A 57,671-nucleotide genomic window follows, 5' to 3' on the forward strand; every position below is an offset into this window, starting at 1 on the left:
TCAGTAAATGTATCTAAGCCAATCTCACCAATAGCTAAAGGGCGGCGCTCTGTCATCATCTGTGCCAATGCTATCAGGTGCTCGTCAGTATGCTGTTCGATATAAAAAGGATGCAAACCCAGCGCAATATGAGTATGTATATAAGGTTCGTCCTGATATTGAATATCGCTGGCAGAAGACTGTGATGCTTTTTTGTTCAGTACCTGCTCAGTGTCGTACATCCGCTCAAAATACTGATATAAGTAACCTACCAACACTAAATGGCGTACACCTTGACTATAAGCACGCTGTACCTGCCAAGCTCGATCATCATCAAATACTGGCGTATCAAAATGAGTATGTGTATCAATGAGGGGATACATCCTGACTGATGTTTTTTTATCGAGAGTCGATGACTCGGTAGCCGCCATTGATATGCTCCAAAATAACTGTTTTAGTAAAATACCTTATCAATCATCATATTATACCAATGACTATATTAACAGCTGATGCGCTAACTATAAAACCCAATATAAAAAGCCTGCACTGCCTATTTAATACGTGATCTAATTAGCGCTCGTATCATCATGAGAGCTACTTTGATCACTGGCTTTGTTACAGTCTTTATTGGATACCTCTGTGTCAGCGTTGCGGCTGCTGCGCCGAGGAATGAGCGTCAAAGCGGTAGCAACAGCGCTCAGGGCCAGCCATTTCTTAAACACTTTATGATTTGCCATTTTGGCTCCATTTACTACCTGAATATAAATCATATCAACAGATATCGGATACGCGATATTATTCTACTAATGTTTAGTATAGTAGTAGCTATATTGTGAACACGCAAGCCAATGTACGACATAACTATACAATTATATCGTGCATTGGCTCATAGTAATTAAGGGACATTGGCGATCTACAGTAGCAAATAACTAGTAGCGAACTACGTTAGCTTTAACGACTTAGAGGATAGGTCGTTATACCACTATTAGGACTGTCTACCTTGGTAAAACCTTGAGAAGTTGAATTTGGGGTCTGATCACGCTTAGGAATGAGCGGGTTGAGTGGCATTAACTCGTAGTCTGCACTGACATCACCGTCCCAACCTTGTGTACCACTCAGTGGTAGTTGTTTAATCGTGCCGTTTTTGTCAATGACCAGCTGCAGTACACGCATCTGATTGAACTTGCGCTCAGTCACACTCGCGACCGCACCACCATCACGCAAGATAGTTGGCTGCAAAAATATGATCAAATTGCTCTTTTGGGTACTGTCATTATCAGAGCGGAATAATCTTCCAATCAGCGGAACATTACCAAGACCTGGAACTTTTTGTTGGCGCGTGGTGCTGTTGTCACGCATCAAACCGCCTAAAGCGATGGTCTGCTGATCATCTGCTAAAATTGTCGTATTAATAAGGCTTTTATTAGTGATTAAGCCACTAGCATTGCCAGTACTGCCTGGTACGACAGACGAGACTTCTTGAGACACCTCCAAACGTACTGTGCCATTATCGCCAATGTGCGGAATGACATTAAGGTTGATACCAATGTCTTGACGGTCGATGGTCTGGAAAGGGTTGTTTGAATCATTGCCGCTAGTGGTGAATGAGCCTGTGACAAAAGGAACATTCTGTCCAACCAGAATACTGGCTTTTTCATTGTCTAATGTCAAAATAGACGGCATAGATAGTAGATTGGCACTGGTAGAAGAATCAAGTGCCTGCAAAATAGCACCATAAAACTCAGTATTCCCTTGACTGTCTGTTCGACTGTCACCGATACCGACCAATGCACCAACGATAGAGCTGGCAGCCGCACTTATACCCGTACTGCTCCCTGCCAGTGCAGCGGCAGCCAGCGTCGTTGCACTAGCGCCTACATTATTAAAATTTACAACGCCGTAACCGCTGTTGGCATTGCCAAGTGCCCACTGAACACCGAGCTGAGTCGCATCATCTCCTGAGACTTCTACAATAGCAGCCTGAATCAATACCTGCGCGCGGCGACTGTCTAATTGATTGACAGCGTCTTCAATCTCAAACATGAGCTCAGGCGCAGCGTTTACGATAACGGCATTTTGCGTCTCATCAGCAATGATACTAAACGGTCGGCCCCCGACGCCTGTACTCGCTACGCCTGCATTGCTGGTGGGTACCACTGAGGGGCTGCTATTACTAATACTTTCATTTGCAGCACTATTGATGGATGCGCCTATGCTGCTTGCATCATTCAAAGAGGCTGATTCTAATGTGGATGTTGCACCAGCGCTATTGATTGACTGATTGGCCAGCAACCCTCTTAGCATATCGGCAATGTGAGTGGCACTAGCATACTTTAGGCGAAAGACACGGAGGCCACTTAGGCGTCTTGTGGGCGTAGTATCGAGCTGATTGACCATCTCCTGAACTTTGGCAATCATCTCAGGACTGCCTTTGACCAGCAGTCTATCGCTTGAGGTATCAGCGATGACCTTTAGCTGATTGTTACTACCTTGCGTTTGACCGCTACCAGCATTTGCGACCAACGCACTAATGAGCTCCATCATACGTTCGGCATCGACGTGACGTAATGGAATCACTTGTAAACTATCATTGACGTTACTGTCCAAATCACGGATAAGCGCTGTCAGCTGATTGAGGCTATCTGCTCGATCCGATAGCACAAGCGCATTTACGCCAGGTACCGCAGCAGCGTGGGCTGACTGCGGCATCAGTGGCCGTATGACCCCTAAAACCTCCGCGGCTTGGGTATTTGTCAAATAGATCACTCGGGTTGCCAATGACTCCCCAACACTGTTGCCACGCAAATCAACAGCAACGCCAGATTGCTTGGCAACATTATCCGGCACTAGCTTGGTCGTCGTACCCGACTCAATCGCCGCAATACCATTGACCTGCATCACACTCAAAAAAAGCTGATAAATTTCATCGCGGGATAAGGCTTTGTTGGAGATGACAGTTACGTTGCCATTGATACGAGGATCAAGGACAAAGTTTTGATCAGTGATGGTTGCCACTTCATTGATAAAAGCTTTGATATCGGCATCTTGTAAGTTGACCTTCCAACTCTCAGCACTCGCAAGGCCCATACTGGCTGCCCACAAGGGTACCGCTAGGCAGATAGGACGGCTTAGACGCATCAAGCGCTGCAGAACACGATGTAAAGGTGTGGCTGAAAATTGATGAAAACTTACCATATTTATAATTACCTACAATGATATTGCATAATATGTACTGAGTTTTTAACGAGCAACCTGTGCTAAAGAGCCGCCGTGCTAGAACTGCTGGCGAATCGTAATGACTTGCTCACCACGTTGAACCTCGATCTGTGCTTCACCTGCTTGCTGTACTTGCTGTAACACGCCCGCATCTTGAGCCGGATTGTTACCCACGCTTTGTCCATTTACTGTCAGTACTTTGTCACCCGGCTCAAGCCCTAATCGGTTACGTAGTTTTGACGGCATTGCGGCTGTCACTTGATAGCTCTCACCTGACGCCATTACCCCCATTCTACTCAAATAACTGGCAGGGTTTTCTTGCAGCGCCGTGACCGCCTCCTCAATAGCTGATTGTGGACTACTTTCACTCGTCTCTACTGCAGGCTCAGAAGGTGTCTCTTGCAATGCCTGAGGGGCAGTTGGTAATAGGCTATTATTAGGCAGGCGCTGATTACTAACGCCGCCTGCCAACATTTTGCTTTGATCTAGTATCATGGCATCCGGCATGCTAATGATGGTTTCTTTATCATTAGCATCAGCGATAATAACTGAATTCCAATCAACAGCGACAAGAATATAGTCGCTATCTTTTAGTCCATCACCGATTCGGTAGTTTTTTACCTCACCATTAATATTAAGTAGTGCCGAAGACATAGTCTCAGGTATCGCTAGCAATACCCCTTTGAGCTCAACGTTAGGTGGTGGCTGGACTGCCGCCGCAATGGGATCAGGATCAGCAAATATCGCAAACAAACCACTGTAATCATTGGTAGACTTTGCATTATTTTGCAAAGGGGCTAGCGGTAATGCAGGTGCTAAGGGCGCTGCCAACAATAACCACAAAAGACGGGCAGCTGTCCAACATAGCCAAGCAATGGCGAGTAGCAATAACCATCCTGAAAAACGATTGAGAGTATTTATAACGGGTTTTAGGCTTGCGGTCATATTGGCCATTTAGTTTGCCCCTAGACCAGTTAGCAACGGTTGACGCACACTAACGACTGGCGTATCTTGCGGTGCCTGTCCTCTGTACTCAGGCATGTTTTCTAGTAGGCGCTGGGTCAGACTGACATCCAGCATATTATCACCGTCTATATACAGATCACCCAGACGCTTATCTTGATTATTCAACAAGTTGATATGCAACAGGTTTCTATTGTTTTTTTGCTCTGCGCTCAGCTCTGCGCGTAATGCAGGCATAGTCAGATAAAAAACTTTGCCACCACTTGGATAGCCCACCTCACCGCCTACCCATGTCAGCTGCCCCTCTGCAGCACTGAATCCAGTAGTACTCTGAGTAGATGCGCTGCTAGAAGTTTCTGATGTTACCTTGTTGTCGGCGTCATCAGATAAGCGCGTCAATGAGACGCCATTGACCTGAATAGGCGTGTTAGGTAATTGCCAGTCAACGACACTTTTTAGAGTCTCAGGCGCGATTTTCCCACTCATATCGTCGACTTGCCATGAGTTAAAACCAAGCTTCACCTGTCCATTCAGTCTTGTTTGCTCTGTTTTTATGTTGATATCTGCGCCAAGCTTACCTGTGAGCAGTTGCCATGGCTGCCACGACCAGTCGGCCATGCCTATGAGCGGTGTCGATGATATGGGAAGTTGCCAGATAGCAGAGCCCTGCCAGACATTGCCTGACACATGCTGTACATAGGGGGTATTGGGCGCATATTTCTCAAGTAGCCACGCCGCTGGCATCTGCAATACGGCAAATAGTGCAAACAATACGAACCCGATCAGCCACCAAAGCTTACGAGGACGTTTATGAGACAACTCAGATACTTGGGTCACAGTTGCACAACTCTTATATAAGACCAAAACGTCATTATCATAACAAACAATGGCCTATAGATGACAGAAAAAAAGCCAGTATCTTTTTGCCAAAATAATGGCAACATAGATACTGGCTTCTCTGTTTTGCGATGTGACGTCACTTACGACTAAATGCTTGTAAATAAACCACTATCTACAAGACTGCTAAGCTCGTCTGCGTGCTGTATGATGACCTAGGTCTACACCATTAGATCGCAAAGTCTTCAAGATCACGACCTGCTGCGAGTGCTTCGACCAACCACGTTGGTTTGCGTCCACGACCAGTCCAAGTCTCTTCGTTATTGTCCCCATTGCGGTACTTAATACTGCGTTTTTTCTCTAACGTCTCACCAGCTTTTAAGATCTCTTCGATAGTCGCGTTGCTCTCTTTTGCGATTTTTTCGAACTGCATATACGCGTCATATAAACGCTGGTGCTGTTTTTTGGCGATAAGCTGTTGTGCATTTTCAGTAATAGCACGTAGCTCGTCTACGTTTAAGTTGTCTAAATCGATTGCGTTGTTTTTGCTCATAATAAATCCAATTGTATAAAAGTTATTCACCTCAATAGAGCTATCATCTCTACTGAGAACCTGAATGAATATTCATTCATCATTAACACTGTTTTTAACTAAGTCGATATTACATCTTCAAAAATTTGCTTGATCATTCATTTATCAAAAATCATTCGTTGCTGTTTTGATATCTCGTAATACTATCAATTGAGCGTTATTGGCAATAAAGCATTATTGGTCATAACAAATATTCATTATACTAGATATAATCAAAGTCAATCGACTGTTATCCTAATTATTATCTCAAAATATTTTTTGATTAACTCTAGGGTATTTGACTGTTATTAAGACCGAGATATTTTATCTAACCTTTTTGAGCACTCAGCTCATTCATCAAGCCATTGGCAGAGTCGGCATTCAACAAATATGGATTGAACCCATTCGTCGTAGAGTATTTTAGATACACAGCAGCGTTCTCTTCGGTTGGAGACGCGTAATTCATAGACCACTTTGACCATTCTCTGTGCTTTAATTCTCGCGTTTCAATAACCTGTAAATCGTAATGACGCTCATCAGCAATCAGGCTATATAGCAAACGATTAATTTGCGCTCTTGGACCTTCTACGGTCTGCAAAAAATAATCTTTATTAAATGTCAGCATGCCAGTAATACCGTTGGCGGCGTTATTGATCTGTGCTTGCTGCAATATCTCGTTGAAGTCAGTAGCCGATACATCTGGGTTTGCGCGACTGGCATAGGTCATGCTCATTAAGATGTGAGCATCTGTATTTACTGATGTCATATTTTTTCTCTTATAAAAAAGTTATGGAAGCAGGTAGACTCTATAGGCATCAACCAATTAGCCAAAAGCATACCAAGGTTTTTTCTTTTGAGAAGTACGCTGTCCTTCTTGCTCTTGAAGCTCCGATAACGTATCAATCAACATCATAATTTGGTTGGTACTCATCAGGTAAGGGTTGAACTCATTACCTGTCGAAAACTTCAGAGCAATCCCTTTGTTCTCATCGCTTGGAATCAAGTATTTCATTGACCATTTGTTCCAGTGACGCTGATCAACTTCGCGGCACTCAACGATCTGTAAAGAGTGGTGGCGATCGTCTTGGACAAGTTTTCTAAGCAGTGCATTGATCACTGGTCTTGCCCCTTCAATACTCTGCAAAAAGTAGTTGTGGTTAAATACTAGAGCACCAGTAATACCATTGCGCTCATTGTTTTGCTGCGCTTGTTCAAGAATACGAGTCACCTCACCGTTGAGATTATCATTGTTATAACGGCTAATATAAGTCAAACGTACAATGAGATGCTCTCCATGTTGCATTTTTTGACGATTTGACTCTGAAAGATCGACTGATTCCATAGGTTTTTCCAATTAGTTTGTTAGGCTTGTAAATATTTAATAGCTTGTAGATATTTAATAGTGTGTACATATTTGATAGCCCAATAAGCAAAGACAGCTTATTTACTTTTGATAATGAGCCAGTTGTTTTATCCACTCTACTACTGAGTTCTTTTAATAAACTCATTCATACCACGTGATAAATTTGCGTTGCTGCTCTTTTGTATCTCTTGTGCCAATCGCAGCAATTGTGAGCTGTCATTGCACTGCTCCAAACTTAACAGATAACCCCAAGCCTCAGCAGGTGGGGCGTTTTTTTCAATATAAGTCGCCAAGTCCGATTTTATCGTTCCATAATTGCTATCAGATACTTTTGACTTAAAAATACCGCCTAGCGATTTTTTACCAGCGTCTATAACGCTGCTAGGTGATTTACTATTAAAAGTACGATCGAACTCTGTCTCGGTACTGGTATCAAACGAGTTTTGTGTTGATTGAGATCGCAAGATCTCTGGCACTTGCGTGCTGCTAGATGCTTGAGGTTCTGTCTTGATACGGGCACGCGTATTTATGGTATTCGCCACTTCGATACACTCGAGCTCTAAAAGCAGCTCAAATAGAGGTGCAACACCACCAAAGTCAGCAAACATTTTGCTATTATCGAGTGTATCTAGGTAGTTTTGGTAGGTTCGCTTACCGTCGATCATAATCAACAACGTTCTTGCCTCTCTTGGTAACACACCAAGACTTTGAGACTTTATCTCTTCTCTACCCACATCACTTTTGCGAAACACATCACCGTCATTCATTCTTTATACTCTGTACTGGCAGTCAGATGAGCACCCTGCCTGTAAGATGCCAACCCAAATAATTTTATGTTTTAAACCATCACATGATCGAACTTTAATTGATTCGTATTTATTGCTAGATAACTTTTTAGTAGCAGCATCAATACTTAAAGTCGTGTGCAGTTTTATTTGAGCTGAGTATATCAATGTCATCGATAAACTGTTAGTCCCAATTAAACTGGATAGAACAAACGGTTTATATGAGGTATGAAAGGTAGTTTTTATAAATTTCAATATAAAAAATGATAATAAAAACAGTCATGAAAAGTAGTTTATGGCATTAATTTTATTTGCAGGTGGCTATTGTCCATTTACTTGTGGCAAAAAAAATAAAGATAATGAATGATTTAAAAATATAAAGTAGGCAAAAACAAACAGAAGTTTTATCTTTATGTATTTCTAAAGATAGATGCTTTTATATGTCTTAGCAATCAACTTGTAATATGACCAAAGCTGATATTAGAATTTTAGCAGTGACTGAGTTTTTAGTTATTTATGATTACACATTAAAAAACCCCGCCAGTGGCGAGGTTCTTTATCTATTTTTATCTTTACGTTCTATGTCTTATCATCATCAGAACGGAATATCATCATCTACAGGACCATCTGGCATTGCTGTAGGCTTAGACTGTGCTGGCTTTTGTGCTGATTGATTAAACTGATTTTGCGGCGCAGGTGCGTTTTGGTTATTAAAACTGTTTTGCCCACCATTCGCTTGGTTATTGTACCCGCCTTGCTGTGCTGGCTGATTATTACCTTGCTGACCATAGTTGTTTTGGCCATTTTGATTGTCATAACCCTGATTTGAGCCACCTTGGTTATTACCAAAACCACCGCTATTGCCTTGTCCCTGTCCACCGCCAGTCTGACCATCAAGCATCTGCATTTGCTCAGCGCGAATCTCAGTAATGTAACGATCTTGGCCGCTTTGGTCTTGATATTTACGCGTACGCAGACTGCCTTCGATATAGACCTTGCTGCCTTTACGCAGATACTGCGCGGCGATCTCACCCAGACGATTGAATAGCGAGATACGATGCCACTCTGTCGCTTCTCTCTTTTCGCCGCTTTGTTTGTCCGTCCACTGCTCTGATGTCGCAACTGAAATATTGGTCACGCTGCCACCATTATTGAACTGGCGTGCCTCAGGATCCGCTCCAAGGTTACCAATGATGATAACTTTATTAACTCCGCGCATGATACCGTCCTTTTATTGATGAATAATTTAATACGTTGTTTTAATCGTTATCTAATAGCAGCATTTGATGCTATCAACTCTTAGTAATATCAATTATATGAGTTTACTTTAACCAATTTTTATCGAAATATCTACAGTCTACTTAGGGTAGACGTCAATCTATGTCGCCTAAATAATTTCTCAAAACTATCGTAGTTCTACACTATTAGGGGTATTTTGCCGTTTTCAAGATGCGCTGAATACTGGGTACTTTTAAGCATATTTTATTGTGCTTAATAATTTATCGCATTATCCAAATTCAGCGCTATCCAGTTATAGTGCTATCCAATCGCAGCCCTATAAACCATTACTTGACAATAGTTACTTGACAATAGTTATTTGACAGTAGTTATTTATCAGTAGCGTTTTGACGGTGCATACTCAGCGTCACACTGCCCAGCTCCACGCCAAACTTTGTCATCACTGAACGATTGAGCATGACATCTTCATTGATAAGATACATCCAATCGTCAAAATTGACTTTATAAGTCTTGTCTTCGACAGGTAGCTCTAATACATAGTTCCAATGCAACGTATTGCCTACCACCTCCCCTGTTGCCGCGCCTACGACGTCTCCAGCGGTACCAACCCAGCGACCGTCTGATTGTTCAGTCAGACGCCATATGCGCTGAGACTTTGTGCCATCTGCCCATGAGAACTTTTCATTTAAGACGATGACATCATCGCCTTCATGAGTTGCATCGATGTCGACATAAAAACGTTTTTTGACGTCACCATTGCGACCTTGGAACATTCCCCAACCCTCAATTTGACCTGAGAAAAACTCATGCATATCGAGCGTCGGCGTCGTGTTCTGATAGGCTTGAATATTCTGTGTCGCACAGCCAGAAGCCAATAGCGTGGCTGACAGTCCAAAACCCATCGCTAGCTTTTTAAACTTACTCATATCAATTCCTTGTAAATAGAGATAAAGGGTTAATGTCTACTTACTCATAATGGCCATCTATAGGAGTATTGTCTACTCAGCGCTGCACATTTATCTTCGTTTCTACAATAGTCTCGCTTCTACGAATTTATGAGTCTATAAATAACGTACTAAAGATCGAGTGGACTCTGTGCCAAACTTGACAGCTGCTGACGCGAGTCGTCCGTCAATTGCGTCTTATCTAATTTTAAATAAGCTACCTGCTCTTTTGCCATCACGACCAGCTCATCAACGCCATCTACCGCGAGCATTTGACGTGACCACTCTTGGATATTGATGTTTTTGGGTATCGTCACTGTCGTACTTGATAAATAAGGCGGCTGCGCAATCGGAAGAATGATCAATAGCGCGGCGCCCATAATGATAGCCAAGATACCCCATGCCAATAAGTTCGGCTGGTTTAGAAGTAAACCACCCATCGCACCGCCAACGAACGCACCAAAGAACTGACTCGAAGAGTTAAGTCCCATTGCCGTTGCTTTATTGGCAACTGGTGCACGCTTAGAAATCCACGAAGGAATCGTCGCCTCAAGCAAATTAAAGCCCATAAAGTACAGCAGCAAACCCAAGATGATGCCGACACCAACCTGACTGCCCAGCGCAAGTAGCGCCAATGCGGCGGTCATTAGCGCTATCGCTGCCAAGAACACCTGACGCATTTTGCGCTTCTTTTCGGCAATGATGATAAAAGGTATCGCGATTGCAAAACCAATGAACAACAGCGGCAAATATACCAGTCCTTGCTGACGTACTGATAGCCCCATCACTTCGCTCAGCTGATGCGGCAGTATGACAAATATAGCCGTCATCGTTAAATGCAAAGCAAAGATAGCCATATGTAAGCGGTTAAGATCGCCAATCTTGAGGACAGTTGCCAGTTGCTGACCGATGGTTTTATTGTCTAGATTGTGTTTGAGCACACGCATCGGTGTTGGCACGGCAAGCAGCAATAACATCGCCAATACAGCAAACCCTGATGTCAGCCAAAACAGCCCAGATATACCGAGCGAACCGACTAACAATGGACCAAAGGCAAAGGCAAGCATGATAGAGGTCGCAATGGTCAGACCCATGGTCGCCATTGCTTTGGTGCGCATCTCCTCGCGAGTCACATCGGCTAATAGCGCCATCAATACCGCAGAGACCGCACCACTACCTGCTAGCGCCCGTCCAATAATTACCTCATATATGTCAGTCGCATTTGCCGCAATTATCCCGCCGATGGCAAACAATACCAATCCCAAAAATATAATGGGTTTACGCGGGAACTTATCAGCAGCAAGGCTCATTGGTATCTGAAAAATAGCTTGCCCCAAACCATATATACCGACTGCCAGCCCAATCAAAAACGGCGTCGCATGCGTATAACTGCTCCCATAAACAGAGAACACTGGCACAATCATAAACAAGCCAATCATTCGCAAGGCAAAGATACCACCGACCCCGAGGATTGCCCGTTTCTCTATGCTATTCATAATTGCCTCACTGGTTGATCACTGCTGGTTTTTCGCTGCTGGCACTTTTACTACACCATGATTTATCACTACTGGTTTATCAAGGCATCAGCCTACAAATCAAGCCCCCTAGTATAAGACATTCGCCGTTTGGTTGCCGAGACTTTTGGTTTTTTGTGCTGACGCTACTATTCAAGCGAACAGACCTTAGAGACGGCTCACGTTCAAGCCATTAATATTACAAGATTATTTTGTTACTAACTGCATCATATACCTTATTACACCTTGAATAATGCTGTCGCCATGACAATAAAGTAAGGCGTCGTAAACGTTATTAGCGATCGACTCAGACGATAATTTAAATGACAAACCCCTTCAAAAAATGACACTTTTGGTCAAAACCATAACAAACGATGCCTGTTACTTAACAGGGATTTGATTTAGATTTGCTTAGACGCACAAGGCAGATATACAGAATCAATTGCCTCGCGAAATAAATAGTAAGTAACCATATAAAGCACTGGTAGTCAGCAGCGAAACTATTAATAGTAAAATTATAAGTGGTAGCACAATTACAAACTGAAAACTTATTCGCATTTTCAACCAACCACTGCATATCTTTAATATGCCACTATCAAATAAACATTGTATTGATCTGTATTTAGCTTTTTATTTGACATATTTTCACTCCCCTTTTAGCAAATAGGAAACCCATAAACGATGGCACATGACCATATCGCAATACGCGGCGCACGTACTCATAATTTAAAAAATATTGATTTAGACATTCCGCGAGATAAGTTCGTGGTAATCACAGGATTGTCTGGCTCTGGTAAGTCTTCATTGGCTTTCGATACCCTCTATGCCGAAGGACAACGTCGCTATGTTGAGAGCTTGTCAGCCTACGCACGTCAGTTCCTCTCACAAATGGAAAAGCCTGAAGTCGATAGCATCGAGGGTCTCTCCCCTGCGATTGCCATCGAGCAGAAATCAACCAACCATAACCCGCGCTCAACCGTCGGAACGATTACTGAAATTTACGATTATTTGCGTCTACTCTATGCCCGTATCGGTACACCCTACTGCCCTGAACACGGCGAGCCAATGGTCGCGCAGTCGGTCACCGAGATGGTCGATCAGGTCATGGCATTGCCAGAAGATACCAAACTCATGATCTTGGCACCGGTGATTCGCGAGCGTAAAGGTGAGCATACCGTCTTGCTTGAGCAGCTGATTGGTCAGGGTTTTGTGCGCGTACGCGTCGATGGCGATGTGTACGACACTGATGAGCTGCCGACCCTCGATAAAAAGAAAAAGCACACTATCGAAGTGGTGGTCGATCGCTTTAAAGTCCGTGATGATTTAGGTAACCGTGTCGCTGAAAGTTTAGAGACGTCGCTACGTTTAGGTCAAGGGCTGGTCACGCTACACTTTATGGATGGCAATCCAAAAGAAGGTGGTGACGATAACCAAGTCATGTCAGCCAAGCATTCCTGCCCTGTCTGTGATCGTGCCGTACCTGAGCTTGAACCGCGTATGTTCAGTTTCAATAACCCATACGGGGCGTGTCCAAGCTGTGATGGTCTGGGCAAACGCCAGTACTTCGCCGCTGAAAAACTGATTACCCATCATGAAAAATCACTCAATCAAGGTGCTATTAATGGTTGGGACAAACGTCATGCCTACTATTTCGGTTTGCTTAGCACGGTCTGTAAGCATTTCAAAATCGATATGGATATGCCGTGGCAGGACCTTGCCAAAAAGCATCAAGACATCATCATGCATGGCTCTGGCAAAGAAAAGCTCACCTTTAACTTTACTGATGAGCGCGGTCGCAAAACCAACAAGACCGTACCATTCGAAGGCGTGCTGCCTTACCTAGAGCGCCGTTATGCTAAAACGCAAAGTAACCTCGTCCGTGATGAGCTGGCCAAATACTTAGCTGATACCACTTGTAATGTCTGCGATGGCGCGCGTCTGAACGAGATCTCACGCAATGTGCGTGTTGACGACCAGACCATTGCTGACATCGTCAAGCTCTCTATTGGCGACTCTGCGGAATATTATAAAACGCTAAAGATCGGCGGTCATAAAGGCGAAGTCGCGGAAAAAATCTTTAAAGAAATCAATGAGCGCTTAAACTTCCTCGTCAGCGTTGGTCTTGATTATTTGACCCTTGCCCGCTCTGCCGAAACATTATCAGGCGGTGAAGCACAGCGTATCAGGCTTGCCAGCCAAATCGGTGCAGGTCTCATGGGCGTCATGTACGTACTTGATGAGCCATCAATAGGTCTGCATCAGCGTGACAATGATCGTCTGCTCAAAACCCTCACGCGCTTGCGTGACTTGGGCAATACCGTACTGGTCGTTGAGCATGACGAAGATGCCATTCGCCAAGCGGATCACGTGATCGATATCGGTATCGGTGCCGGCGTACACGGCGGTCATGTCATCGCTCAGGGTACGGTCGATGACATCATGGCAAACAAGGAATCGCTCACTGGACAATATATGTCTGGCAAAAAGCGCATCGAAATTCCAGCCGTGCGTCATAAAGCCAAAACCATAGATGTGGAAGTCAAAGGAAAAGCCAAAGCGAAAAAAGCCCCGATGAACATCGAGCTAAAAGGTGCATCAGGTAACAACCTACACGATGTGGATTTAACTATCCCTGTTGGTATCATGACCTGTGTGACGGGCGTGTCAGGTTCGGGCAAGTCAACCTTGATTAACCGCACTCTCATGCCATTGGCAGCGACACAGTTAAACAACGCCTCAACGCTGATTGCTGATAAGTTTGAAAGCATCAGCGGTCTTGAGCATTTGGACAAGATGGTCGATATCGATCAAAGCCCTATCGGTCGTACACCGCGCTCAAACCCAGCAACATATACGGGCGTGTTCACCCCTGTGCGTGAGATGTTTGCTCAAACGCAAGAAGCGCGCGCTCGTGGTTATAAGCCGGGTCGCTTTAGCTTCAATGTAAAAGGCGGACGTTGTGAGATGTGCCAAGGTGATGGTCTCATCAAAGTTGAGATGCATTTCTTGCCTGATATGTACGTGCCATGCGATACCTGTGAAGGCAAACGCTACAACCGCGAAACCCTAGAGATTCACTATAAAGGTAAAAGTATCGCCGAAGTGTTGGAGATGACTGTCGAAGATGCGACTGAGTTCTTCTCAGCGATACCTGCGATCTATCGTCGTCTGCAAGCGCTCATGGATGTCGGTCTTGGCTATATTCGTTTGGGTCAGTCTGCACCAACGCTGTCTGGCGGTGAAGCGCAGCGTGTCAAACTGGCACGTGAGCTTGCCAAACGTGATACAGGACAGACGCTCTATATCTTGGATGAGCCAACCACGGGCTTGCACTTCCATGATATCTATAAGCTGCTGCATATCCTGCATACCCTACGCGATAAGGGTAATACCATCGTGGTCATCGAGCATAACCTCGATGTCATCAAAACGGCGGATTGGGTGATTGATCTAGGCCCTGAAGGGGGTAAAGGTGGTGGACTGATCATCGCTGAAGGTACGCCTGAGGAAGTGGCGGAAGTGAAAGGCTCATATACGGGTGAGTTCCTAAAGCCAATGCTTGAGCAAGGGTTAAAAGACGTGAGCTAAGACAAATTAGTGAATAGTTGATAAAAGGCTACTCTTTATAGGGTGGCCTTTTTTTGGCTGGTACAAAGTACTGTACACGCTCTGAGCTGCAATTCTAAATCGTTATATCTGTATTAGACCAACACCCATGTTGATTTGCTGCGTTACCTTTCTTAATCTTTATTAAAGATACTTAAACGTTGATTGTATTAATATTTAAATAGTTAAACATCATGCGCAAATGTACACGATATAGAAATATCTGATTAAGAACGATATGGCACGTACGAATTGATGCTATTTGCTCTTGTACAATCTCTAAACCCTTTAAGGACTCTTTATGAAAAAATTAATGTTCATTATCTTGGCATCTACTGTTGGCGTTAGCGCCTGTGCGTCAAGCGGCACATCAAATGGCGCAAGCGATCGCAACCATCAAAGACCTAATATGTCAGCAGACATGAAACAAGCTATGGATGACTGTGCTAAACGTATGAATGTAAAAATGTCTCATGATAGTCGCCCAAGTAAAACTGATATGAAAAAAATGGAAGCGTGTATGAGTGCGAAAGGGTACGAGAAACCTGAAGGTCAAGGTCGTCGTCAATAACCGACAATGTTTAGATACTCATTGATAAAAGGCTACTCTTTAGGGAGTGGCCTTTTTTTGTTGGTTAGAGAATAACTCAGAATACATTCATGGACAGATACGATAAAAAATTTAGTTAAAATAAAAGATTAATTGTCTTTCACCTGTTCATCTATAAAGGATTTAAAAGTTTCTAGCCTATCATTAGAAAAAATCAAGCGTTCAAAGTGTTTATTTGATAAAAATATTACTTTCTTATTCGTCCGAGACTCTCTGATAGCCTCAAGGAAAGCTGTACTCGTAAATCCTCCAGACGTAGCTATAATACCAAACTCGGATAAGTTAGCAGTGGTTTCGAGCTTGTTTTTGAAAACAATGAACATGTTCTTATCAACTTTAGTCTTTGGCATATTTTTGCATTCTATAAGAAAATATTTGCCAAATTTGCTCAAAAAATTATCTTCAACGTCATTCCTAACTATCAAGTCAACTTCATTGCGAGATTTATCGACATTGCGTCTATTTATCTTATCGAAACCCATACTATTGAACAATAATGCAACGAACTGCTCAAACTTAACTCCTTTCCTGTAGGTATCTTCAATATTTTTACATTCAGCATAATTTTCTAACAAGGCATTTTGCAGACTATCATCAGAGCTAAAATACTCGCTATGATAACCTACAATTGCACGCACGACATTTGAAGCAAAAATGTGAAAAGAATCCTTATCTATAGTGTCTATAACCTTACCAGACAGAAGCATTTCTTTGAAAGAGGAATAAAATTCATCTGTGAACGCAGACGTAATCAAAATTTTAGCAAATGGATTAAATTCGATTATTTTTTTAGCTATAGATATTCCATCTATATCATAATCATCCATCCTCAAATCCAAAATAGCTAAAGAATAGTAAGAGTTTTCCACTTTATCTAAAATGTCACTTTCTTCATGTGCTGTAAATATGTGGTACTCATTATCAAGAGTAGTGGATAAATGCCTTTCGAGGTTATCCACTTGAGCCTTCTCATCGTCTATAATTAGAATACTCTTCTTCATTATTTAAGTCTCCAACCTTAAAGGCAACATTATTGTGAAACACTTAGTGGTTTTTTTATTATGAACATCACTATATATTATACTTCCATTATTTGAAACACATAAATGTCTAGCATGATACAGACCTATACCGGTACCCCCAGTTGTAGAAAACCCATAGTCAAAAAGGCTACCTTTATCCTCTTCTCTAACTTCTTTTCCATTATCACTAACCTTTATAATTAGATATTCGCTTTCAACGTACGCATTTAGTTCTATTGTTCTATCAAGAACACTTCCCACCTCTAGTGCTTTGATAGCGTTCACAATAAGATTGTTGAGTAATTGAAACATTATATTAAAAGGTATATAGAATGTCGCATCAACGCTACTATCTACCTTGAAATTGATATCTAATTCCGCAAGTGAGCTTCTATTGATGATATTTATAGCATTTATCAAGTCTGAAAACTCACAGCTACTATCTTCGTTATGAACGACAAGTTTAGAAAAATCATTTAATGTAGTACGTATAAACTCCACGTTCAGTCGAATAGTCTCAAGCTGATCATCAGTAATACTTTCCGCGTTACAGGTACTTACTACTCCATCAATTGAATGAACATAATTTTTTAGGTCATGTCTAGCAAAGTTGCTCAGTAGTGAGAGATGGTTTGCATGACTCTTTGTTAGTGAGTCTAAAGTATGGCGAAAGCCTTCAAGCTCCTCTCTCTGCTTTTTCATCTCCTGTCCATGCTTATCTAATTTTTCATTCAAGATTTGCTTTTGAGTCTTCGGAGAATGAAAAAGAGGTTTAGCAACTTTTTTTCTATTTTTCTTATTACTTTTCGGCATTTATTATATTCCATTGTTAGTTTTTATATATTCTCAAAACGTTGAAAATGCCACCTCTTTTCTGAGTTAGTATGAAGTGAATACTACCTATCATACTTGATAACAATCAACCATTGAATAACAATTACCTTAATACGTATTTCTACTAAGGTTGTACCCTTTACCTTTAGTAAATCAAAGACTGGAGACATTAGTTTCTCAACTAAATAAACTCCTTCTCAATATTCATCACCCGTGCATCTACCGTACGTTCTAGCTTTTCTTCAATCTGACTACATTGCGACTCGACCTCACGTTTGGACAGTCCAACGATCACAAACGTCCATTCACTGGCATGATGGTTGTCGCGCTCGCCGCTCTCACAGACCGCGACGCTTGGCGTATTACCAAAGCGCGCGTGCAAGCCGCCCATGCGTTGGCGCTTTTCTTTTAGTGAGCCGCAGCCGGGCAATGAAAATGTCAATGTCAAAATAGCGATATGCATTTTATGCTCCTTGCCAAAAAAGCTTATACTCTATCGTATCACTTAATGGTATTTCTGATATTGTATGCGCGTCAGCATCCAGACCCTTTATAATAACGTATCAATACCAATCAACATGCGTATCTAACTCATGACCTCTATCAGCTACGTAAAGCAGCAGCGCATTACTCGACTATGCGTGCGCTGCGGCTTACTCCTTATGCAGTATGGCGCTGAGTCTGCCGTGGTGGTGGACTTATCCAAACGCTTGGGGCTTGCGCTAGAAATGAACAGCGTCGAATGTTCGCTGAACTTTAACGCCATTACCCTGACCACCATCTGCGATGAACGCTGTATTACCACCACCCGAGACACGATCAACCAGAGCATCAATGTTAATTTATTGGTACAGATACAGCAAATCGTTAATAAAACCGAATCCATCGTAGATAGTATCGACTTGATTGACCGCACGACGATTGCCTTTGATGAGTTGGATAAGACCGTGTATCCAACATGGCTAGTCAGTATATTTGTTGGTGCCTCATGTGCGGCGTTTGCTTATCTGAATGGCGGCAGCTGGTCGATTACAGCAGTGACCTTTATCGCTGGTATGGTAGCGATGTTTACTCGTATTTATTTATCCAAGCACCACTTTAATCCTTTTATCACTGTTATTGTCACCGCTTTTATTGCATCCTTAATTGGCGCGACGACCTATTATTTTGATATTGGCAATAATGCTGATATTGCCGTAGCCTCTAGTGTGTTACTACTGATTCCCAGCTTTCCGCTGATTAACTCTTTATCCGATATCTTAAAAGGCTATGTCAATATTGGCGTTGAGCGTGCGGTCTTTACCTATATGCTGACCTTATCCGCGTGCGTCGGTATCGTGATGGCATTGGTGTTGCTGCGCATACAGCACTGGGGGTTTTAGATGTGGTTTATTGAGACCGTCGTACTGTCATGTATCATTACCCTTGGCTGGACGCTGATGTTCAGTGTCCCCAAGCGCTATATCTTGCCGTGTCTGCTGATGACGGCGTTTGGCTTTGGGCTAAAGACAGCACTGGTATATCAGCATGTCCATCTGGTGATCGCCAGCTTTTTTGGGGCGATGCTTGCCAGCTTTTGGGGGGTGTATTTTTCTAAGAAATATACCTTACCACCCAAAGCCTTAATCTCACCCAGCGTCATCTGTATGATGCCCGGTATCGCAGCATATAAGGCAATGGTCAGTATGGTGCAGATTGGCTATTTTGGCTTCTCTGACGAATTGTTTAGCCAAATGATGGTGTACTTGTTTGAAGCACTGTTTGTGACTTCAGGATTGGTATTGGGTTTATCCATTCCGGGGCTATTGTTTTATAGACGGCGCCCCATTGTTTGATAAATGTGGTCAAGTATATAGACCCTAGCCTATTCCTAGTTATGTGCTGTCCGCATGTAGGCTATTTGCCATGCCTTCAGCACAAAAAACTTGTAAGATGGATAGCACAGATAGCATGACCCGTTATGCTGGCATCTAAAACAATACGTACAACAACTCAGTAAAGAGACCTTATTATGACCAAACATTATGACTATATCGCCATTGGCGGCGGTAGCGGCGGTATTGCCTCAATCAACCGTGCAGCCAGCTATGGCAAAAAGTGCGCCATTATCGAAGCCGACCAGTTGGGCGGTACTTGTGTGAATTTGGGCTGCGTCCCCAAAAAAGTCATGTGGTATGGCGCGCAAGTTGCCGAAGCCATTCATAAATATGCGCCAGACTATGGGTTTGATGTCGATGTCCGAGATTTTGACTTCCAAAAGCTGGTACAGAGTCGTCAACAGTATATCGAAAATATCCACCGCTCTTATGACAATAACTTGGCCAAAAACGGCGTAGAAGTCATCAAAGGCTTTGCTAAGTTTGTTGATACCAATACCGTAGAGGTCAATGGTGAGCTCATTACCGCTGATCATATCTTGATTGCGACTGGCGGTCATCCTATTCGCCCAGATATCAAAGGCACAGAGTACGGCATCGATTCTGATGGCTTCTTTGCATTGAGGCATTTGCCAAAGCGCGTAGCGATTGTGGGCGCTGGATATATCGCTGTCGAGATCGCAGGCGTGTTAAACAGTCTGGGCGCTGAAGTGCACCTGTATGTCCGTCAGCACTCACCGCTGCGTGCATTTGATCATAGTGTGGTAGAGGCTCTGCTCATAGAGATGGAGCAAGACGGTATACATTTGCATACCAACACCACGCTGACCGAGGTTCATAAAAACGAAGATGATAGCCTGACGTTATGTAGCAAAGACGGCAGCCTAGATACGACAGACTGTCTGATTTGGGCGATTGGACGCGCACCATCGACTGACAATATCAATTTGCAAGTGACTGGCGTTGCAACTACCGAGACTGGCAAGATCAAGGTCGATAAGTTCCAAAATACCAATGTTGAAAACATCTATGCCGTTGGCGATATTATCGAAGACAGTATCGATCTGACCCCAGTAGCGATTGCCGCTGGTCGCCGTCTATCCGAGCGTTTATTTAATAATAAACCTGATGAGCATTTGGACTATACGTTGATACCGACCGTGATCTTTACCCACCCTGCTATCGGTACGATTGGCTTGTCTGAGATTGACGCGATTGAGCGTTATGGCAAAGAAAGCATCAAATGCTACAAATCAACATTTACCTCTATGTATAGCGCAGTGACTCAGCATCGTCAAAAATGCATGATGAAACTGGTATGCTTGGGTGATGAGGAGAGGGTTATTGGTCTACACGGTCTTGGGTTCGGTGTCGATGAGATGATTCAGGGTTTTGCCGTCGCGATCAAGATGGGCGCGACCAAAGCTGATTTTGACAATACAGTCGCTATTCACCCGACTGGTTCAGAAGAATTTGTGACAATGCGTTGAGCGCTAAGCATCGAGCACTATTACTCATAATCTTATTGAATATAAAAAGGATACCGTTTGTGCATCCTTTTTATATTCTGATAGCCGATATCTCTATTTTTTAACATCAAAAAATACAGATAGTAAATACAAAAGAGTCACTTACTGACAGTACAATCCCAATACTGCTATGATGCGATGAATACTAACCGTTGAGAGATCACTGTGTGGCAGGTGTACTTATTTATATTGCCGATTGGCATCGGAATCATGACCTTAGCAGCGAGCCTATTGTTTTTGTTTGCTTATCTGATGTCTGATGACAATGCCACGCGCTTGCCAGCATTTAACTGGTTCAAGCGCTTGATCATTGTGGCATTTTTACTATTAAGTTTGGGGTTGTTTATGACCTTTGGACACTTTTGGGGTTAAATGAGGCCTTGATTTTATTGTCGTTTCAAGTGACTTGTTGCTAGACCTACATTTAGCTCACTATCTTTTCTAACTCCAACAGCTCTAAGTCTTCACGCTTGGGCTCGCCATTATTACCATCGTTTGGAAACGGCATTTTATTGCCATTGGACTGATAACCGCGGCGCTGATAGTAAGCCAAGAGCTCAGGACGATGGCTCAAGATCGACATGGTCAGACGACTGGGCTGGTTCTGTGACTGCAAGTGTCGATCTGCAAAAGTCTCTGCCGCTTGCAGAATGATGTTCCCTATGCCCTGCCCTTGTAACTCAGGATGTACCGCAAACATACCGATATAGGCTTTTTTATTAGCGTCAGCATCCGTTTTGATATCGACAGCGATACAACCAAGTAGCTCGCCCGTCTCTTCTGCCTCACGCTCGCCTGTTGTTGTTTTTGGATAAACAAAGTAATAGTGGTTAGGGTCATTGATAACGGCAGCAAGCTCGGCTGACGTGGTTCTAATACCACCAATCAAATCTGCCTCATTGGTCCAGCCTGCTGTCTCGCGGTAGCAGCGATTTAATAAGCGCTCAAGTGCAGCGATATCATCCAATTTGGCTTCACGTAGAAATACAGATTCTTTATCGGAAGAGTCTATATGTATGTTACTGTTATTTATATTATTTTCGCTCATATTATAATTTCCCTTTTTACTCATATAAAAAAACTGGCTTAGTTCCCTAAGCCAGTCTAAATATTAATACGTATTGCTTTGTAGTACTAGCGCGATAATACCTGCGCTTGCTCAATAATATCAAACCCTGCATTGAGCTGCGCGCGCGTTGGCGCATGGCCACGGCGCAATAGCTCAGAGAAAGCGACCAATTCTTTGTCGCGTCCGAGCGTGCTCGCTGCGCTAGCTCTTGTGTTCTCGCTGTCGTCATCGAAGTAATATTCGATATAGTCGAGCGTATCTGGCGTGCCAAATAGGATACTGTGCTCTGGTGTCTCGGCATGACCACTATAGCGTAGGCTCTTGCCGTACTGCATGGTCCAGAAGAATGGAATGCGCGCCTCCAATGAGTCGACATTGTCATCACCTAATATAGCAGCTGCCGTGACCATGCCGTGCTGCAATGCTACACGCCAATGTTCGATGCGCATACGACCCATTTGATTGCTAGCTTTGGCAATGTCGCCTAGCGCATATACCCCATCGCGCAGCTGTAGATGGTCATCGACCTGTACACCATCTGGGTCATTAACCTCGTTCAGTATCTCTGTGCGCGGTGAGACGCCAGTACCCAAGACCACGATATCGGCATCAATGTGCTCACCACTCGCTAGCGTAACACCGCCCACATGTGAAAAAGCTTCGTTATCTTTGTCTTGGTCAGCTTGACGGTCAATCTTGGTAATTTCATTGACGGTGGCATCAAATACAAAGTTGATGCCCTTTTCTTCATGCAGTTTGATCAGTGCATTACTCACAGTCTCCGATACGATATTGCCCATCACGCGGTCGTCTTGCCCAATCACCGTAATAGAAGCAGCCGTACCCGCCTGTGCTAATGAAGAGGCAACCTCCATACCGATGAAGCCTGTACCAATGATTACCACGCGCTGATCATGACTGGCCGCTTTAATCAATTTGGCATCTGCCATGCTACGCAACGTGTAGACGCCATCGACATCTGCCCCAGTAATGGGCGGAATGCTAGGTGATGCACCTGTCGCCACCACCAAGAAATCCGCAGTCTCTCGCTCGCTAGTGCCGTTTTCATTTTCTATGACGATGGTCGCCTCATTGGGCAATACTTCGCTGACCGTTTGATTAAGTCGCAACTCGATATCGTTGTCTTTGGCCCACGCTGCGCCGCCTAATAGCAACTTGTCTTCGGCCATATTGCCAGCTAAAAATGCTTTTGATAGTAAGGGGCGATTATAAGGTGCGGTATTTTCTTTGCTAATCAGTGTGATTTTGCCGCCATAACATCCATTACGTAATTGGTTGGCTGTCATAAATCCTGCACCGCCGCCACCTACGATAATGGTATGAGTATCTGTGAGCTGGTCGTTATCTATCGATTTTTTTATCTGAGCTGAAGTATCAACGGTCACATTATCACCGTCACTGGTGAGCTCATACTGAGTCAAACCTTCTGTTGCTATCGGCTCTAATAATGATCCGTCGCGGGTATCAAAACTTGCATGATGCCAAGGACAGACGACTCGGTTGCCGCAGCGCAGACCGTTGCCCAAATCTGCACCCGCATGCGGACACTTGCCATCAAATGCACGGAACTCATCGTCATCACGCGTGATTAAAATGATACTATCGTCTTCTTGTTTATAAGATTTCATGCCACCACTTGGAATATCAGCTTTACTAATGGTGACTGTGTTGATCATCGCCTTGGTCATAATGCTTCCTTAACAGTTATAATAATGTCCTAATAACAGCGCATTGAAAATGACCAGACCGAGCCTGACAATTTCAACTTACTCTATTGTCTAAGTATGCTATGTACTGATAGTAGCAAGACCGCATAACACACGATGTTTTTTTGTATGTTACCTGCGTTGCAAAACGTAATTGCTCACCCGATTGCTTATGTTATCCCTCTTGCTTATCACCACAAAATAAAAGACCAGATTATGACTTCTCAAGATACCTCTACTGATATCAACAATACCCCTACCTCTGCCACTCAATCTGCTACAGTTAGCGATTCAATCGACCGTTTGGATCTCACGCTTATCGATATTGCAGCGATTACTGACACTACGAGACTGCCGCAACCTAATCGCCCGCCGATACAACAAGCCACTTATAAAGCAAGTCCTGCAGATTTTGTGGTCAATGAGATACTGCCGCTAGAGTTTACGGGTGAAGGCGAGCACTTGTGGCTGCATGTAGAGAAGTCAGGTATGAACACCGCATATCTGGCAAAACTACTATCAGAATGGGCAGACATCCCACTGCGCGATGTGGGTTACTCAGGACTGAAAGACCGTCATGCGTTGACGACCCAGTGGTTTAGTCTGCGCATACCCAAAAAACAATTACCGCCTACCGAGTTTGCACCGATAGACGTTGGCGAGCACGAATCCGTCACTATCCTTGCTCAGCACTGGCATAACAAAAAGCTTAACCGCGGTACCCACCGTGCCAACCACTTTATTATTACCTTACGTGATGTTCAGCTCGCAACGTCTAATGAGGTCGATACAGTAGCGCCTGAGCAAGTACAGTCTGCTAAGCAGCGTGTCGAGCAGTATTTGCAGTGCATCAGTGACAGCGGTGTGCCCAATTACTTTGGTCCGCAGCGTTTTGGTTGGCAAGGCAATAACATCAAAGAAGCATTGTCTCTGTTTGCCCGCCCACCGCGCGAGCATCGTCCGCAGCCAAAAAAGAGTAAGCGTAAGCGTGCGCCGAGAGAACAAAACACTATGGAGCTATCTGCAGCACGCAGCTTGATATTTAATGAGATACTGGCAGCGCGCGTACGTGATGAGAGCTGGAATAAAGGACTAGCAGGTGAAGTGTTTAATCTGGACGGTTCAGGGTCTATATTTACCAGTGAGACCTTGGATGAGACACTGCGTGCACGCCTTGATAGTGGCGATATACATCCCACTGCTGCCATGTGGGGCACCGACAATGATAAAGTCAGTAGTAGTGCCGCTGAGCAAGAAAAGAAAGTAATTCAGCACAGCGCATTACTCAAACAGCTAGCAATGGGATTAGAGCAGCGTGATATCAAGGCACAACGACGCGCGCTGAGACTACCTATTGAGCAGCTAAAATGGCAGTGGTCTGATGATCAGACGCTGGTATTGAATTTCACATTGACCACAGGTAGCTTTGCGACGAGTGTATTAGCAAGCGTGGTACAGCAGCTTGAGTCATGATTGCGTGATTGACTGATATATAGCAGGATTCACATAACTGCTATTTTTATATAGTAGCTTTTTTATAGTAGCTACTAGCCATAACGTAACCACTAGCGTTTTTTATAGAGCGTGTGCGTCCCGCCAGTTGTGTCGTTGAGCATTTCATTGGCGCTGACGACTTGGTTGCGACCACGATGCTTGGCTTCATACAGGGCTTTATCCGCAGCACTGATAAGCCGCTGACAGATGTCGCTTGGCAGTTTTTGCATGGATGCCATATTTTCAGCTCGTTGGGTGGCAATTGGTTTAATGAGCGGCACTGTCTCTGTTTGAGGCAATATTCTTTTTTGCAAAATGGATTTGTATGTTTTGGCGATACACGCCCTTTCTTCATGAGTCAAGGTATACAAACCAAAGCTTGCCGTCACATTGAATTCAAACATGTTATTGAGACTAATCGCCTTGTCAGCGATGCTCAATCGCAACTGCTCAGCAATCACCATAGCGCTATCATGCTGTGTGTTTGGTAGTACAATCAAGAACTCTTCACCACCATATCGGCTAATGATTGCTTCATCCGATAGCAACTGGGATAGCGTCTGAGATACTTCAATCAAAACCTGATCGCCCACATCATGACCATAGTTGTCGTTGATCCGTTTGAACCAATCCAAATCCAACAGCATAACGCTCAAATCTTGATGGTCTTGTACCGTTGCCAAGGTATACTTCATCTTTTTTAGGCCGTAGCGGCGGTTTTTTAGCTGGGTAAGTCCGTCTTGATTGGCATGCTGCAAGGTTTCTTGTCGGCTATCATCTAGTACCAGTAGCAAAGAGCGAAACATATATACGATAAAAATTGCTTTGGGCAACGCCAGATACAGATGCGTTGAGCGCCAAAAAAACGCTGATGAGCGCTGCACTTCACTGATGCTTTCCCACCCTAATATATTATTTTCAAAAGCAGAAGCAGCGATGGCATTTTCAATCGCCATAAGCTCGTTATAAGTCAGATAGTTGTGAGTCTCTATCAGAGGATGGATAACTGTCAACTGGCGCAAATTGGGTAAACTAACACCAAAGTAAGGTACGATAATAGCCATTAGCATTAGGCTTATTTGTAGCCAAAACATCCGCCAGGCATAGCGACGCTTTATCAGCATCATCCCTAGCATCGCACCGCCGACCACTGAGACACCCGCAAACAAGCTGCTATAGCCTATGACGACGATGACAGTGGCAATATAGAAGGTATAGATCAAAACCAAGGCAATCTGCCACTCGTCCAAAGCGTCGTTTTTGTTTTCCGTATAAGGCAGATATTTGTACATGCACAAGAAAAACAAGCCAGTCAAACTGATGCCAAACCACAACGGATACAGATAATGTATATTGACATAGCTCTCAACGGCATCTTGTTGCAACCAAACCAACAAACACCACAGCCAATGTAGTGACACTTCCATGACAATAAATAGCGCCAACAATGACGTTCGATCCACCGCTTGCCACTCAAAAATCATTTGAGAGAGCTTTTTGTATCCAAGATGAGAGATCGATACAGCCATAAATGGGCTACCACAGAAAAATTAAACGCCTTGAATTCATAGGCGTTGAGACCAAACCAAAAGTTGTAATATCCTTGATAAATTCTATAACTAACGCTTCAAGTGTTACAAGTTCTGTCTGCATTATCAATCTGTTTTATGCATTTATTTATCAATAATTGTTTTATGGTTGTAATAATGCCTAATTATAAGTATTGAGTCTTACCAGCTGCTTAATCAGTCACCTAAATAGCCAGCACCAGTATCTGACATTGTTCCAACAAGACGATAAAAATAGAATATTTTTTGGATCAAGACAGCGTTTTAAATGACTCCCAAACGCCTTGCTGATCTGCATTTAATACAGGTACATCTCCCAAGCGTCGCCACGGCATATTGCTGCCATGAAAGTCACTACCGATTGAGGTGACAAGATTGTGCTCAGCAATACTACGATCAACCATTCTACGCGTACTTACCGGCTCACTGGTCGCTGGTAGCTCACAAGCATCACCGCCAAGCTGTGCAAACTCCTGTATCAGCTTACGGACTCGTGTGGCTGATAGCTGATAACGCGTGGGATGGGCAAGTACTGCTTTACCCCCACAAGCATGGATCAGATCAATACCATGCTGCATCGTCAATGCCTCGATTGCCACATAGGCAGGCTTGTTATCTGCCAAATACTTATCAAAGGCTTTTTGGACGGTTTTGACCTCGCCTCGCTCAAATAGCACTTGCCCAATATGAGCCCGTCCAACAGCTTGCGGATTACCACCTGCCTTATTGAGAATCGCTTGCCATAGCTCATCGAAGTCAATATCCAACAGCTCGCTGAGCTTTTCGGTAATACGCTGACCACGTGTCGCCCGACTGTCTTGTAATTGCTGCAAAGTCGCGTGCATTTTGTCGCGATCAGCGAAATCTAGCCCAAGCACATGAATGATCTTGTTGGTAGATTTGTTCTTCCCGTAGCCGCCGCTCAGTGTATGTTCACAGCTGATTTCAACCCCATTGATCAGTTGCATATCATAGGCAGTAGCAGCGGCTCTTGCTTCGTCAATTCCTGCCAGCGTGTCATGGTCAGTTAATGCCAGAATATTGACACCCGCGGCGTGAGCGCGACTGACCACTTCAGTTGGCGCATAAGTCCCATCCGAGCAGGTACTGTGGCAATGTAAATCGTATTTCATAAGTTTAGCCTTAATTTTTCTGAGTACTATGGTTTTTCTAAGTACTATGATTTGTTTGAATATTATATTTTTTTGAATGCTATAAAGTGCAAGGTAAGTTCAGTGGCAAACGTCAATGCTGCTATCACTAATTACTATTGTTATTATTGTTACAAATAACGCCTCGGACAGCTGCTAAACGTGAGAGTTATCATTGCCGTATTTAATCGTTATGTCTAACTTATGACGTTATATTTGCCCAGTCGCTTATTTCCTAGCTGCAAGTACTGGTCAAAAGTCATTAGCCACCGTAAGAAAGGGGTACTCGATAGGTTGCTTATATCGAAGTATTATCATGCTGATTGCTTTTTTTTGGTGCGGTAGACGTGTAAACTACCCCATACGTTTTTGTTGGACACCATCTTTGCTATGAAAGCATTATTAGACTTTATCCCCTTGATTGCCTTTTTTATCGCTGCTCGTTACAGTGGTATCCTGGCAGCGGCAGGGGCTTTGCTCATCGCCACTATCATCGTTTATGCCATTCACTTTATTCGCCAAAAAGGCAAATTTGATAAGCAGCAATGGGTCGTCCTATTATTAACCATTTTATTTTGCGGTGGTACGTTGCTGCTGCGTGACGACATCTATCTGCGTTGGAAGTCGCCCATTATCAACGGTATCTTTGCGTTAACGCTATTTGTTAGTGCTGCTATTAATAAGCCCTTGATGCAGCTTGCAATGAAAGAGGTATTTACCCTGACAATCAGCGGTTGGAAAAAGCTGACCGTCGCTTGGGCATTGTTTTTTGCGCTTATGGCTGTATTACATTATATCACAGCGTTCACAATGTCAGATGAAGCGTGGATTAACTTCAAAACTTATGGCTGGATTCCAATCATGTTGGTATTCGTCGTGGCTCAGTTTGCTGTACTGAAAAAACACCTAAACCCTGCATTGACGGATAAAGCCACCAAATAACACAGGTTGTCTTATGATGACAATCAAGCTACCGCTAAATATCAATAGTAACAAACCTTTAGCGTTGTAAAATGTCTTTTGCATCAATTATCATGCTCTATTACTCACTAAGGAAGTCTCATGTCTTTATTTGTCATTATTGGTCATGATGTGGCCAACAGCAGCGCGCAACGTCTGATTACTCGCACAGAGCATATAGAGCGGTTGCAGGCTTTGAGTCGTGAAGACCGTCTGGTTATTGCAGGTCCAACGCCTATTGAACATGGAAAAAACGACATGTCAGGCAGCCTTATTATTGCTGATTTTGACTCTATCGAATCGGCGCAGGCATGGGCAAATGATGAGCCTTATCTACGTGATGGCGTATATAGCCATGTGGATATCAAACCTTTTATCCAAGCATTGCCAGCGCCAACTGACAAAGTAGCTGCATCGTGAGTCGAAGAGTCCCTTATTTGAACAATCAATTCTCAAAAAACAGCGTGGCCAGCCTATTGCTATTGGCAGCTGCCTCAGCGCATGCCGCGCCAATAGTGACTGAAACTAATGTCACCGAACCAGCAGCGACGTCGATGACAACCCAACCTGCAGCGGGCACTGGCGCAACCAAAAACTCTGCGCTAGATATCAATGATACATTGGCTGCACAACTGCAACCGTCCTCGAAAGCACTGTCAGCTGCCAATCAAGAGCTGCTCAGCCGTAATGCGCAACTACAGCGTCAAGTGAACGACTTACAGACCCAAGCGAACGTCTTAGTGTACGAGAGTAAGGGTCAGCTATTTTTGTATGGTGCATTTACGGTATTGATAAGCTTGTTGGTCGGTATTTTTATCTCGTGGCTGGTATTTGTGCGCCGTGAGCGCTGGTAGGCTAGTTGCTGCTGATAAGCTAATTGCTATACGTGACTTTCATAACTTTAGCTTTTGATTATCTTTTTCTGCTACGCCATACTGTACTTTGACATATCAGCTCTATCACCAATAATACCCTGACTATACAACCACTGCAGCTAAGAACCTCCCATGTCTATCGCTAACCATCAAAATGCTAAGTCCTCAAACGTTATCACGCCTGCCAAGATTGATTGGCAGATGGATGATACTGGCAATATGGTACCGGTATCTGGTGAGTTTGGGGATGTGTATTTTTCGCATGCGGATGGTCTAGCAGAGACGCGTCATGTGTTTTTGGCACGCAATCAGTTGTCAGAACGTTTGATCCGCCTTGCACCAAAACAATGCTTTACGATTGCGGAATTGGGATTTGGTACTGGGCTAAACTTACTGGCAACCTGGCAGTTATGGCGACAGCTGCGCGACACTCATTCACACCTAGCAGATGCGCGTCTCCACTTTATTACCACTGAAAAATTTCCTATACCACATGCAGATCTGACTCATATACTTGCTTTGTGGCGTCAGCGTGCCCCCGAGCTCTCAAGATTTATCGAACTACTTTTAGCAGCATACCCGCCACTTATTGCAGGTTGTCACCGCTTAAGTTTTTCTTATGACAATTTAACCGTCGATATGTGGTTTGGGGATGCCGCGGATAGCCTTAACAAGCTGGCAGTCAGTCATCAGTATTCGTCTGTGCCTCATATCGATGCTTGGTTTTTGGATGGCTTTGCGCCTTCTTGCAATAGCACCTTGTGGGCTGACAGTATCTTTGCACAAATGCAGCGTCTATCAGGCCCGCGCACTACTGCCGCCACTTATAGCTGTGCCGGCATCGTCAAACGCGGACTGAAAGAACACGGTTTTCACATCAAAAAAGTAAAAGGCTTTGGACGAAAACGTGAGATGCTCACGGCTGTGATGATAGATGCAGACGGTTTTGATGCTAGTCATGACAATGTTAATGTTAATATTGATCAAGATATTGATCGTGACGATAAATATCAAAAAACGACCCGCACTATATTCGATCACACCGTCGTCATTGGGGCTGGTGTCTCAGGGCTACTCACGGCTTGGTCTCTTGCCAATCGCGGCATTACTGTCACCTTATTAGATAAATCAGCACCCTTAGCAGGAGCTTCAGGCAATCCGCGCGCATTACTTGCGCCCAAAATGACACCGATTCATCACGTCGATGAACACCTGCACACTATCGGTTATCTGTATAGCAATAGACTCTATCGAGACTTCAACCAGAAAGCCTCGCAGATTGATACAGCGCCAGTACTGGAACCAACTGGTGCACTCGATTTATTGATAAAGTCTAATGTCGGTACCGAGCAGATTGCAGACTATCCTAATGAGATGGCAACTACCCTGCCCGCTAAACAGGCGCAGGATCTTACTACGCTAAAAAATCAGAACTTATTAGATAATCTATATTTGCCTGAATCTGGGTTGGTCAACCCGCAAGCGTTAAAGAACATCATACTGACGCATCCACTCATCCGCTTTCAGCAGTTAGAAGTGAATAAAATTACCGAAACTGAGCAGCAAGTTCGTATCGAAGGCATTGATAAAAATCATGACACTATCACTGCTGATAATATCGTCATTTGCGCGGCGTTTGAGAGTCATCAATTGGATGAGCGGATATTTGATTGCCGTAAGATTCGTGGGCAACTGTCTTGGTTTATACCTACCGTAGAGCAGATGGCAAACCTGCCCAAAATACCGCTGAAATATAACGGTTACTGTGCGCTATTTAACGCACAAACAGGCGATAGTGAGCTGAACACTGTCATCGCTGGCGAGCCCTATCTATTACTAGGTGCAAGCTTTATACGTAACGATACGGATACTAATGTAAGAGATGAAGAGCATCAGATTAGCCGAGACAAGCTGATCACTGCTATTCCCGAGATGGCGTCTATTGTCCCAGTAGATACTAGTAAGTGGCAAGGACGTGCTGGTATTCGCACTCAGACGCCTGACTATCATCCAATCGTAGGGCAGCTGGCACACAGTCAGCGAATTTGGACCATGAGCGCGATGGGCGCAAAAGGCTATGCATTAGCACCTATATGCGCTGAAGCATTAGCAGATATGATGCTAGGATCATTTGCACCGCTATCTGAGGCGATGCTCGCACGCCTATCTCCCAATCGTACACGCTTACAAACACCGCTCGTTTGAGGTAACCTAACATGATATCTACGTAAAGACCGTACTATTCACGGTTCGTACTGTCGTGTGGTATCTTTACTCAACGTTGGTTCCAACAATGAGACACTATCTTATGAGCTATCACCAAACGACCATCACGCTACCCGCCTATGCCCGTGGCATTCATATCATCACTCCTATTATCGAAGATGCAATTACTCAGCTGATACCTCGCACTGCCAAGGTAGGGCTGGTTCATTTATTTCTACCGCACACATCAGCCAGTCTCACTATCAATGAAAATGCTGATCCAGATGTCAGATTAGACACTGAAGAGTGGCTCAATAAAATTGCACCGGAGAATCAGCCACAGTATCGTCACACCTTGGAGGGCTCTGATGATCTACCAGCTCATCTCAAAAGCATGATGCTGGGCGTCAGTTTAACCATCCCACTCATCGACGGTAGGTTAGGACTGGGTATGTGGCAAGGGATCTATCTATGTGAGCATAGGAACATGACTGGATATGGCGGACAGCGCAAGCTGGTTATTACCATCAATACGTAATAATATACGGTGAGTAGATAGCAGGTTAATGCTTGCATATTACCTCATTGACATCGCGCGCTAACGGATAAACCCGACTATGATAGCTTTTATATTAAGATCTCTAGGCTTTGCAAACGCTAAACCTGACTACTTCAAGACCACTGCTGTTGTTTTGAGTGTACTGCTATTGACTGCCTGCCAAGAAACGCCAGAACCTGATACATCAAATGAGCCTGTCGCTGAGACATCAACACAAACCGCGCCTGTCACGACAAATATCAATGTAGATGAATCTGACGATAACGGCGTGAACAAACCCCAAGACCAAGTACAGACTGACACTGATTCAGAGCGCGATATGAGTTTGGCTGAACTAGAACAAAATCTAGAAGGCACTGCCCCTGCTACGAACAGTGCTGCTGCACCTAATCCAGAGCAAGCCATTAAAGGTGCACAAATCACCGATGTCCGTTATAAAAATGACGCGGGCGATAGCTTATCGGTCGTCTTTGAGACCTCAGCTGCAGGACTACTCAACGCGATTGTCACCCGTCCTAACCAACCGAAAATCACGCTCAGCGCGCCAGAAGGTCAAGGGAACAATCCCACTTATCGCTCAACTGACGGCAGTATCCAACTAGTGAGTCATGCAGGAGGTGGCACCATTGATTTTATCCAAAACGATACCGTGACCAGTTTTGATGCTATCAGTGCTGAAGCCGAAGTCATCACTGAGTAACGCTTCATACTCTCTTTTATTCACGGCTTTACTCTTTTATTCAACCCTTTATTTTGAACCAAAAAAGGCAGCGAACGCTACTATCGTTGCCGCCTTTTCTATGGTTGTGTATTCATAACTGCTTACTGGACTTTATTTATACGACTCAGTTTTTTGATACGTGATTATAGTTAACCGAGCCTAGTCAGTTTAGTAAAAACAGTCAGTTGAATAAAAACAATCAATTAACTAAAACCAGCCGATTAACTAAAGAGTCCGACCAGCCAACTTATTATCGTCCATACACCCCAGCCGATGAATACAAGCACGATTAGCCCCAGCATATCAGGGATATGCAAGTACAGCCAAGCCACGATAGGATTGCGCCAAAAAGCGCCGAAGCGGCTATGCTGCTGTTTGTCCTCTAGTGACTGATGCAAAAAAGGCCGATCCATATGCATGGTTTCAGTAATACCATACTCATGGTGTAAATGCTCGTGCACGATACCCAGCGTCTTGCGACTAGGACGAATAAAAACATCTAGCAGCGTACCGATACCTGGCACGATACCCACGACCATATCAATCAGTGCCAATCTCACAGCGGGCGTCATTTTATGGGCAGGCACACCCAACTGACGACCTAATATAAAAGCATAGCTGGTCAATGCCAGCCCCGCCAAATCACCTGCGAGAGGAATGGTTGAGAGCGCCGCATCGGCACCCATGCCCTGTTTGGTAAAAGGCACTCGTACTAGCGAATCCATCGTATTGGCAAACTTTGCTAATTTACGCTCAGTGGCGATCGCTTGCTCGCGCGTCAGTCCATGCTCAGCAAGTTTTTCCTGATAATCTATGACTGACTTGTTCGCCCCAGATGTTTTTTTTGCTTTAAATCTCGGCAATTTATTGAACTTATCCATTTAGCGTCGTCCATATACACGTCACTGCTACAAGCGCAAAAACATAACGCCCTACCCAAATATTGGCTAAGAATGCCTGAAAACAAGCCTGTGCATGACGACTGGCACACGCACTATTCTGTTTGGCAAACATCATCGCCACCAATGCCAATCCGAATATTGGCGTAATACCTAGCGTGGTTGGCGCAAAATAGTGCCACATCACCGTGCCCATAATGAGCAAAAATAGCATTTGAAGTATTGAGATGATAATCACATCATAGCGACCGAATAATATTGCTGTTGACTTGACCCCTATCTTAAGATCATCTTCGCGATCTGCCATGGCGTACTGCGTGTCATACGCTACTGTCCAGCACATATATGCTAAAAATAACAACCAACACCATATATCAGGAGCACCTTGCACCGCCACATAAGCCATTGGTATTGCCCATCCAAAAGCCGCTGCCAAAAATACTTGCGGCAAATACGTATAGCGCTTCATAAATGGATAAATGAACGCCAATATGACTGCGCCAAGCGACCAATAAAATACAGCAATCGGTAAGGAAAATAGCAAACTGGCGCTTAGCAACACTAATACCAAAAACGCAGCAATGGCTTCTTTACCAGATAAACGTCCATCTGCTAATGGACGACCTTTAGTTCGAGTCACATGTCCATCTACTTTGCGATCAGCAAAATCATTAATCGCACAGCCAGCGGCGCGCATAAAAATCGCCCCAAGCGCAAATATCACAAATATCTTGAGGCTTGGCAAGCCTGCTGTCATTCCTTGCTGCTGCGCCTGCCCCATCGCTGCTAACATCACGCCCCATAACGTTGGCCACAGCAATAGCTCAATACCCACTGGCTTATCAAAGCGTGTCAGCTGCATATAAGCGTAAAGCTTGTCCTTGAGCGTCATGGAAGAGCTGGTTTGTGTCATAGTATGATGGTCTCTATGCTTGTCGCTTTGATTGGTCTACGTCGACTAAAGCTTGAATGGTAAGAATGCTTCATTGATACGATATTTTTATTTCGAATGCTTTGATGTTCATGTTAAGTGTTTTTAGGTACTGTAATCCTAAGTATTCTAATTTTAAGCACTTGAATGCTAAGTACTTTGATGGCTGCTGCTTTAATATTAAACCCTGTAACATTAAAGGCGGTAATGTTAAGCCATTCAGCAAATTGCCTATTTGAACAAAGTCTTGGTTAAACGAAATACCCATCAAAGCGTACGGCTTCATTATGCCAGCTTTCACTAGCAGGCTGTTCAGCAAGCAATGGTGCAAATTGAGGACGCTTTACGACCACGCGACCCTGCCCTGACAAGTTTCGACTCACCACTGTCTGCGCACCATTTAACAGTTGTCGCTCTTCATCTGGCGTTGGTGGACGCGCCAACTGGTGCAGCGCTTGCATGTGCTTACCTACTTTTGCACCTTTGCCTGTTTTGGTATCTTGATAGCTATCCTCTGGAAACATAGGGTCTAGGTATACCACATCAATTGCAGTCGTATCATCTACTGCCAACTCAGTATCCAGTCTGACAAAATAACTGAGTGCATCGGTATTAATAATTTGTAGACGCCCCATAAGCTTCTGCCAATTGGGGTACGCACTCATACGCTGCTGCTCTGCAAGTAAAAGTAGCGCCATCAAAGGTTGCTGCTCGAGCATCGTCACGCGTGCACCCGTACTACCCAATATCAAACTATCATGACCAAAGCCAGCCGTTGCATCGATAACCTGACTGTCTGCTGTGATTTTTGCTGCTTGTAATAGCAGTTCAGACTTCCGGCCAGCACTGACTACGCGGCGCTGCAACTTGTCCCATTCAGGTGCCACACTGAGCCCATCACTGAGCCATGACAGCTTGTTTTTCTCATCGAGCCATAATATAGGCTTAGAGGTTGTTTCGCTCAATTGCTGCCGACGCTTTTGCGTGAGTTTCTCTGTGGAGAGTTGAGTGTCCAAGACAATTGGCAGTTCGTGCTCGTCTATCAATGACAGCAGATGCTCAATTTGTGCGTGCTGACTATCATTGACATAGAACAGTTGACAATGTACTACAGCATACGTTTTACTGTGTGTTTGAGGCAGAGCTGTCATAACCATCATCCTTTTGCTACTGATTTTATCGGTACTGCCTGACACCATCATGCACCTCTAGCCTGCCATTTGATAGCCAAAACCCCAAGCCGCTACCAATACGATGACACCTGTGATGATGCGCAACCAAGCAAAGATAGTAAAATCACGACGGCTCACCCATGCTACCAGTAAGCGAATACAGAGTAATGCCACCACGAATGATACGATAGTTCCGATACCCAGTACCAACCAGTCTTCACTATTACTCAGGACATCTCCATGCTTGAGCAAATCTAATAATGCTGCGCCGACGATGACAGGGATACCCAAAAAGAAGGAAAACTCTGCAGAAGCCTTGCGCGAAACCCCAAGCCATAACGCGCCAATAATCGTAGCGCCTGAGCGCGACGTCCCTGGTATCAATGCCAGACACTGAAATAGTCCAATCATGAGTGCCGTTTTCATACTGACATCTTCTGCCTCTGCCGCGATGACTGTCTTAGGACGTTTTTCAACATAAAATATCAATAGACCACCGATGATAAGCATGATGGCTACAACAATAGGGTTGAATAGATACGCTTTGATTTCATCGGCAAAGGTAAAGCCAACGATCATGACAGGGATGGTCGCGACAATTAGGCTCAGTCCCAGCTGCCTTGGATTGGTCATGCCGTCTGCTTTACCTGTTATGAGGCCCATTAGCGCTTGCCACAGTCTACCCCAATAGTCATATATCACCGCCAAAATAGCGCCAAGCTGTACGACGACCACAAACAGATCAACTTTTTCTTTGGTCCAAAACCCCATGACATCTGCTGATAAAATCAAGTAGCCCGTGCTAGAGATGGGTAAAAACTCAGTGATACCCTCAACGATACCCATGATGACAGCTTGAATTAATAAAATGATATCCACGGTGACTTTCCTAAAAATAGAGGGGCCCAAAAACAGGCTGAGCTAAGAACAGACCGATTGGCTGTCCTATGTTGACGTTGGTCTTATAGTAATTGGTATTTTTCCACAGTAAGATCTATGCTTTACCTTGCTCTTTTAGTGTTTTCCAAGCTTGATTACGTAGATATTTTGGTAGAGCCTGTGCAGCCTCAGTACCACCAGACTTTGCAAACTGGGCTATACCAAGCTGTCCGATAATGACCGCATCTGGCCAGACATCTTCATGGTAAGCTTGCTGGTCATGTAGCGCTAATAGCGTCGCACCATTACCCGCAATAGGTAGGTTTAGTGCGGTTTGGCGATCATAATCTAATAGCTGTTCTGTACTGTCGCTACTATCATCCAATACTGGCTGCATGATACCGTGATCTGACTGATCATCTACAGCTACTTCATACTGTCCAAAATAGACTTGCTGCATACGCGCATCAAGGGCGCTGTATATATGTGTTAGACCGTATTTCTGATACGCACATTGTGCAATCGCTTGTAGACTAGAGACGCCCACACAAGGCAAGTCATGTGCGACCGATAGTGCCTGCACAACTGCCGTGTTGATACGGATACCACTGAACGCCCCTGGACCGCGATTGAATATCAATGCTTGTATATCAGCAAGACCTAGCTGCGCCTCAGATAGTGCAGCATCAATCATCGGTAAAATCTGCTGAGTCTGCTGGCGTTTACCTGTTTCGGTATGGCTCGACAGCACCTGCCCACTCGAATCTAAAATCGCGATCGAACACTGATCGAACACGGTATCCATTGCTAAAAACATCACAACCTCGGCTTATACTTTTGGCAGTCTAGGGCATGTCAGATTTTGATGAGTATTTACAATCATTATTAATGGTCATTATTAATCGATATACTGCAAAAATCCTGACAGGGTAAAACAGCGCCTATCATAGCATTTAGGTCACAAAAATTTTATTACTTTCTACGTTTTCCACATTTTATTCATCGGTTATTATTCGTTGGTCGTAATTTAAGGCTAGCAATGAAAAAACCCCAAAGCTTAATTGGCTTTGAGGCTTTGGATTTTTGAACAAGTGACTTAAAAATAAAAAGTACTAATTTAAAAACGTGTTTTGAACTTTTTTGGCGCTTGGTTTTGCATGTCTTGCATTTGCTTTTGCATCTCTTCAGTGCTTGGCATGTTATTTGGATCAAGTCCCATCTGTTTTGCCATTTGCTCTGGGTTCACGTCTTTAGCGCCGCCTTGCTGACCGCCGCCAAACAAAGGACCGCCACCACCGCCAGCGCTGCCGCCACCCATGAGCCCTTGCATAGACTTCATCATTTTACTAATGCCCTCAGGCTTTGAGATCATTTTCATCATTTTTGCCATTTGCTTATGCTGCTTGAGCAAACGGTTGACGTCTTGGATTTCACGACCTGAACCTGCAGCAATACGACGCTTACGACTTGGGTTAATTTTGTCAGGGTTTTTGCGCTCAAATGGCGTCATTGAATTGATCAATGCTTCCATCTCGCGCACTTTTTCTTCTGGCTTGGCGTCTTCGACGGCTTTTTGCATATCCGAGCCGCCCATACCAGGCATCTTATCTAAAAAGCCTGCCATGCCGCCCATGCTTTTCATTTGCTGGAACTGGGTCAATAGATCCTCAAGGTCAAAATCACCGCCCTTTTGCATCTTTTTCGCCATTTTTTCGGCTTTATCACGGTCAATTTTTTGCTCAACTTCTTCGACCAAGCTCAGTACATCACCCATACCAAGGATACGCTGCGCAATACGCTCAGGATGGAACAGCTCTAGCTCGTCTAGTTTCTCGCCGCGACCCAAGAACTTAATTGGTTTACCTGTGATAGCACGTACAGATAGCGCTGCACCGCCGCGAGCATCGCCGTCAGTCTTGGTTAAGATAACACCCGTCAGTGGCAACGCGTCGTTGAAGGCTTTTGCAGTATTGGCAGCATCTTGACCCGTCATTGCATCAACGACAAATAGTGTTTCAGATGGGTTGACCGCAGCAGTTAGCGCCTTAATCTCATCCATCATAGTATCGTCGATATGTAGACGACCTGCGGTATCGATGATAAGGATATCTTGATACTGGATCTTGGCTTCTTCAATCGCACGCTTTGCGATATCGATTGGATTCTCATCCGTGCTTGAGTTCACAAATTTAGCATTTACTTGACCGGCGACTTGCTCAAGCTGTTTGATCGCCGCTGGACGATAAACGTCGGCAGAGACCAGCATGACTTTTTTCTTTTGGCGTTCTTGTAGATACTTGGCCAATTTACCAGCTGTGGTTGTTTTACCCGCACCTTGCAAACCTGCTAGTAAATAAACAACAGGCGGTTTGCCTGTCATCTCTAGCTGCTGGTTGGCACTGCCCATCATTTCGGTCAGCTCGTCGTGGACGATTTTGACAAACGCTTGACCGGGTGCTAGCTCTTTGAGCACTTCAGCACCTAGTGCTTGCTCTTTGACGCGTTTTACAAAGTCACGAGTGACAGGCAGTGCCACGTCAGCTTCTAACAGCGCCATGCGTACTTCACGTAGGGTGTCTTTTATATTGTCTTCGGTCAATTGTCCCGTGCCTACGATATTGCGTAGACTCGACGACAAGCGTTCTGTTAAGGTATCAAACATAAATAACTCTCAATTAAAATAGTTTTCAATTAAATAAAACGTCATTAAAATAATGCTAAATCAAACCAATCAAATGGTTCGTAAATACTATTAGGATAGATTATAAAATACTGGGACACTCTGTCATAACAAATCAGATAAAAATCATATTATCAGTACTATAGCATCAACACGATGCAAAAATTATAGTCGTTTCGCAAAAGGCTCGACTCTTATTAGTTTTAGGTAACTGGTTTATATAGTCAGTTCAGTATAATTTGGATACAAGGAAGGCAAGTGAAAGTACTACAAGTCGTAGACTAAGCGAGCCTGACACCGTATCCGATTTATAGGGGATTGACTATACTTTGCTTAGGGTGTCTTATATGATGATGTATCAGGAATAAGAAATATGGCGCTCAACTGGCACCCATTTTATGATAAATTGGACGATTATTCTAATCATTCTGATAATACCACTTTAGCAATACATTGAGCAGTCAGTTTACGCTCAGTTCAAGACGAGGCTTTTTATCTGTGCACCTTGCATTTTTACTTGCTAGCATGGCTTATGTCTTAGTCAGCCTTCACATTGGTTGGGCGCTGACTCAGGATAAACCTATCCATAAAAGCGTCAGTTTGAGTCTATTACTGGTCGGCATGGCTGCACACGCAATATTGCTCTATCCGTACGTCGTGACCCTGTATGGTCTGAATTTTAATTTATTTAATATTATCAGCCTGACCAGTTTGTTCTTTTTATTCTTTTATCTGCTGTTCTGTTTGTACCGACCTATCCTTAGTCTTGGTATCTTGGCTGCACCCACAGCACTCGTAGGCATGACTGTCGGCTATGTTGGCCGCGCGCCTTACCAACCATTAACTGATGTCAGCATCGGACTTGAGATTCATATTCTGTTGTCATTAGCGGCCTATTGTGTGCTGTTGATGGCTGCGGTTCAAGCGCTATTTTTGCGTCTGCAAATACGCGAGCTCAAGCATCATACCATTCACCGCTTTTGGGTCAATAAACTGCCCTCACTGCAGAGCATGGAGAGTTTATTATTCGATATGCTTTTGGTCGGGTTTGTCTTGCTCAGTATCGCGCTAGGCATTGGATTTATATACGTAGAAGATTTGATGGCACAACACATCGTACACAAGACTGTCTTTAGTCTGCTGTCATGGTTATTATTTGGTACATTGCTATTTGGCAATTGGCGCGCAGGATGGCGAGGCAAACGTGCCGCTAACATCACCATTTACGCTTTTATTCTGTTAGCGATTGGCTTTGTGGGTAGTAAGTTTGTTTTGGAGATGCTGATATAACACTGACATAAAATGTCATGTTATAAAAAAGGCGGTCAGTCATTGTTGCGACTGGCCGCCTTTTTTAATCACTAATTTAGATATTTTTTAGTTAAAAACCACTGTCTTGTTGCCCGCCACGATCACACGATTCTGCACATGCCAATTGACAGCGCGAGCCAATACGTTGCGCTCTATGTCACGTCCAATAGCGCGTAGCTCTACCACACCTTGGCGATGCGTCACGCGGTGTACGTCTTGCTCAATGATCGGCCCTTGATCCAGTTCTGCGGTGACATAATGCGCCGTTGCACCGATGAGTTTGACGCCTTTATCGTAAGCTTGGCGGTAAGGATCTGCCCCCACAAACGCAGGTAAGAACGAATGATGAATATTAATCACTTGCATTGGCCAGCGTTTGACAAAATCTGACGATAATATCTGCATATAACGCGCCAGCACTAATAAGTCATTACCTGCCATCAGCTTATGGATTTGCTCTTCTGCATCTACCTTATTGTCTTTGGTCACTGGTACATGATGAAAACTAATACCAAAGTTTTCGACCGCTTGCTGTAAATCAGGGTGATTGCTGACCACGCAAGTGATCTCGCAGTCCAGCAAGCCGCGCTGATGGCGCCATAGTAAATCTAACAACGCATGATCGAACTTTGAGACCAAGATACCGACTTTGGTTTTAGTGGCATTGTTATGTAAGCGCCAATCCATATCGTGGCGCTTGGCAACAGTATGGGCAAAACTGGCTTCAAAATTATCGATGATATCGCTCAAGCCTGCTAAAGCGAACTCCAAACGCATAAAGTACTGACCACCTTCATGTGCCGTTGAGTACTGATCTAATGTGATGATGTTGGCACCATAACGATGAATAAATTCTGATACTGCTTGGACGATACCCGCCTGATCTTTGCATTTGATGAGTAGCGTTGCTGTATCGATAGCACTAGGAATCTGCTTACTCTGAGAAGCGATGTTTGATGGTGAAACTGTTTTGGTGTTGTCTGACATAATACGCCCAATATAAAAAATGATGACTGATCGCTGAGAATGGCTGTCAGCGTAGTAAACCGGTTATTTTAATCTTTTTTGTGATATTTTGCTGAGCGAGTTAGTTGTTTTTGGTTATTTAGGATGATTTAGCTATTTAGAATACAATGCAAAAACCCCCAACGTAGGGTTGGGGGTTTTTAGTTTGTTACTTTACTGCCTCTAGTTGACTATAGTATAGGTCACTGCAGTAGTAACATTGTTAGGACTAGTGACAGACACTCTAAAGAAATCCCCAGCCTCACATTGATCTAAGGCATAAGTATTAATCGTCCCTGTATTATCTCCAGGACTACCAGGGGATACTATTGCTGGTACTTCTTCAGGTCCTCCAATCATCTCTACTTCACAACTCCCGCTATCCTCTCCGTCGGTTTTATCAACCACAGAGCCAGAAATCGTTGTGCCAGATGGCATTGGATTCAATTCATAAAAACCACCACTATTGATACGAATATTAACTCGAGTATCTCCTTCAGTAATGATCTGAGATTGTAGAGGAATACCTATGTTGTTCAATAAAGTAAAAGTAGGGTTATTGCCGCTTGATAATAACTGAATACGCTCATAGCGAATGATAGCATCAAGCTCTGTATTACAAGTCATTGGTTTGTTTGGAGACACAAAGTTATCAATAAAGTTGTTTTCGAACGCTTCTTTTATTTGTTCACTAGAAGACGGGAATTTCAACTGTATGAACTGACCAACATTGTTTTCACAGGTTTGATCGGCTTGTGTCGTTAACGGATAAGTAAACTCACCGATTTCAAAAGTACCATTCTCGTTATCATCACGGAAGGTATCACCGATATTATGCACAAAAATATCACCTTCATCCCATGCATTATTTTCATTTTGATCGATGTAAGCTTTCTCTCCTTCAGCTACCGCTAATAGACTCACACGACCATCGCCAGGACGCGGATTCTGTGTTGAAAATGTGACCTCACACTCTCCGTCAGCAGTGTTACAGCTCGCAGGTGACACTTTGCCACCCTCAGCGGTGAAATTCACTACGGTACCATCTGGCACGGCATTACCGTTGCGGTCAACCAGTCTTGCTACTACTGGCGTACTGTCACCGTCTAAGCTCCAATCTAATACGTTCTTGCCAAACGATAAACTAATACCATCTTGAGTCACTCTAGAGCTGGCAATAGAGATACCCTTTGATAACGCATTGATACGAGTATCACTGGCTAAGGTGGCCTTGATCTCTACGGGTCCAGGTGTTGTACCCGGGTAGATGTTGACTGAGACTTGACCGTTCTCATCAGTTCTAGCTGTAAACTGTTGATTATTACCTAACACACCAAACGTTAAGCCTAACGGTGATTTTTCTAGCGATAAGATAACTTCTGAATTAGCCAGTGGTGTCGTATTTGAAAATACTGTGAACTCAACTGCGCCTGTTGCCGAAGACCCACTACCTTGAATGCCTAGTGTTAGATCATTGGCCGTATAGACAATAGAGGTTGCTTCAGGAGCCTGTATAGAAACACTAGCCGATTGAGTGACGCTACCAGTACTGGCTGATATTCGCACAGCACCACTACATAAAGTATTATCGACGTTAATGGCTTTGTACACAAAATCAATCATACCATTTTCATCGGAAGTAACTTGCTCAGGTAGCTGACCGCAAGCAGCATTTAGGTTGACCAGTACACCACTAATGGCATTACCACTTGTATCAGTGGTTTTCAAAGATACCGCCGTCTGTCCACCTGCCGTCAGCTGTAAGTCAGTAATCTGTAATGCACTTAGATTAACATTGGTAGCTTGTACCAAAAAAGTTAAATTGCTAATAGCGGTATTGTCATCATTACTAGCATTTGCAGTAATGACGTAAGCGCCAGATACATCAGGTGCATTAGGCTTCAAAAATATACGGGCTTCGCCATCGCTGTTGGTCAAAGTAGCACCCGATGTCGTCTGTGATAAATCAACGCCTGGTGCATCAATTGAGAAGGTTACTTTTGTATTGGCAAGAGGCTGACCATTATCATCAGTGACTACCACTTCATAGTAAGCACCTTCTAGCCCGATAGAGGTTATTGTATTATCGTCTACATCGACTAATTGACTGCTACTGATATTTAAAGCACCTATTGGCTCTTCAGTACTACCGTCATCTCCATTATCTACATCAGGCTGTTCTACACCCAAGTCAGGCGCTGGTGCAATCGTATCAGTGCCATCACCGCCGCCACAACCTGCCAAGGCTAATGATAGTGTGAGCGCTGTCAGCTGAAATAGCTTAGAAGTAGGTAGCGAGTGGTATGACATGGTTTTAACTCCGCATAAGCAGTGATTTATCAAACAAATAGGCAATAATCATTACACAGAATCAAGAGAGACTGATGATGATACATGGTTTTACAGTAATGCCAGTGTATTAACAGATTGTATTAAATATATAACAGCAACTTTACTGACTTTTGTTATAACTTACAACTAAAAATTAATCTTTGCTATTAGATAATCAACAACATAGTGCGCTCATTTCAGGGTATAATAACCATCCTTTAATTCGACAGTTATTGCAAAAATATTTGAGTATTCATCTATTTTATGGTATAAATGTCGGCTTTAAAATTTTCTGAATTGGTCAGCCTGTTATTTGCCTTTAGATAACAGCAAAACCAGCTCAACCTTCATATAGTTTTGTTTGGTGCAAAGCTGCCGCTTGCTGTGTCCATGCCGCAAAAACGTGCAACTTGCCCAGACTGGTATGAGAAAAACTCATACCTCATAGATTAGGAGTTCGCCATGTCTCGAGTTTGCCAAGTGACTGGAAAGCGCCCTATGGTGGGTAATAATGTTTCGCATGCAAACAACAAAACCCGTCGTCGCTTTCTACCAAACCTTCACAACCATCGTTTTTGGGTAGAGTCTGAAAACCGCTTTGTACGTCTACGTGTGTCTACCAAAGGTATGCGCATCATTGACAAACTTGGTATCGATAAAGTGTTAGCGGATCTACGCGCACAAGGTCAAAAAGTTTAAGTTAAAAACAGCAGCTGGGTGATGACTCTCATCATTTGGGTTGCTGTTTTGCTACATTAGTTGTGGCAACTTGCTCTTTGAGACACGTACCTATCGTTTGAAGACCCCTCATTTACAGGAAAGCTATCATGAGAGATAAAATTAAATTAGTATCAACAGCTGGTACTGGCTATTATTACACCACTACCAAAAACAAGCGCACTATGCCTGGCAAAATGGAAATCAAAAAGTTTGATCCAAAAGTACGCCAGCACGTGATCTTTAAAGAAGCTAAAATCAAATAATCTCCATTTTATAAATGGTACTATTTGAACAAAAAAAGGGTTTATCAATTGATAAACCCTTTTTTTATGGCTGCCGCTGAATATATCACTTGATAGCACCTGAAAGTGATAGTACCTGAAAGCTTCAGTCAGTACCGAGAGATAACTAAAGATTAACTATAATGCGTTGGTTCTTTATCATATACGTGAGCATGCCACTTACTCATCTGCTTTTGCATAATAACCTGAATCGCTGCGTGAATCATATGCTGACCAACAGCCTGAGTATCACTACCCAATAACTCTTTGAGCTTATCAGAAAAATCAATGGTCATTAATGGTTCTTCGTCTTGTTCTGCATCACGTAGCAACAATCTACCATCTTCAGATTCCACCAGCTCTAATGTGGTCTCTTTAGCAAACCCTGTAAATTGATCGCTACCATCATTGTCTACTTCTATATCATTATCGATATCATATGTCATTAACTGCTTCCTTATTATCCCGCTTGTGATTTGCAAAAATTAAAACTTGCAAACGAATTATTCATTGCAAACAAGCTACTCACTATAGACATGGCACCTGAGAAATGGTACTCAGCAAATCTATCTTCTTACAGTAACGCGGGTAAATCTGTCTTACTTATACAATGGACGCTTTAATAGTTAAATTCAAGGGTTGTCACACAAGTCTTTGACATGAGCACCGTTCTGACATGACATGACATGACCTGCACCAAGTTAACGCCAGTAGCGCAGCTTTGCTAATGTAAATAAGAAAGCCACAAACATACCTAAGTAGTAGACAAGCTTGAGCTCAAGCGTGGGATCACGGTATTTGAAAGGTAGTGCAACGGTGGCCGTCGCGGTGGGCAGTATCAGTAGCATAAGTAGCCAGTTTTCAATAACATTTAGCCAGCCCTGTAGATCTGTTCCATTACGCAATGACGCTAGCCCCATTAAGAGGCAAGCTATAATTAAACTGGTAAACAAGCCATTTGGTAAGTCTTTAGGATAGATAATATTAGCAATACTGGCTGGTACGATTCGCATATAAAATTCCAGCCACACTTATAGAATATGGCTTAATGATTAAAAAAGTATAAAAGACAGCTTATAAGGGTTTTGCAACGCAATATCTAGAGGCAATCGCCACTGTAGCCTGTTCAGCTATAAGTACCCATCAACCATAGCATCGATACACAAGCCGTCAACCAGCCAAGTGTTAATGCGTTTCTGGTCTCAATATGCATACCTTTGACTTTGTTCAATACCCGCGAGCCAACCCAAAAAAACAACGGTATGCCCAGTACAAAGGTAGGTACAATCACAGCAGCATGACGTAGTACTGTACCTACATCATCACCAATCATCAGACGAAAACCATAACCTGCCAGACTCAAGACAAGTGCAAACGTAGCCAAGCCAATGGTAATGCCTTTTGGCACTAAGCTACGTCTCGGAAGATCGTTTTGAACTGGCAGCTCACTGCCTGTTGCTGAATTAGGCGATGTTGATGACTTAACGGGTCTTTGCGTGTCCATATTTCACCTTTGCATGGTTTGTCGTTACCATTATACAGCCTATCTTAGGCTACTTAACTGACTTTATTCGTTGCCGTTGGCCAGTGCTAGCTCTGCGCGCATGGCATCAATCGCTTCTTTATAATCTGGCTGATTGAATATCGCAGAACCCGCGACAAACATGTCTGCACCTGCTTCAGCAACCGCACGGATGTTGTTGGCTTTGATACCGCCGTCCACTTCTAGTCGGATATCGCGACCACTGGTGATGATACGTTGACGTACCTGACGTACCTTATCTAGGGTGCTATCAATAAATGATTGTCCACCATATCCAGGATTCACGCTCATCAATAAAATCTGATCTACTTTATCCATGACATAGTCAAGATAGTGTAGCGGTGTTGCTGGGTTCAATACCAGACCACACTCAGCACCGCCATCTTTGATCAATTGCAGCGAGCGATCGATATGAGCGCTGGCTTCTGGATGAAAGGTGATGATACTAGCACCTGCCTCCAAAAACTGCTCAATCATGCTATCAACAGGTGAGACCATCAGATGCACATCAATTGGCGCTTCCACACCATAGTCTCGTAGCGCTTTACAAATCATGCTGCCAAACGTCAGATTGGGTACGTAATGATTGTCCATCACATCAAAATGAATCACATCGGCACCCGACTCTAATACGCGCTCGACCTCTTCACCCAAACGTGCAAAGTCAGCTGAGAGTATCGATGGGGCAATAAGATAAGGTTTAGCAGGACTGATCATAGTAGGGCTACCTAATTTGTGTTTATATCAAATGTAAATCAATTAAAAAAATCGTATTAATGGGCTTGTTGTTACTCTATACCTTTCACATACTCAGTTAATCAGCGCGGCTTGTATTGTGTCTTGCAATAGGCACGGCCCACATAAAAAGATCGCTTTGCCTCATGCTTGGTAGCACGATTACTTACTCGCTGACGCCATAGACGAAAAGACGATGGCTTGAGCTCTTGACGCATAAGCTTGATAACGCCTGTTTCATCGAGACCGTAGCTATGCTCTATCGCACCGAATGGTGTTCTATCTTCCCACGCCATCTCTATCACACGCGATATTTGTGTCTCATCAAGTACTCTATCGCCTGTATCATTGAGCGTTTTTGCGATCAGCTCGTCTGACTTATCTTGAGTCACTTGATCATCGTTACTGCGCTGTTTATGTTTTAGGGCAGCATCCATATCGGCCTGCATTATTACCTTTGTAGCATCAGTATCTACTGACTTTTCTTGTCCATTGGAAGCTGTCAAATCTTGATAACTTGCCATAAAAATCACCTTTTGAGCATAAATGAGAGAGCAAAAAACGTATCACGTTAGCTGATATGGCACCTTAGCTCAATTGCGCCATATGCCAATGATGTTCGATATGATCATTGATCACTGTCTGAATAAAATAATAGCTGTGGTCATGCCCCGCCTGATAACGCAATGTTAAGGGCTGTTTTGCTTTTGCACAAGCCTCTTGTAGTTTGGAAGTCTGCAGCTGTCCTTCCTCTAAAAAATTATCAGCCGCGCCCTGGTCAACCAAAATACTTGCATATTGCTGACCGACCTTTTCGATCATCTGTGCTGCATCTGCTTGAGACCATAATGATTGATCATCACCAAAATACTCTGTATAAGCCGCCTGTCCCCAAGCAGACTCGCTAGCGGCACATACTGGCGATAAGGCGGATACACTGACAAACTTGCTCGGATACTTAAATCCCAATAGCAGCGCGCCATGACCACCCATAGAGTGCCCTGTGACACCAATGCTGTCTATTGGGAACTCTGAGCGTAATAAGTCATATAGCTCATCAACGATATAGCTTTGCATATTAAAGTTGTCTGACCACGGTGCTTGGGTCGCATCAACATAGTAGCTTGCGCCCTGCCCGACAAAATAGCGCTCGTCGTTTGGCACCTCAACATCATCACTACTGCGAGGTGAGGTGTCTGGTGCAATCAGTATCATACCAAGCTCACTACACTTCTGCTGAAAGTGCGCTTTGTGAGTGACGTTATCAGCATTGCACGTCAGTCCTGATAAGTACAGTATGGCAGGACAACGTCGCCCAGCCAATGCTTCATCAGGTAGATAAATACTAAACGTCATCGCCGTTTTGGTCGATGTCGACTCGTGACTATAATAATGCTGCTCACCGTTAAAGCAACGATTCACACTTTTTTGAGTCATCTGCTTGTTGTTGGACAAACTACGACTATAAGAATTATGCATGAGTGATATCCTTTTTATTCAAAATGAAACCAACAGTGATCGGTAACGATAATAGATAATAAGCGTTCGTAATTTAATACTGACATTTACAAGATCTTGAGTCACACTGTATATGTGTCCAATTGCTCCGTTAACTTTATTTACGGACTGGTTGGCACACTATCAGGTACAGTATCAATAGTAGCAGAAGCCGCGTTACTCGTTATACTAGCAACTGATGGACGTGCTTTATCAAACAATACTTGCTCAAACGCCGGTAGTGCCGTCTCCATCAAACTACCAATCACCATTTGTGGTTCTGATGGCTCAAATCCCATATAAAGCTCACGCTCTTGTACACGGTAAGCTGCATCTTTAAAAGCAGATTCAAAGCTGCTATTTTCACGTAGACTCTCAGCAAAAAAAGCTTGACCAAAATAAGTCATCTCAGCCGTATTGGTACAGCCAAACGATGCCTTATCAGTGGCTGAAGCCGTAATTACCACTGTAGTCGGCGATGCCAACTCGTCGATGAACGACCCTGAATAGCAGGCAGATACCACAATCACACGCCAGCGGATGCCTGATGCATCCAGTGTGTCACGTAGCCATGTGGCATCTAGATTGTCCATCGCAAGTGGTGGATTTTCTAATTGAACAATATCTTCGTTTCCATGTGACGACAGCGTCAAAAACAACACATCTTCATCAGCGTTCATTTGCTGACCAATCTTCTTCAGTCCGCGTGCAATACTGGTTTTGGTAGCGATTGGCTCGTCCAGCCAACTGTACGTATTGTTGATCAAGGACAATGAGTGTCCACTGGTACCAAAACGCACATCGAACAGCTCACGCACTTTATTAATTTCAGAACGAAAAACGTTCTGACCAGAGAACCCAGCCACACCCATAAAGTACCAGTCCGTTTTGCCATCAATACTGGGATCAATACTGCTTAGCGCCTGCTGCAATAGACGCGGCTGCTTATATAATGCCGCCTCTTCTAATACAGGCTCTACTGGGATTTGCTTAAAAATAGGCTGGTCAGCGACATTACGTTGCCAGATAGTCAGTAACGCTACCGCACCTACCAGTATGATAATGCGCTCCCACCACGGTATACGCAAACGACGAGAAAAAATCCATAATAAAGCAAGCGTCTGCCATAGGAACAATACCAAAAATAGTACAGGTAAAAACGAATAACTCCACTCAGGCAACCAACCATAGCTACCAGAAAACTGTACTAAGCTTTGTAATAAAGCGGATAGCGTATCAGCAACCAACCATAGTACGACTGGTACAAATACCAGCGATTGGTTGCTCGCTCGCCTTGCTAAAATAATGCCGCTGAGCAAAATAATCATTGGCCAAATCAAATAACTGACCAATCCTTGCTCATTAAATAGGCTACCACTTTCAGCAGCCAACCACGAAAATAAAACATTACTACTGAGTGCCAATATAGCGAATACAGCAAACTGTATAAACGTAGGCTTGACCCAAGAAAATGCTCGCGTTGAGCCCACTAGCATCCACAAGGTTGCAATAATATTGGCAGCAAAGTTGAGCGAAAAACGCTGGAGCGATACGGTTTTTAACGACGTAAGTGACAAAGACGTAGACCTCTAGCCAGCCGAGAAAAATAAAATGACCCAATGATAACTATTCTAGTGTAGCTGCCGTCTTACGCAATCGTATTACGATTCTGTTACGGCTCTAGACATCGATTTATATTGAATTCACGATGGAATATTTATAGAAGATGACTAGCACTGCCTAATAGTCTAGCTCGCTAATCTATCGCGATTGTAACGGATTGTCGGTCAAGACGATAAGCATGATTTGTAAAACTCGCCTAAATCTATAGATCAGCGAAACATGACTATGAATACTAATAAAAAAAGGAGACCTTGAAAACAAGGCCTCCCTTTATATTAACGACCAGATACTATCTCATCAACAGCTCGTTAACGCGCTTTAGATAAGCAGCTGGATCTTCTAACTGACCGCCATCCGCCAACAAGGCTTGATCAAAGATCACTTGCGCCAAATCATCAAACTGCTCGCTGCCCTCTAACTTCTTAATGAGCGGATGATCGGGGTTGACCTCAAGGGTTGGCTTGCTCGCTGGTACGTCTTGACCCATTTGCTGTAGCATCTGAATCATTTGTGGTGACAGCTCACCTTCTCCAACGACTAAGCATGCTGGGCTATCAACCAAACGCGTTGATACTTTGACGTCTTTAGCACGCTCACCTAGCGCAGTTTTAAGCTTATCAACAACAGGCTTTAACGTTTCTTCTGCTTTCTCTGCTTCAGCCTTTTCGGCTTCGTCCTGCAAGTCACCCAAATCTACTGCACCTTTGGCGATGTTTTGTAGCGGTGTCTCGTCAAATGACGTCAAGAAGTTCATCGCCCATTCGTCGACACGGCCGGTCATCAAGATAACTTCGATGCCTTTTTTCTTAAACAGCTCAAGTTGCGGGCTGTTTTTTGCTGCTGCTAAATTATCAGCGGTGAGGTAGTAGATGGCTTTTTGCCCATCTTTCATGCGAGCTTTGTAATCTTCAAAGCTGGTCTCAAGGCCATCTTGCGTGCTGGTTGCATAACGCAATAGCTTGGCGATACGTTCTTGGTTACCTGCGTCCTCGCCTAGACCTTCTTTGATCACATCACCGAACTCTGCATAGAACTTAGCAAATTTCTCTTGCTTATCACCGTCTTCGCTGTTGGCAAGGCTTGCGAGCAAGGTCAAGATACGACGTGCGTTACCATCACGGATAGATTTCACATCACGTGACTCTTGAAGTAGCTCACGGCTCACATTCAAAGGTAGGTCTGCTGAATCGATAACCCCTTTCACAAAACGCAAGTACATTGGTAGCAGTTGCTCAGCTTCATCCATGATAAAGACACGCTTCACATAGAGCTTGAGACCATGCTGCTGCTCACGAGTATATAAATCAGCTGGCGCTTTTTCAGGGATATACAATAGCTGCGTATACTGTACTCGGCCCTCTACACGGTTATGCGTCCAAGCAAGTGGATCAGTCATGTCATAAGAGATGTTCTTATAGAAGTCGACATACTCATCGTCTTCGATCTCAGAGCTTGAGCGCGTCCATAATGCACTGGCCTTGTTGATGGTTTCCCACTCATCAGTAAGTACCATCTCGCCGCCGGCAGGCACCTGATCATCAGAGCTGTCATTTTCGTCTTCTTTTACGTCTTCTTGCCAGATTTCTTTACGCATCTGAATCGGTAGACTGATATGATCAGAGTACTTGTTGACCAAACGCTTAATCTTGCTGCGGTCTAGGTAGTTGTCTTCGCCCTCGCTATATTCTTCTTTTAGATGCAGGGTGAGCGCCGTACCGCGCGTGTCCTTGGTAATAGGCTCAACAGTAAAGCTACCTGTACCGTCAGATACCCAGCGCACGCCTTTATCCGCAGGCTCGCCCGCTTTGCGTGACTCGACACTGATAGTATCTGCAACGATAAAGCCTGAATAAAAACCAACACCAAACTGACCGATCAGTTGACCGTCTTGTTTTTGTGATTCAGATAGTTTGTCCAAAAATGCCTTGGTGCCTGATTTGGCAATCGTACCTAAGTTTTCGATAGCATCCGTTTCGTTCATACCAATACCGTTATCGGTAAAGGTAATGGTTTTCGCGGCTTCATCAACAGCAATGCGGATTTTTAGCTCGCCGTCATCTTCATAAAGACTGTCATCATTGGTCGCTTCAAAACGCAATTTGTCACAAGCGTCGGATGCATTAGAGACGAGCTCACGGACAAAAATATCCGCATTAGAATATAATGAATGCGTTACCAAGTGCAGTAGTTGCGCCACTTCTGCTTCAAACGTATGTTTTTTTAATTCTGGATTCAGACCTTCAGCTTGGGTTGCTTCACTCATAAAAACTCCTTTAAATTCTATGAAAGACCTATTATCAAATAACTGACTATAGCTGTTCTAACAATGCTCACAGCTTACCGTGTGCATTACCGTTAGACTGTCTATACTAATAAGGGCAGCAAAAAAAAATTCAAGCGTAACAGTCTTATTCAATAAAAAACACCGCCCATATCTATCAAGGCGGTGTTCTGCTTATTTATCAAAACGCTTTCTAAGAACTATCTGCTCACACAAGTGCCCATATGTAGACACAGGTCGTGTAGATACAAGTCACTATTCTGAATAAGCTTCTATCAATAAGTCCCAAATCGTCGTTAGTTTTTTTGAAAACTGAATATGCGTGTTCATAGCACCCTCCTTGTCGATTAATATCGTTTTCTTGGATACTATTAAAACGGGTTTTCAATTATTTGTATAATTAATTGATTGTATATTATCGTTTCATTTTACAAATTATATAATCCATATCTTTGACAAAAGCTGAGCTTGTACTGGTGTTTTTATTTATAGACCGACTACACAGTTATCTAAAAAACTATCTAACGGTTAGCGCGGTATCGGACGGATAGTGAGTATTTGCTCACTGCGACCAAAAGGCCCATACACGTCGTGTAATACTGCACTGGTAAGACCAATACCATCATCACCGTACTGCTGTACTGCTTCGATACCCAACCAGCGTCCTTTGGGTTCGCGATGCATGTGTATTTGCAAGTCAGTATTGGGGAACATCCATTCTAGTTTGGACAGCCCCAGTCCCAATCTAGGGACAACACCATTCGCAGTATCCACCATACCCAATAGATGGACCACATCATCGGTTGGCGTATCTTCTACCATCTGCACGTCATTGGTGATCCATACCATACCGCGTCCGGGACGACGATCTTCTGTGGTTACTAGGCGTACGCTTTCGATAAAGCCTCCTGGCCAGCCTTTCATCTCGTCCCAAACGGGCAAATCTTCAGGCTGATGCACTGAAGCTTGATCCTCTAGTCCTGCTATCTCACTGGTGTCTTGAGTCAGGAGTCGCCATGCTCGTGCGATGATAGCATCACGACCACGACTGCTCATTACCGCCTCTATCAGCTCAATGGTTTTGCCTGGTCGAATACAGCGAGTGGTAATGGTAAAGTCATCAAGCGGTATCAAGCCCAATATATCCAGACTTACGCGAGCTATGCGAGTATTGGGCTGCGGTGCAAAACCTTTAAGCTCAGCAGTCAGGAGACCTGTCGCTGGCGCCATGTGCTGCTCATGCTCATTCCAGGCACCTTGTGCATGCTCGGTTGGCTGATAGTGCGCTACACTGGTACCATTTTCTTGTTGTTCACGTTTGATAAATTTGTAATAAGCAGTCATAGCTATCCTATATTTAACACTTTCTTGTAAAACTTTTATTTATGGGTAAGCTCTTGTTTTCTTAACACAAGAATACCGCGAGCTTTTTGTATAAAGAACAATAAACAGATCATAACGACTGCGAGTGCCGCATAAAAAAAGCTCTTTTCTGCCATGAATTTTATAATATTCATGAATAGTACAAACACCACCGCGACCGTCACGAGCATGTTGAGCTTTAATTGCTTATTGACGTCAGCGAGCGTGGCTTCTGCCAATACAAATTTGCCTTTGGGTTCTTTCATGCGGCCTTATCCATATCAATAATATTTCACGCAAATACTTGTTGTTTAACGACTGACTATTTACCAACTTGGGTAACAGGAATGCGCAAGGCTTTTGGCAAACTAAACGTTACGTTTTCCTCGATACCGGATAGCTCACTAGGAAGATCGCCACCCCAGTCTTGCAGCTGCTGCAGCACTTCTTGAATGAGCACCTCTGGCGCTGACGCACCAGCAGTAACACCGATACTCTGCACACCATCTAACCAACTGCGATTCATCTCGCTGGCATTATCGATTAAATAAGCACGGCAATTCATACGCTCAGCCAGCTCACGTAAACGATTGGAATTTGAAGAGTTTGGCGAACCCACAACCAAGACCACTTCGCAGCGACTGGCAAGATCTTTTACCGCATCTTGGCGGTTTTGAGTGGCATAACATATATCGTCTTTTCGGGGTCCTTGGATACTCGGGAACTTGTCACGCAGCGCATCAATAACGCGAGCAGTGTCATCCATCGATAGCGTCGTTTGAGTTACAAATGCCAAGCGTTTGGCATCTTGTACGGTTAAAGCCGCAACGTCGCTTTCATCTTCGACAAGATGAATCTGCCCACCGTTTTTCGCATTAAACCTACCCATAGTGCCTTCTACTTCTGGGTGTCCAGCGTGTCCTATCAAAACCGCGTCCATGCCATCTTGGGCAAACTTGGCCACTTCAATATGTACCTTTGTCACCAAAGGACAAGTCGCGTCAAATACAGTGATATCACGGCGACCTGCTTCATCTTCCACCGCTTTAGAGACCCCATGTGCAGAGAAAATAACCACCGAACCATCTGGCACTTCGTGAAGCTCTTCGACGAATACTGCGCCCCGATTGGCTAAATCTGATACGACAAATTTATTATGTACGACTTCATGACGGACATAGATGGGCGGCTCAAAACGGGTCAACGCTTCGTTAACAATCGCGATCGCACGGTCTACACCAGCACAAAACCCACGAGGATTGGCAAGATAAATTTGCATAAGAAGGCCTATCATTGGATAATTTATATGTAAAGCTTATGCATCAAAGCTTTCATTCAAAAGTTGGGGCAATTTCAATGCTCTACTTTAGCATAATTTGCTTTTATTGCCCTCAAAAATAGCAGTACACTCATTGCAATATTTTAGTTATAAATATCGACATACTGATTGCATATTGCAAAACTCGCTTTCACTCACACAAAAGCCGTTTATAATAAGACAACTATTATGATTTATATCGCCATACATGATGGCGGTTTTTCTTTTTTCCAGCCTTTTCTGCTGACTGGAATATTTTTAGTCTGTGATTAGCACACTTTTTTATTTTATTAACACATTCCATTTGTTAGCACATATTTTATTGGGACAAATTGTATGACAGGTTCATTATTTATTATTACTGCCGCTTCGGGTACAGGCAAAACCTCACTGGTGAAGCAACTACTGGCAACCACTAACGACTTAACCGTCAGTATCTCGCACACGACTCGCAGCCCGCGCCCAGGCGAGATTGATGGACATCACTATCACTTCACAGATGTGGATAGCTTCGTAAAAGCTATTGGCGAAAATAAATTTTTAGAGCATGCAGAAGTATTCGGAAACTACTATGGCACCTCAGAGCAGAGCGTACGCTCCCAGCTTGCGGCAGGTATCGATGTGGTTTTGGAGATTGACTGGCAAGGCGCCACCCAAGTCAAAAAAATATTCCCTGATGCGACGACCGTTTTTATTTTGCCGCCTAGTATTGATACCTTGCGTCAGCGCCTATCAACTCGCGCACAAGATACCAGCGAAGTTATAGAACGACGTCTGGCTGGTGCTGTTCATGAAATGGCACAGTACGTCAATTCTGACTTTGTGATTATTAATGATAATTTTGAAGTGGCTTTGGCTGAGCTAAAAGCACTTATTATCGCTGATAGGCAAACGCTTGCTCGTCAGCAGCAGCGCTATCATCGTACGATTAGCAATTTGCTAAACAAGTCAGCAGCGGAGTAAACTTAGCATCAGCGACTAAAGCTGCTTGTCCGATAAGATCATATAAAAAGCAACTACGCAGCTTAGCAAAAAATGCTATAATATGTAGCTATCCCCCTTTATGTATTTGATATTATTTTTATTGAGTGGCGGTCAAAGTCCGTGACTGATAAAAACAACCGAGGTAGCTATTTATGGCACGAGTAACGATTGAAGATTGTTTGGATAATGTTGATAATCGCTTTGAGCTAATTTTGGTCGCAAGCAAGCGTGCCCGTCAATTGGCGAAGGGTATTTCTGAGCCATTGGTAGATGTTGACAATGACAAGCCTACCGTATTGGCGCTACGTGAAATTGCCGCTGGCAAAATCACCCGTGATATTCTAAATCAGCCAGAGCATAACTTTGCTACTAGCTCATTAGATTTAGCGTTGTCAGGCGATCATAGCTTTTAGGATTGTAGCTTCTAAATAAGACAGCTATATATCTTGATCAGCAATAGAGACCACAGCATAGGCTGTGGTTTTTTGGTTGTGACTCTATTGTATTCGCGATTTTGATAACCATTTATCTTCTAGAATAGACCACTAAGTGAAAAATTTTGGATTTTTATCTTGCCTACTCGCTTATCAGTTGACATTGAATGCAATTTGCGATTAATTAGAGAATGGCCTACTTTTATTTACGATTCATACGGTAGGTCGATATTTCATCATCATTTGCTTCGAGAAATGGTCAAATAAGTAGGTAATGGAAAATAGGATTGTTATTTTATGAGTCAAACCCTACCCAAACTCAGTCATCATCTCGTTGATGATGCTCAATATAACCTGCTACGTTCAGTAGGTTATCTCACTGCCGCTGAGCGCCGTGACATTGTTGATGCCTGTGAGTTCGGTGATATTGCGCATATCAAAGACAAGCGTAAATCAGGGGAACCTTA

57 protein-coding genes (2 of these 57 only partly in view) are annotated in these 57,671 nt (G+C 43.8%); 19 read left to right on the forward strand and 38 right to left on the reverse strand.

Annotated features, from left to right (window positions below; genetic code table 11):
* The 12 genes from AC5JPY_RS04995 to AC5JPY_RS05050 all read right to left on the reverse strand — a co-directional run.
* Nucleotides 1-362: the start of a TatD family hydrolase gene (locus tag AC5JPY_RS04995; RefSeq protein ID WP_493844401.1), read on the reverse strand. The gene continues 580 nt to the left of window position 1, outside the view; the window shows 362 of its 942 coding nt (coding positions 1-362); it begins with the start codon at nucleotides 360-362; the stop codon falls past the left edge of the window.
* A gap of 183 nt (nucleotides 363-545) precedes the next feature.
* Nucleotides 546-716 (reverse strand): hypothetical protein, encoded by a 171-nt coding sequence (locus AC5JPY_RS05000; RefSeq protein ID WP_493852284.1) that lies wholly within the window; start codon nucleotides 714-716, stop codon nucleotides 546-548.
* A gap of 214 nt (nucleotides 717-930) precedes the next feature.
* Complete coding sequence (gene gspD, locus AC5JPY_RS05005; protein WP_493852285.1) at nucleotides 931-3,174, reverse strand: type II secretion system secretin GspD; 2,244 nt, start codon at nucleotides 3,172-3,174, stop codon at nucleotides 931-933.
* A gap of 78 nt (nucleotides 3,175-3,252) precedes the next feature.
* Nucleotides 3,253-4,149: a type II secretion system protein N gene (locus AC5JPY_RS05010; RefSeq protein WP_319051347.1), complete on the reverse strand. Its 897-nt coding sequence runs from the start codon at nucleotides 4,147-4,149 to the stop codon at nucleotides 3,253-3,255.
* Nucleotides 4,150-4,995: a type II secretion system protein N gene (gene gspN, locus AC5JPY_RS05015; protein ID WP_493852286.1), complete on the reverse strand. Its 846-nt coding sequence runs from the start codon at nucleotides 4,993-4,995 to the stop codon at nucleotides 4,150-4,152.
* Between the two features lie 229 nt (nucleotides 4,996-5,224).
* Nucleotides 5,225-5,548, reverse strand: coding sequence for an H-NS histone family protein (locus AC5JPY_RS05020; RefSeq protein ID WP_201607544.1), 324 nt, complete (start codon nucleotides 5,546-5,548; stop codon nucleotides 5,225-5,227).
* A gap of 346 nt (nucleotides 5,549-5,894) precedes the next feature.
* Nucleotides 5,895-6,332: a BLUF domain-containing protein gene (locus AC5JPY_RS05025; RefSeq protein WP_201607542.1), complete on the reverse strand. Its 438-nt coding sequence runs from the start codon at nucleotides 6,330-6,332 to the stop codon at nucleotides 5,895-5,897.
* Nucleotides 6,333-6,389: 57 nt separating this feature from the next.
* Nucleotides 6,390-6,908 carry a BLUF domain-containing protein gene (locus AC5JPY_RS05030; RefSeq protein WP_201607541.1) on the reverse strand — a complete coding sequence of 173 codons (519 nt, stop codon included), beginning with the start codon at nucleotides 6,906-6,908 and terminating at the stop codon, nucleotides 6,390-6,392.
* A 140-nt stretch (nucleotides 6,909-7,048) separates the two neighbouring features.
* A complete protein-coding gene (locus AC5JPY_RS05035) occupies nucleotides 7,049-7,696 on the reverse strand; it encodes a hypothetical protein (protein ID WP_493852287.1) in 648 nt (215 codons plus the stop codon).
* A 613-nt stretch (nucleotides 7,697-8,309) separates the two neighbouring features.
* Complete coding sequence (ssb, locus tag AC5JPY_RS05040; RefSeq protein ID WP_493852288.1) at nucleotides 8,310-8,933, reverse strand: single-stranded DNA-binding protein; 624 nt, start codon at nucleotides 8,931-8,933, stop codon at nucleotides 8,310-8,312.
* A gap of 388 nt (nucleotides 8,934-9,321) precedes the next feature.
* Complete coding sequence (locus AC5JPY_RS05045; RefSeq protein WP_443525838.1) at nucleotides 9,322-9,879, reverse strand: DUF3833 domain-containing protein; 558 nt, start codon at nucleotides 9,877-9,879, stop codon at nucleotides 9,322-9,324.
* A 149-nt stretch (nucleotides 9,880-10,028) separates the two neighbouring features.
* A complete protein-coding gene (locus AC5JPY_RS05050; RefSeq protein WP_493852289.1) occupies nucleotides 10,029-11,393 on the reverse strand; it encodes an MFS transporter in 1,365 nt (454 codons plus the stop codon).
* Nucleotides 11,394-12,092: 699 nt separating this feature from the next.
* Between AC5JPY_RS05050 and uvrA the strand changes: the two genes are divergently transcribed.
* Together uvrA and AC5JPY_RS05060 are read left to right on the forward strand one after the other, a co-directional pair.
* Complete coding sequence (uvrA, locus tag AC5JPY_RS05055) at nucleotides 12,093-14,999, forward strand: excinuclease ABC subunit UvrA (protein WP_493852290.1); 2,907 nt, start codon at nucleotides 12,093-12,095, stop codon at nucleotides 14,997-14,999.
* Nucleotides 15,000-15,318: 319 nt separating this feature from the next.
* Entirely contained in the window at nucleotides 15,319-15,588 is a 270-nt protein-coding gene (locus AC5JPY_RS05060) for a hypothetical protein (protein ID WP_493852291.1), read from the forward strand.
* A gap of 128 nt (nucleotides 15,589-15,716) precedes the next feature.
* Here the strand turns inward: AC5JPY_RS05060 and AC5JPY_RS05065 are convergent, their stop codons facing one another.
* The 3 genes from AC5JPY_RS05065 to AC5JPY_RS05075 all read right to left on the reverse strand — a co-directional run bounded on the left by AC5JPY_RS05065 (nucleotide 15,717) and on the right by AC5JPY_RS05075 (nucleotide 17,946).
* A complete protein-coding gene (locus tag AC5JPY_RS05065; protein WP_493852292.1) occupies nucleotides 15,717-16,628 on the reverse strand; it encodes a response regulator in 912 nt (303 codons plus the stop codon).
* A 3-nt stretch (nucleotides 16,629-16,631) separates the two neighbouring features.
* On the reverse strand, nucleotides 16,632-17,462 hold the full coding sequence (locus tag AC5JPY_RS05070) for a sensor histidine kinase (RefSeq protein WP_493852293.1): 831 nt from the start codon (nucleotides 17,460-17,462) through the stop codon (nucleotides 16,632-16,634).
* Nucleotides 17,463-17,664: 202 nt separating this feature from the next.
* On the reverse strand, nucleotides 17,665-17,946 hold the full coding sequence (locus AC5JPY_RS05075) for a DUF503 domain-containing protein (RefSeq protein ID WP_493852294.1): 282 nt from the start codon (nucleotides 17,944-17,946) through the stop codon (nucleotides 17,665-17,667).
* A gap of 130 nt (nucleotides 17,947-18,076) precedes the next feature.
* Between AC5JPY_RS05075 and AC5JPY_RS05080 the strand changes: the two genes are divergently transcribed.
* From AC5JPY_RS05080 to AC5JPY_RS05095, 4 genes are all read left to right on the forward strand, one after another.
* Complete coding sequence (locus AC5JPY_RS05080) at nucleotides 18,077-18,865, forward strand: threonine/serine exporter family protein (protein ID WP_493852295.1); 789 nt, start codon at nucleotides 18,077-18,079, stop codon at nucleotides 18,863-18,865.
* Nucleotides 18,866-19,318: a threonine/serine exporter family protein gene (locus AC5JPY_RS05085; protein ID WP_493852296.1), complete on the forward strand. Its 453-nt coding sequence runs from the start codon at nucleotides 18,866-18,868 to the stop codon at nucleotides 19,316-19,318.
* Nucleotides 19,319-19,494: 176 nt separating this feature from the next.
* Entirely contained in the window at nucleotides 19,495-20,850 is a 1,356-nt protein-coding gene (gene gorA, locus AC5JPY_RS05090) for a glutathione-disulfide reductase (RefSeq protein ID WP_493852297.1), read from the forward strand.
* A 249-nt stretch (nucleotides 20,851-21,099) separates the two neighbouring features.
* On the forward strand, nucleotides 21,100-21,261 hold the full coding sequence (locus AC5JPY_RS05095) for a hypothetical protein (RefSeq protein ID WP_319051467.1): 162 nt from the start codon (nucleotides 21,100-21,102) through the stop codon (nucleotides 21,259-21,261).
* A 52-nt stretch (nucleotides 21,262-21,313) separates the two neighbouring features.
* Here AC5JPY_RS05095 and AC5JPY_RS05100 read toward each other — a convergent pair whose 3' ends face one another.
* Together AC5JPY_RS05100 and AC5JPY_RS05105 are read right to left on the reverse strand one after the other, a co-directional pair.
* Entirely contained in the window at nucleotides 21,314-21,937 is a 624-nt protein-coding gene (locus AC5JPY_RS05100; RefSeq protein WP_493852298.1) for a GNAT family N-acetyltransferase, read from the reverse strand.
* Nucleotides 21,938-22,023: 86 nt separating this feature from the next.
* Nucleotides 22,024-23,667: an FAD-dependent oxidoreductase gene (locus AC5JPY_RS05105; RefSeq protein WP_493852299.1), complete on the reverse strand. Its 1,644-nt coding sequence runs from the start codon at nucleotides 23,665-23,667 to the stop codon at nucleotides 22,024-22,026.
* 234 nt (nucleotides 23,668-23,901) lie between these two features.
* On the opposite strand from AC5JPY_RS05105, the gene truD reads away from it, so the two are divergent.
* Nucleotides 23,902-25,158, forward strand: a complete 1,257-nt coding sequence (truD, locus tag AC5JPY_RS05110) for a tRNA pseudouridine(13) synthase TruD (RefSeq protein ID WP_493852300.1) — start codon at nucleotides 23,902-23,904, stop codon at nucleotides 25,156-25,158.
* Nucleotides 25,159-25,250: 92 nt separating this feature from the next.
* Here the strand turns inward: truD and AC5JPY_RS05115 are convergent, their stop codons facing one another.
* Both AC5JPY_RS05115 and AC5JPY_RS05120 read right to left on the reverse strand, forming a co-directional pair.
* Entirely contained in the window at nucleotides 25,251-26,708 is a 1,458-nt protein-coding gene (locus tag AC5JPY_RS05115) for a GGDEF domain-containing protein (protein WP_493852301.1), read from the reverse strand.
* Between the two features lie 290 nt (nucleotides 26,709-26,998).
* On the reverse strand, nucleotides 26,999-27,880 hold the full coding sequence (locus AC5JPY_RS05120; RefSeq protein ID WP_443525817.1) for a PHP domain-containing protein: 882 nt from the start codon (nucleotides 27,878-27,880) through the stop codon (nucleotides 26,999-27,001).
* Between the two features lie 408 nt (nucleotides 27,881-28,288).
* Between AC5JPY_RS05120 and ispZ the strand changes: the two genes are divergently transcribed.
* From ispZ to AC5JPY_RS05150, 6 genes are all read left to right on the forward strand, one after another.
* Nucleotides 28,289-28,840 carry a septation protein IspZ gene (gene ispZ, locus AC5JPY_RS05125; RefSeq protein WP_443525815.1) on the forward strand — a complete coding sequence of 184 codons (552 nt, stop codon included), beginning with the start codon at nucleotides 28,289-28,291 and terminating at the stop codon, nucleotides 28,838-28,840.
* A gap of 120 nt (nucleotides 28,841-28,960) precedes the next feature.
* Nucleotides 28,961-29,278, forward strand: coding sequence for a YciI family protein (locus tag AC5JPY_RS05130; protein WP_443525813.1), 318 nt, complete (start codon nucleotides 28,961-28,963; stop codon nucleotides 29,276-29,278).
* 17 nt (nucleotides 29,279-29,295) lie between these two features.
* Nucleotides 29,296-29,712 (forward strand): SH3 domain-containing protein, encoded by a 417-nt coding sequence (locus AC5JPY_RS05135; RefSeq protein WP_493852302.1) that lies wholly within the window; start codon nucleotides 29,296-29,298, stop codon nucleotides 29,710-29,712.
* A gap of 153 nt (nucleotides 29,713-29,865) precedes the next feature.
* Nucleotides 29,866-31,938, forward strand: coding sequence for an FAD-dependent 5-carboxymethylaminomethyl-2-thiouridine(34) oxidoreductase MnmC1 (gene mnmC1 / locus AC5JPY_RS05140; protein WP_493852303.1), 2,073 nt, complete (start codon nucleotides 29,866-29,868; stop codon nucleotides 31,936-31,938).
* Nucleotides 31,939-32,041: 103 nt separating this feature from the next.
* Nucleotides 32,042-32,476, forward strand: coding sequence for a secondary thiamine-phosphate synthase enzyme YjbQ (locus AC5JPY_RS05145; RefSeq protein WP_443525808.1), 435 nt, complete (start codon nucleotides 32,042-32,044; stop codon nucleotides 32,474-32,476).
* 79 nt (nucleotides 32,477-32,555) lie between these two features.
* Nucleotides 32,556-33,197: a hypothetical protein gene (locus AC5JPY_RS05150; protein WP_443525806.1), complete on the forward strand. Its 642-nt coding sequence runs from the start codon at nucleotides 32,556-32,558 to the stop codon at nucleotides 33,195-33,197.
* A gap of 242 nt (nucleotides 33,198-33,439) precedes the next feature.
* Here the strand turns inward: AC5JPY_RS05150 and AC5JPY_RS05155 are convergent, their stop codons facing one another.
* From AC5JPY_RS05155 to ffh, 6 genes are all read right to left on the reverse strand, one after another.
* Nucleotides 33,440-34,099: a DUF4112 domain-containing protein gene (locus AC5JPY_RS05155; RefSeq protein WP_443525804.1), complete on the reverse strand. Its 660-nt coding sequence runs from the start codon at nucleotides 34,097-34,099 to the stop codon at nucleotides 33,440-33,442.
* Nucleotides 34,092-35,009, reverse strand: a complete 918-nt coding sequence (gene ubiA / locus AC5JPY_RS05160; protein WP_443526054.1) for a 4-hydroxybenzoate octaprenyltransferase — start codon at nucleotides 35,007-35,009, stop codon at nucleotides 34,092-34,094. Before ubiA ends, AC5JPY_RS05155 begins: the two co-directional genes overlap by 8 nt.
* A gap of 290 nt (nucleotides 35,010-35,299) precedes the next feature.
* Nucleotides 35,300-36,199 carry a class I SAM-dependent methyltransferase gene (locus AC5JPY_RS05165; RefSeq protein ID WP_493852304.1) on the reverse strand — a complete coding sequence of 300 codons (900 nt, stop codon included), beginning with the start codon at nucleotides 36,197-36,199 and terminating at the stop codon, nucleotides 35,300-35,302.
* A 57-nt stretch (nucleotides 36,200-36,256) separates the two neighbouring features.
* Entirely contained in the window at nucleotides 36,257-37,099 is an 843-nt protein-coding gene (locus AC5JPY_RS05170) for an undecaprenyl-diphosphate phosphatase (protein ID WP_319051453.1), read from the reverse strand.
* A 115-nt stretch (nucleotides 37,100-37,214) separates the two neighbouring features.
* Nucleotides 37,215-37,916, reverse strand: a complete 702-nt coding sequence (gene tsaB / locus AC5JPY_RS05175; RefSeq protein ID WP_443526052.1) for a tRNA (adenosine(37)-N6)-threonylcarbamoyltransferase complex dimerization subunit type 1 TsaB — start codon at nucleotides 37,914-37,916, stop codon at nucleotides 37,215-37,217.
* A 300-nt stretch (nucleotides 37,917-38,216) separates the two neighbouring features.
* Complete coding sequence (gene ffh, locus AC5JPY_RS05180; RefSeq protein WP_443525800.1) at nucleotides 38,217-39,761, reverse strand: signal recognition particle protein; 1,545 nt, start codon at nucleotides 39,759-39,761, stop codon at nucleotides 38,217-38,219.
* Between the two features lie 516 nt (nucleotides 39,762-40,277).
* On the opposite strand from ffh, the gene AC5JPY_RS05185 reads away from it, so the two are divergent.
* Nucleotides 40,278-41,069, forward strand: coding sequence for a cytochrome C assembly family protein (locus AC5JPY_RS05185; protein ID WP_443525798.1), 792 nt, complete (start codon nucleotides 40,278-40,280; stop codon nucleotides 41,067-41,069).
* Nucleotides 41,070-41,156: 87 nt separating this feature from the next.
* Here the strand turns inward: AC5JPY_RS05185 and purU are convergent, their stop codons facing one another.
* Both purU and AC5JPY_RS05195 read right to left on the reverse strand, forming a co-directional pair.
* The gene (purU, locus tag AC5JPY_RS05190; RefSeq protein ID WP_443525796.1) at nucleotides 41,157-42,077 is read right to left on the reverse strand and encodes a formyltetrahydrofolate deformylase; all 921 of its coding nucleotides are present in this window, start codon (nucleotides 42,075-42,077) and stop codon (nucleotides 41,157-41,159) included.
* Nucleotides 42,078-42,278: 201 nt separating this feature from the next.
* Nucleotides 42,279-44,405 (reverse strand): Ig-like domain-containing protein, encoded by a 2,127-nt coding sequence (locus tag AC5JPY_RS05195; protein ID WP_493852305.1) that lies wholly within the window; start codon nucleotides 44,403-44,405, stop codon nucleotides 42,279-42,281.
* 483 nt (nucleotides 44,406-44,888) lie between these two features.
* Here AC5JPY_RS05195 and rpmB point away from each other — a divergent pair, with 483 nt between their 5' ends.
* A complete protein-coding gene (gene rpmB, locus AC5JPY_RS05200; RefSeq protein WP_057761372.1) occupies nucleotides 44,889-45,125 on the forward strand; it encodes a 50S ribosomal protein L28 in 237 nt (78 codons plus the stop codon).
* A 128-nt stretch (nucleotides 45,126-45,253) separates the two neighbouring features.
* Complete coding sequence (gene rpmG / locus AC5JPY_RS05205) at nucleotides 45,254-45,409, forward strand: 50S ribosomal protein L33 (protein ID WP_010201403.1); 156 nt, start codon at nucleotides 45,254-45,256, stop codon at nucleotides 45,407-45,409.
* A 152-nt stretch (nucleotides 45,410-45,561) separates the two neighbouring features.
* Here the strand turns inward: rpmG and AC5JPY_RS05210 are convergent, their stop codons facing one another.
* The 11 genes from AC5JPY_RS05210 to ispH all read right to left on the reverse strand — a co-directional run bounded on the left by AC5JPY_RS05210 (nucleotide 45,562) and on the right by ispH (nucleotide 55,747).
* Nucleotides 45,562-45,873: a hypothetical protein gene (locus tag AC5JPY_RS05210; RefSeq protein ID WP_443525793.1), complete on the reverse strand. Its 312-nt coding sequence runs from the start codon at nucleotides 45,871-45,873 to the stop codon at nucleotides 45,562-45,564.
* A gap of 255 nt (nucleotides 45,874-46,128) precedes the next feature.
* Nucleotides 46,129-46,440, reverse strand: coding sequence for a hypothetical protein (locus AC5JPY_RS05215; protein ID WP_443525791.1), 312 nt, complete (start codon nucleotides 46,438-46,440; stop codon nucleotides 46,129-46,131).
* A gap of 113 nt (nucleotides 46,441-46,553) precedes the next feature.
* Nucleotides 46,554-46,931, reverse strand: a complete 378-nt coding sequence (locus AC5JPY_RS05220; protein WP_493852306.1) for a hypothetical protein — start codon at nucleotides 46,929-46,931, stop codon at nucleotides 46,554-46,556.
* Nucleotides 46,932-46,994: 63 nt separating this feature from the next.
* On the reverse strand, nucleotides 46,995-47,687 hold the full coding sequence (gene rpe / locus AC5JPY_RS05225; RefSeq protein ID WP_319051446.1) for a ribulose-phosphate 3-epimerase: 693 nt from the start codon (nucleotides 47,685-47,687) through the stop codon (nucleotides 46,995-46,997).
* Nucleotides 47,688-47,788: 101 nt separating this feature from the next.
* Entirely contained in the window at nucleotides 47,789-48,070 is a 282-nt protein-coding gene (locus tag AC5JPY_RS05230; protein ID WP_493852728.1) for a TIGR03643 family protein, read from the reverse strand.
* A gap of 223 nt (nucleotides 48,071-48,293) precedes the next feature.
* On the reverse strand, nucleotides 48,294-49,184 hold the full coding sequence (gene fghA / locus AC5JPY_RS05235) for an S-formylglutathione hydrolase (protein ID WP_493852307.1): 891 nt from the start codon (nucleotides 49,182-49,184) through the stop codon (nucleotides 48,294-48,296).
* Nucleotides 49,185-49,324: 140 nt separating this feature from the next.
* The gene (locus AC5JPY_RS05240) at nucleotides 49,325-50,779 is read right to left on the reverse strand and encodes a C13 family peptidase (protein WP_493852308.1); all 1,455 of its coding nucleotides are present in this window, start codon (nucleotides 50,777-50,779) and stop codon (nucleotides 49,325-49,327) included.
* 335 nt (nucleotides 50,780-51,114) lie between these two features.
* Nucleotides 51,115-53,088: a molecular chaperone HtpG gene (gene htpG / locus AC5JPY_RS05245; RefSeq protein WP_493852309.1), complete on the reverse strand. Its 1,974-nt coding sequence runs from the start codon at nucleotides 53,086-53,088 to the stop codon at nucleotides 51,115-51,117.
* A 546-nt stretch (nucleotides 53,089-53,634) separates the two neighbouring features.
* Nucleotides 53,635-54,450 (reverse strand): thioesterase family protein, encoded by an 816-nt coding sequence (locus tag AC5JPY_RS05250; RefSeq protein WP_319051441.1) that lies wholly within the window; start codon nucleotides 54,448-54,450, stop codon nucleotides 53,635-53,637.
* Between the two features lie 35 nt (nucleotides 54,451-54,485).
* Nucleotides 54,486-54,734 carry a hypothetical protein gene (locus AC5JPY_RS05255; RefSeq protein WP_443525782.1) on the reverse strand — a complete coding sequence of 83 codons (249 nt, stop codon included), beginning with the start codon at nucleotides 54,732-54,734 and terminating at the stop codon, nucleotides 54,486-54,488.
* Between the two features lie 56 nt (nucleotides 54,735-54,790).
* The gene (gene ispH / locus AC5JPY_RS05260; RefSeq protein ID WP_443525780.1) at nucleotides 54,791-55,747 is read right to left on the reverse strand and encodes a 4-hydroxy-3-methylbut-2-enyl diphosphate reductase; all 957 of its coding nucleotides are present in this window, start codon (nucleotides 55,745-55,747) and stop codon (nucleotides 54,791-54,793) included.
* Between the two features lie 375 nt (nucleotides 55,748-56,122).
* Here ispH and gmk point away from each other — a divergent pair, with 375 nt between their 5' ends.
* The 3 genes from gmk to AC5JPY_RS05275 form a co-directional block, all read left to right on the forward strand.
* A complete protein-coding gene (gmk, locus tag AC5JPY_RS05265; protein ID WP_443525778.1) occupies nucleotides 56,123-56,749 on the forward strand; it encodes a guanylate kinase in 627 nt (208 codons plus the stop codon).
* A gap of 173 nt (nucleotides 56,750-56,922) precedes the next feature.
* Nucleotides 56,923-57,183 (forward strand): DNA-directed RNA polymerase subunit omega, encoded by a 261-nt coding sequence (gene rpoZ, locus AC5JPY_RS05270; RefSeq protein ID WP_319051436.1) that lies wholly within the window; start codon nucleotides 56,923-56,925, stop codon nucleotides 57,181-57,183.
* Between the two features lie 318 nt (nucleotides 57,184-57,501).
* Nucleotides 57,502-57,671: the start of a RelA/SpoT family protein gene (locus tag AC5JPY_RS05275; RefSeq protein ID WP_443525776.1), read on the forward strand. 2,029 nt of this gene lie beyond the right edge of the window; the window shows 170 of its 2,199 coding nt (coding positions 1-170); its start codon is at nucleotides 57,502-57,504; its stop codon lies off the right edge, out of view.

The organism is Psychrobacter sp. H27 (genome assembly GCF_059072655.1).

Excerpts from the sequence above, each read along its gene's own strand:
- AC5JPY_RS05000 (WP_493852284.1), bottom strand. The coding sequence starts at position 716 with ATGGCAAATCATAAAGTGTTTAAGAAATGGCTGGCCCTGAGCGCTGTT.
- gspD (WP_493852285.1), bottom strand. The coding sequence starts at position 3,174 with ATGGTAAGTTTTCATCAATTTTCAGCCACACCTTTACATCGTGTTCTG.
- AC5JPY_RS05010 (WP_319051347.1), bottom strand. The coding sequence starts at position 4,149 with ATGGCCAATATGACCGCAAGCCTAAAACCCGTTATAAATACTCTCAAT.
- AC5JPY_RS05020 (WP_201607544.1), bottom strand. The coding sequence starts at position 5,548 with ATGAGCAAAAACAACGCAATCGATTTAGACAACTTAAACGTAGACGAG.
- AC5JPY_RS05025 (WP_201607542.1), bottom strand. The coding sequence starts at position 6,332 with ATGACATCAGTAAATACAGATGCTCACATCTTAATGAGCATGACCTAT.
- AC5JPY_RS05030 (WP_201607541.1), bottom strand. The coding sequence starts at position 6,908 with ATGGAATCAGTCGATCTTTCAGAGTCAAATCGTCAAAAAATGCAACAT.
- AC5JPY_RS05035 (WP_493852287.1), bottom strand. The coding sequence starts at position 7,696 with ATGAATGACGGTGATGTGTTTCGCAAAAGTGATGTGGGTAGAGAAGAG.
- ssb (WP_493852288.1), bottom strand. The coding sequence starts at position 8,933 with ATGCGCGGAGTTAATAAAGTTATCATCATTGGTAACCTTGGAGCGGAT.
- AC5JPY_RS05045 (WP_443525838.1), bottom strand. The coding sequence starts at position 9,879 with ATGAGTAAGTTTAAAAAGCTAGCGATGGGTTTTGGACTGTCAGCCACG.
- AC5JPY_RS05050 (WP_493852289.1), bottom strand. The coding sequence starts at position 11,393 with ATGAATAGCATAGAGAAACGGGCAATCCTCGGGGTCGGTGGTATCTTT.
- uvrA (WP_493852290.1), top strand. The coding sequence starts at position 12,093 with ATGGCACATGACCATATCGCAATACGCGGCGCACGTACTCATAATTTA.
- AC5JPY_RS05060 (WP_493852291.1), top strand. The coding sequence starts at position 15,319 with ATGAAAAAATTAATGTTCATTATCTTGGCATCTACTGTTGGCGTTAGC.
- AC5JPY_RS05065 (WP_493852292.1), bottom strand. The coding sequence starts at position 16,628 with ATGAAGAAGAGTATTCTAATTATAGACGATGAGAAGGCTCAAGTGGAT.
- AC5JPY_RS05070 (WP_493852293.1), bottom strand. The coding sequence starts at position 17,462 with ATGCCGAAAAGTAATAAGAAAAATAGAAAAAAAGTTGCTAAACCTCTT.
- AC5JPY_RS05075 (WP_493852294.1), bottom strand. The coding sequence starts at position 17,946 with ATGCATATCGCTATTTTGACATTGACATTTTCATTGCCCGGCTGCGGC.
- AC5JPY_RS05080 (WP_493852295.1), top strand. The coding sequence starts at position 18,077 with ATGACCTCTATCAGCTACGTAAAGCAGCAGCGCATTACTCGACTATGC.
- AC5JPY_RS05085 (WP_493852296.1), top strand. The coding sequence starts at position 18,866 with ATGTGGTTTATTGAGACCGTCGTACTGTCATGTATCATTACCCTTGGC.
- gorA (WP_493852297.1), top strand. The coding sequence starts at position 19,495 with ATGACCAAACATTATGACTATATCGCCATTGGCGGCGGTAGCGGCGGT.
- AC5JPY_RS05095 (WP_319051467.1), top strand. The coding sequence starts at position 21,100 with ATGACCTTAGCAGCGAGCCTATTGTTTTTGTTTGCTTATCTGATGTCT.
- AC5JPY_RS05100 (WP_493852298.1), bottom strand. The coding sequence starts at position 21,937 with ATGAGCGAAAATAATATAAATAACAGTAACATACATATAGACTCTTCC.
- AC5JPY_RS05105 (WP_493852299.1), bottom strand. The coding sequence starts at position 23,667 with ATGACCAAGGCGATGATCAACACAGTCACCATTAGTAAAGCTGATATT.
- truD (WP_493852300.1), top strand. The coding sequence starts at position 23,902 with ATGACTTCTCAAGATACCTCTACTGATATCAACAATACCCCTACCTCT.
- AC5JPY_RS05115 (WP_493852301.1), bottom strand. The coding sequence starts at position 26,708 with ATGGCTGTATCGATCTCTCATCTTGGATACAAAAAGCTCTCTCAAATG.
- AC5JPY_RS05120 (WP_443525817.1), bottom strand. The coding sequence starts at position 27,880 with ATGAAATACGATTTACATTGCCACAGTACCTGCTCGGATGGGACTTAT.
- ispZ (WP_443525815.1), top strand. The coding sequence starts at position 28,289 with ATGAAAGCATTATTAGACTTTATCCCCTTGATTGCCTTTTTTATCGCT.
- AC5JPY_RS05130 (WP_443525813.1), top strand. The coding sequence starts at position 28,961 with ATGTCTTTATTTGTCATTATTGGTCATGATGTGGCCAACAGCAGCGCG.
- mnmC1 (WP_493852303.1), top strand. The coding sequence starts at position 29,866 with ATGTCTATCGCTAACCATCAAAATGCTAAGTCCTCAAACGTTATCACG.
- AC5JPY_RS05145 (WP_443525808.1), top strand. The coding sequence starts at position 32,042 with ATGAGCTATCACCAAACGACCATCACGCTACCCGCCTATGCCCGTGGC.
- AC5JPY_RS05150 (WP_443525806.1), top strand. The coding sequence starts at position 32,556 with ATGATAGCTTTTATATTAAGATCTCTAGGCTTTGCAAACGCTAAACCT.
- AC5JPY_RS05155 (WP_443525804.1), bottom strand. The coding sequence starts at position 34,099 with ATGGATAAGTTCAATAAATTGCCGAGATTTAAAGCAAAAAAAACATCT.
- ubiA (WP_443526054.1), bottom strand. The coding sequence starts at position 35,009 with ATGACGCTCAAGGACAAGCTTTACGCTTATATGCAGCTGACACGCTTT.
- AC5JPY_RS05165 (WP_493852304.1), bottom strand. The coding sequence starts at position 36,199 with ATGACAGCTCTGCCTCAAACACACAGTAAAACGTATGCTGTAGTACAT.
- tsaB (WP_443526052.1), bottom strand. The coding sequence starts at position 37,916 with ATGTTTTTAGCAATGGATACCGTGTTCGATCAGTGTTCGATCGCGATT.
- ffh (WP_443525800.1), bottom strand. The coding sequence starts at position 39,761 with ATGTTTGATACCTTAACAGAACGCTTGTCGTCGAGTCTACGCAATATC.
- purU (WP_443525796.1), bottom strand. The coding sequence starts at position 42,077 with ATGTCAGACAACACCAAAACAGTTTCACCATCAAACATCGCTTCTCAG.
- AC5JPY_RS05195 (WP_493852305.1), bottom strand. The coding sequence starts at position 44,405 with ATGTCATACCACTCGCTACCTACTTCTAAGCTATTTCAGCTGACAGCG.
- rpmB (WP_057761372.1), top strand. The coding sequence starts at position 44,889 with ATGTCTCGAGTTTGCCAAGTGACTGGAAAGCGCCCTATGGTGGGTAAT.
- rpmG (WP_010201403.1), top strand. The coding sequence starts at position 45,254 with ATGAGAGATAAAATTAAATTAGTATCAACAGCTGGTACTGGCTATTAT.
- AC5JPY_RS05210 (WP_443525793.1), bottom strand. The coding sequence starts at position 45,873 with ATGACATATGATATCGATAATGATATAGAAGTAGACAATGATGGTAGC.
- AC5JPY_RS05215 (WP_443525791.1), bottom strand. The coding sequence starts at position 46,440 with ATGCGAATCGTACCAGCCAGTATTGCTAATATTATCTATCCTAAAGAC.
- AC5JPY_RS05220 (WP_493852306.1), bottom strand. The coding sequence starts at position 46,931 with ATGGACACGCAAAGACCCGTTAAGTCATCAACATCGCCTAATTCAGCA.
- rpe (WP_319051446.1), bottom strand. The coding sequence starts at position 47,687 with ATGATCAGTCCTGCTAAACCTTATCTTATTGCCCCATCGATACTCTCA.
- fghA (WP_493852307.1), bottom strand. The coding sequence starts at position 49,184 with ATGCATAATTCTTATAGTCGTAGTTTGTCCAACAACAAGCAGATGACT.
- htpG (WP_493852309.1), bottom strand. The coding sequence starts at position 53,088 with ATGAGTGAAGCAACCCAAGCTGAAGGTCTGAATCCAGAATTAAAAAAA.
- AC5JPY_RS05250 (WP_319051441.1), bottom strand. The coding sequence starts at position 54,450 with ATGACTGCTTATTACAAATTTATCAAACGTGAACAACAAGAAAATGGT.
- AC5JPY_RS05255 (WP_443525782.1), bottom strand. The coding sequence starts at position 54,734 with ATGAAAGAACCCAAAGGCAAATTTGTATTGGCAGAAGCCACGCTCGCT.
- ispH (WP_443525780.1), bottom strand. The coding sequence starts at position 55,747 with ATGCAAATTTATCTTGCCAATCCTCGTGGGTTTTGTGCTGGTGTAGAC.
- gmk (WP_443525778.1), top strand. The coding sequence starts at position 56,123 with ATGACAGGTTCATTATTTATTATTACTGCCGCTTCGGGTACAGGCAAA.
- rpoZ (WP_319051436.1), top strand. The coding sequence starts at position 56,923 with ATGGCACGAGTAACGATTGAAGATTGTTTGGATAATGTTGATAATCGC.